Genomic DNA, 54638 nt, shown 5'->3' on the forward strand with positions numbered 1-54638 from the left:
CTGTTCAGCCGTGAGCCTGTAAAGTTCCAGAAGGCCACCGAGGCGCTGGTTGAACGGCAGGAAAAGCTGTCGGCGGCCGAGGAAGAGTGGCTAATGCTCGAAGAAAAGTCTGAAAGCGCTTAGCGGTTCGGGCTTTTTGCTGGGTTTCCCACTACGGTCTCTCCGGCGGCAACGTCCTTGGTAACGACGCTGCCTGCGCCAATCGTGGCATTGTTGCCGATAGAGAGACCGGGCAACAGAATTGCGCCTCCGCCCACCCAAACATGCTTGCCAATTGTGACTGGTAAGCCGATTTCCAGTCCTTGGGCCCGCTCAGCCGGGTCTTTGGCATGTTGGGCGCAATAGATCTGGACATTGGGGCCAAACATCGTGTCGTCTCCGACCCGCACCAGGGCGGTGTCCAGAACGACGCAACCGGCGTTGAAATAAACCCGTTTGCCCAGATGGATGTTCATCCCATAGGCGCAATGAAACGGGGCTTCGAGGAAACAGTCTTCACCTACTTGACCTAGCAAGGCACGCAGCTCGGGTGCCATCGCGCCGCGTGCGTCAGGTGGGCTGGTGTTGTGCGCGTGAACCGCACCTCTTGCCCGTGCACGAAGTTCGTCCAGTTCTGGGTCCAGACAGCAATACCACTGTCCGGACTGCATTTTTTCACGTTCCGACATGCGACAGATTTAGCGCATCCGCAGCGCTCCGTCGATGCGGATGACCTCACCGTTCAGGTAACCCATCTCGACAATGAATGCGGCCAGCCGTCCGTATTCTTTCGGGTCCCCTAAACGGGCCGGGTTCGGGACGTCGGCGGCGAGTTGCTGCTGTACTTCTTCGGGCAGCCCCGCCAGCATCGGGGTCATGAAGATGCCCGGCGCGATGGTCATGACCCGAATGCCGGTCGAGGCCAGATCGCGGGCCATCGGCAGGGTCATGCCGACGACGCCGCCTTTGGATGCTGCATAGGCCGCCTGACCCTTTTGGCCGTCATATGCCGCGATAGAGGCCGTGTTGATGATCACGCCCCGCGCGCCGTCTGGTTCGGGGTCATTCTTTGACATCTCGGCAGCGGCCAGACGTGAGACGTTGAACGTACCAACCAGATTGATGTCGATTGTGCGCTGGAAGGCATCCAGAGGGTGGGGGCCTTCCTTGCCAACCGTTTTGATGCCATACGCGATGCCCGCGCAATTCACGACTGCGGTGATCTTGCCCATCTTGGCCATGCCATGACCTACAGCAGCGGCCACCGAATCCTCATCGGTCACATCCGTCTGGGCGAAATGCCCGCCGATCTCGGCGGCGACCTGCGTGCCACGTTCTACGTCGCGGTCCAAGATCGTGACCTGTGCACCCTCAGAGGCAAAATGGCGGGCCGTGGCTTCGCCGAGGCCGGACGCGCCGCCGGTGACAAGTGCTGCTGTGGTGGACAGGTGCATGGTGAACTCCTCCCATAGATATGAACACTTGTTCAATAACTGGTTCGCGGGTGCGGTGTCCATACCTTTGATGAAGACGCTGTCCATCCGGGCTGCGCTTCCGTTCCTGAAGACAAATTAATCCGGTCCTCACGAAAAAGCGCCTTTTCGTGAGCGAAGAGATTTGGACCGTCATGTGTTTTATCGCCAGGAGGTGCCGATATGGTTACGAGTAAGAAACAAGCGCTGGGTGCGGTTTTTGTCGCGCCTGTTTTGGGATTGGTGATGATTGGCAGTGCATCTGCTGCACCGGAAGTCTGTACTGGAAAAACGGCCCGAAGCCTGGCCAATGCCGGGGATTACGCGGGGTTGTGTGACTGCGTTCAGGTGACGCCGAGTTTTCTGGAGAGGCTTCAGAGACGGTCGGATTTTGAAACAACGCTGCAAGTTGTCGGGGCGCAATGTCCGGGGCTTGCCTCGCTTTTGACGGATTTGCCGACGGCAAGCCTGTCGGGGTTAAGCAATAATCGTGGTGAAAGCCGAGGGTCTGAACCGCTTGGTGAGGCGTTTGCGGATGCTGCAAATCCAGGATCGCCGGGCGGTGGAAACGGCGGTAACGGCGGCGGTGGAGATGGAGGCAACGGCGGCGGTGGAGACGGAGGCAACGGCGGCGGTGGAAACGGTGGCAACGGCGGCGGTGGAGACGGCGGCGGTGGCAACGGTGGCGGTGGAGACGGCGGCAACGGCGGCGGTGGAGACGGTGGCAACGGCGGCGGTGGAGACGGCGGCAACGGCGGCGGTGGAAATGGCGGCAACGGCGGCGGTGGATATGGCGGCAACGGCGGCGGTGGAAACGGTGGCAACGGCGGCGGTGGAGACGGTGGCCCTGGTAACGGAAACGGCAACAACGGGAACCCCGGTAATGGCGGGGGGAACACCGGGGGCTCTGGGCCTGGCACTGGCAACGGTGGCGGCAACAATGGCCAGGGCAACGGTGCCCAAAACGGCGGTGGCGGAAACGGCAATGGCGGAAGGGGTCTCCGTTAAGCTCCGCCAGGTTCTTCAAAAAGAAACGGCCACCGTCAGGTGGCCGTTTGAGTTGTGTCTTAGGTGCATAGAGGCGGGCGAGCCATCAACCGAGCTGAACCAGCGCATGACGTTTTTTGCCTGCGCTCAGCTTGATGGGCGATGACAGCGCGCCTGCGTCGATCATCATTCCCGCATCGGTCAGCGGCGCATCATCCAGCTTGGCCCCGTTCTCGGCGATCAGGCGCTTGGCCTCTTTGCCGGATTTTGCCAGACCGGATTTGACGATGATCTGCACGATGGAAATACCGTCACCCAACTCATCAGCGCTGAGGGTCAGTGTCGGCAGGTCTCCACCTACGCCGCCTTTTTCGAACACTTCGCGCGCGGTGGCTTCGGCATTGGCCGCGGCCTGTACGCCGTGCAGCAGGGTTGTGACCTCATTGGCCAAACGGATCTTGGCTTCATTGATCTCGGACCCGGCAAGCGCGCCCAGACGATCGCACTCATCCACCGGCAATTCAGTGTAGAGCTTCAGAAACCGGCCCACATCCGCGTCGGTTGTGTTGCGCCAGAACTGCCAGAACTCATAGGGCGAGCGCATCTCGGCGTTCAGCCAGACCGCACCGTCCTGAGACTTACCCATTTTCTTGCCGTCACTGGTGGTCAGCAGAGGCGAGGTCAGGCCATAGATCTCGTGATCCAGAACACGGCGGGTCAGGTCGATACCGTTGACGATGTTGCCCCACTGGTCGCTGCCGCCCATTTGCAGAACACAGCCATAACGGCGGTTCAGTTCCAGGAAGTCATAGGCCTGCAGGATCATGTAGTTAAACTCGAGGAAGCTCAGCGACTGCTCACGATCCAGCCGCGACTTCACAGATTCAAACGACAGCATCCGGTTGACCGAGAAATGGCGCCCGATATCGCGCAGAAAATCGAGGTAGTTCAGGTCGTCCAGCCATTCGGCATTGTTCAGCATCAGCGCCTTGTTCTCGGCGTCCGTGTCATAGTCGATATAGGCGGCGAACACCTTCTTGATGCCCGAGATGTTCTCGTCGATCTGTTCGGGGCCCAGAAGGGGGCGTTCATCCGCGCGGAACGAAGGATCGCCCACCTTGGTCGTCCCACCGCCCATCAGTGTGATCGGCTGGTGGCCGGTTTTCTGGAACCAGCGCAGCATCATGATCTGGATCAGGCTGCCCACATGCAACGACTTGGCCGTTGCATCAAAGCCGATATAGGCCGGTTTACACCCACTGATCAGCGCGTCGTCAAGGCCCTGATAATCGGTGCAATCGGCGAGAAAGCCGCGCTCGATCATCGTGGCGATGAAATCCGATTTGGGGTGGTAGGTCATATCGTGCCCTTTGGGTTAATGTTGCGGGGCACTGTATAGGCGGCAGCGCCGATGAGGAAAAGCCACGTTTTTTAATTGAGGGTGGGTGTCGATCCGGCCACGCGGTTAGCGAAAAATATGAACCGCTACATGAGAACGCTTGCGTTTTTGTGCAAACAAAAGGCAGTTTGACCGGGCTGCAACCCAGAGGTGTACTCAAGGACTCGGATGCGGCGAAGAAGACAGCCAGTTCAGGAGGCAGGCGTGAGCCAGACCATCAGCAAACACGGGGTGATCCGGGCACTGGGCGCGATGTCGGGCACCTCGATGGACGGGGTGGATGCCGCGATGGTCGAAACTGACGGCCACCAGATTATGGGGTTTGGACAAAGTAGCTATCGCGCTTATTCAGACGCAGAGCGAGACGTGCTGCGGGCAGCGCTGGGTCAGTGGCATGGGCCCGATGTCGATGCAGCGGCTGAGATGGTCACTTTTGCCCATGCCGAGGCACTGTCTGAATTCGAAGAGGTCGATCTTATCGGTTTTCACGGCCAGACCGTTGCGCATGAGCCGCGCGGGCGTGGAACCTTGCAGGTGGGTGACGGTCTGGGGCTGGCGCAGGCGCTGGGGCGTCCGGTGGTTTGGGATTTCCGCAGCGATGATGTGGCGATGGGGGGCGAGGGGGCTCCGCTAGCGCCGTTCTTTCATTTTGCCTGCGCCAAGTGGTTCGGCGCGGACCGACCCCTGTGTTTTCTGAACCTGGGTGGGGTCGGCAATCTGACCTATGTTGATCCGTCCTTTGACGGCCCCGAAGCGCCGGGCGCTTTGCTCGCCTTTGACACCGGGCCTGCAAACGCGCCTGTGGACGATCTGATGCAAGCCCGACTGGGGCTGCCCATGGATCGGGACGGGGCGCTTGCGCGGGATGGAACCGTCGAAATGGGCGCGTTGGAGCTGTTTCTGGCTGAGCCATACTTTGCTCGAATGCCACCCAAGTCTTTGGACCGGAATGATTTCGCGGAAATGATCGGTCTGGTGAAGGAATTGAACGATGCGGACGCCGTGGCGACCCTGACCGGGATGTGTGCCGCAGGTGTCGTGCAGGGGATGGAGCATTGTCCGAAACCTCCGTCCTGCGTGCTGGTCACTGGAGGTGGGCGCCACAATCCGGTTTTGATGGAGATGTTGCGCGTGTCGCTGGATTGTCCGGTCGAGCCGGTCGAGGCAGTGGGACTGGATGGTGATATGCTCGAGGCGCAGGCCTTTGCCTATCTGGCGGTGCGTGTGGCGCGCGGCCTGCCGACGTCGTGCCCCGGCACAACCGGCGTACAGGCGCTGGTTGGGGGTGGGGTTGTAAGTTCGGTTTCGATGGACGCTGTTGGCTAGCATCAGCCGAAAACAGTTCAAAATAACAACTTGTTGTGCGACGGTTGCCCCGGACCCACGGATCAAGGGCAAGGCATTATGGCGACCAAGGCAGAGCTTGAAGCTGAATTAGAGAAATTACGGAAGCGCAACGCAACGTTGGAAGTGCGGGTCAACCAAGACCCGGCCCCCAAGGAGCGAGATGAGCATACCAAATCATCGGATGAAATTCGAAAGCTTCTGGAAGAGCATGGGATCGACCTGAGTCAAGCACAGGCTTTGGGCGAGGATGTGGTCGAGGAATTTGGCCGCTTGCAAAAAGAATATCCGATCACAGCGTTACTGATTGCGTTCTCGCTGGGGTATGTCGTCGGGCGCGCGCAGGGTTAGGAGGTAAGCCATGAGCAGATTAAGCAGAAATCTGGTAACGATCTATCGGACAGAACGCCTGATTGCACGCCGTCGCTTGGCCGTGGTGCAGCAGCAGACGATATTATTTGGAATTGCGGGTATTGCTGCGCTGTTGGCCCTCGTGCTTTTGAACCTAGCGCTGTTCTTTGCCCTGCAAAGTACAATGTCGCCAGCTTCAGCTTCTGCGGTATTGGCGCTTGGCAATCTTGGTTTTGCGGGGCTGTTGGTTCTGATTGCACGCCGCAGCAGCGTTGAGGATGAAGTCGCGCCGGCGGTTGAGGTACGTGACATGGCAATCGCAGACATTGAGGATGAGTTGGAGGAGGTGGCGACTGAAGCGCGCGAAGTCGTGCAGGCGGTCAAAAGCATCGGCTCGAATCCATTGGGGTCGGCGACGACGGTTTTGGTGCCTCTGATCAGCATGTTGATCAAAAGCCGAAGCAACGAATAGGGGGCGCTGCCCCCGTCGCGCAAGCGCGCCTCCCCCGAGGTATTTGGGGCCAGATGAAGAGCGGATCTTATGAGCTGAGCGTGTGGGTGTAGTCTTTGGTGAACTCCGCATAGCCGTTGGACGTGGATTTCAGATGCGCGCGCATCCAGTGGTGCAGCGCGGGCAGGTGATGGAATGGCACATTGGGGAAGGAATGATGCTCGGCATGGTATGGCATGTTCCAGGCCAGAAACCGCAAGGCTCGGTTGGTGAAGGTCGTGCGGGAGTTCTCGAGCATGTTTGCCACTGGCGGGCAGAGGCCATGCTCGGCCAGCAGGTAAAGGCGTAAAACGGGTTGAGCGACCAGCACCGGAAGAAGCCAGACCCAGAACAGTATCGTACTGTAAGTCAGACTGATGAGCGTTAACGTATAGAGACCAAGCAGAATGCGGGCTTCGGCCTTCATTGCGTTGTGTTGGCGTTTCGGAAGGTAAGGCGCATCCAGGTGGCCGCTCGCGTTTTGAACCAGTACCTTTGCCATGCCGCTCCAATAGGGCCAGCCGCTGAGGTAGATCAAAAGGTCAGACCAGCTATCGGGCCGCGGTTTGCCGCCTAGCTCGGGGTCGCGCTGAGGGTCATTGGTCCATTTGTGATGGGCGAGGTGGAAATAGCGAAACCAAACAAAAGGCAAGGCAATTGGTACCGAGACCAGATGTCCGACCGCATCGTTTAGCCATCCTGTTCTAAAAGGGGTCTTATGGGTGCATTCGTGGCTGAGCGTAAAGAGAAACACCAGCAAAACGCCTTGCGGCAGGATCAAGACCGGCCAGAACGGGATTTGCGCCACGATTGCGGCGCTTAGGGCTGACAGCGCAGCCAGATAGATCGACAAATGCTTCAGCCCAGCGGTGTTCGACCGGCGTTGCAATCGGTCCTTGGTTTCCGCAGGCAGAGAAGCGATCAGGTCTTTGTGGTCCATGCGGACATCGTTAAGTCCGGCGTAAGTCCGGTCAAGTCCGAAGAGCTATCGGCAAACCGGAGCACCTTTGCGTTGGGCGGTGTCAAAGTGAAAATGCCCAACGTGATAGCGGTCGGCGTCCGGGCCGAGTACGGTACTGAACACGCCACAAGCACCGTTGTGCAGCTCGCGCAACACCGCACTTTGGGTATTGTCCGTCCACCCGTCCTTAACGGTGATTTGTGTGCCGTCCTGAAGAACAAAGGTTGAAATATCAATGGCCCGCCCGCGTGCATGTTGAGACAGGCGCGCGCGTGGCCGGTTGTTTTGGGTTTTGCAGGCATAGTGCCCCACAACCCGCATCCCCTTGAGCCCGCCGCCCATTTCGGCAAAGGCGGGTTTGGCAACGGTTTCGATCCATGTTTTCAGCGTGACAGCCGTCTGACAATCCATCAGCGAAAACTGACTGAGGGCAACATTTGAAATCCGGTAGACCCGAACCGGTTTGGCAATGCCGCAGCCCCGGGCTTTGCTTTTCAGGGTTTTGCGCGTTTCGCCCAATATGGTCCAGTCGCCGCAGACGGCCCCGCGTTCGCGCATCCGCTCGCGTCCTTGTTCCAATTGCATGGCCGCGCATGGGGACAGGTCGTCGGGCGTCTGCGCGGCTGGTTCGGCGGTTGTGGACTCGTTGGGCAATGAAACATCCAACGGTTCGCCAGAATCTGCACAGTCCGGGCTGGCGCTTGCGATCCCTGCACTTAAGCAGAGAAAAAGGACAGTCAAACAGACCTGCTTCATGCTCACTCGATACTCCATCACACACGGTTACGGGTACAGGATGGTCAAAGCTGGGCCGTCTGTAAACTCAACTTTTCAGAGATTTACGTTGGTTGGGCTATTCCCTCGGGATGTCAAAGCCCGGCGCGGCCAACTCAAAACCTTCGAAATCAAAGCCGGGAGAGACCGTGCAACTGACCAAGGTGTAGTCGCCGGTGCTGCGTGCAGCCTGCCAATGGCCTTCCGGTACGATCAACTGCGGTGCGCCTTTAGACAGGTCAAGTGTGAGAAGGTGATCGGCGGCGGGGCCTTTATCTGTTGCGCTGAGCGACAGGACCAGAGGCGCGCCTGCGTGGTAGAGCCAGATCTCGGTGGCGTCGACCCGATGCCAGTGGCTGCTTTCTCCGGCCTGCAACAAGAAATAGATGCAAGTGCCGGTGGGGCGGCCTGCGTTGCTGGCACGCCATGTCTCGGCATACCATCCGCCTTCGGGATGACGTTGCAGGTTCAGGTGGTCGATAATGTCTTGTGCGGTCATGAGTGCCCTCTTGGTTCGGCGCGATTATGCACGGGACGATACGATCCGCTATGGTATTCGTGCGCCCGAACAATATGTAATGCGACATGACCCTGACGATCCCCTTTGATAATACTTATGCCCGTCTGCCGGATGCGTTTTTTGCGCGGCAGGCTCCGCTTCCCGTCCGTGCGCCACAGATGATTGCGTTTAACGATGATTTGGCGAAGTTGCTGCAAATTGCACCAGGAGATGTGCATGACATGGCCGAGGCTTTTGCCGGCAACCATCTGCCCACAGGTGCGGAGCCTATCGCGCAGTTATATTCGGGGCACCAGTTCGGACAGTATAACCCTCAATTGGGGGATGGGCGTGCGGTGTTGCTGGGCGAGACCGTGGGCACCGACGGTGTGCGCCGGGACATTCAGTTGAAAGGCTCGGGCCCCACGCCGTTTTCGCGCCGAGGCGATGGTCGGGCGTGGCTGGGGCCGGTTCTGCGTGAATATGTGGTGTCTGAGGCGATGCACGCGCTGGGCGTTCCGACCACGCGTGCTCTGGCGGCTGTGGAAACGGGCGAAACGGTGTTTCGCGAAGGCCCGATGCCCGGCGCTGTGCTGACGCGTGTGGCCAGCAGCCATCTGCGGGTGGGTACGTTTCAGGTTTTCGCCGCACGGGGGCAGCTGGACAGTTTGCGTCGACTAACGGAATACGCCATCGCGCGTCACTATCCTGAGGCTGACGGGCCGATGGGTCTGTTGCGGGCGGTGCGGGACGCACAGGCCAAGTTGATCGCGCAGTGGATGAGCGTGGGATTCATTCACGGTGTTATGAACACTGACAATTGCTCGATCGCGGGTGAGACGATTGACTATGGTCCTTGCGCTTTCATGGACACGTATCACCCCAACACGGTCTACAGTTCGATTGACCGGATGGGGCGGTATGCCTATTCGAACCAGCCCGACATTGCCGTATGGAACCTTGCGCAGTTGGCGACGTCCTTGATCCAGCAGATGGATGACAAGGAGGCCGCTGTCGAAGAGGCGACCGAGATCGTCCATGCCATGCCAGAGCTTTTGCAGCAGAATTGGTTGACCCTGTTCCGTGCCAAGATCGGTCTGACGATTGACGAAGACGCTGATCTAGAGCTTGTGACGGATTTATTGAAACGCATGGCCGAAGGGCAGGCGGATTTCACCAACACCTTCCGGGCGCTGGGCAGCGATACCGCGCGGGATCAATTTGTTGACCCCGCCAGCTATGACAGTTGGGCCCAGGGCTGGCGCGCGCGATTAGAGCGCGAAGCGCAACCGATGGACGTGATGGCCGCTTCTAACCCGGCGTTCATTCCGCGCAACCACCGTGTCGAACAGATGATCCAAGCTGCGGTGCAAGGGGATTACGCGCCGTTCCATCGGCTGAACGCCGTCCTCGCACAGCCTTACGATGATCAGGATGATGCCGCAGATTTGAGACGGCCCCCGGCCAAGAACGAGGTGGTGCACGCAACCTTCTGTGGGACGTGACCCATCTCGGGCCTTACTTTCGAACAATCTCCAACACGGCGGCGCTGACGATCAGCGCAGCGCCCAGAAACTCGCGCAGGCCAAAGGGTTCTCCGGATAGCACGGCAGCAGATGCGATTCCGACGACCACTTCGCTCATCAGCAGCAGGCCGACCCTTGATGGGGAAAGCTTTGTTGCTGGCCAAATCGTCATGTAGACCATGGGCAGGATGTAGAAGGCCGACAGCAGGGCGAACAGAAGCACGCGGATCGTCTCATGAGGTGCCACGGAAGGGATGTTCTGCTCGCCCAGCAATGGAAGGCTGAACAAGGACAGAATCAGCGCGCCGAATACAAAGGCAAAGACCTGCCCCGAAATCGAGATGCGATTGACACGATAAAGGCCCATAGAGCCCAGGGCCCAGCATACGCCTGATGCCAATGCCAGCCAATCGCCTATGTTTTGCGGCCAGGGCACGAAACCCGCGCCGCCCAGAACAACAAAAAGGCCGCCCAACCCGCAGAAGAGACCGGCAAGACGCATAAGGTTGAGGCGTTCACCCAAAAACATGACGCCCAGAAGCGTGCCCCAAATGGGCGTGAGGTAGAACAGCAGGATCGACCGGACAACGTCAGTGTATACAAGACTGATGGAATACAGGCTGAACGCGGCACCCGTGAACATCCCGCTGAGCATCAGGTTGCGCCATTCGCGAACAAGTGTGTGTCGGTCGCTCCAAACAAATGGGAATAGAGCGATCAGGGCCGCGCAATACATGACAATCCCGGGCCAGGGGCCGGTCAGACCCTGATCCAGAAAGAACCGAACCGGGATCCAGTAGAGCCCCCATAGCGCGCCGCCCATGACCAGAACCAGGCTGGCGCGGGTGCTGTTGACCGGCTGTGTCTGATGCAGTTCCATTCAGCCCCTCGAGTTGCGGCGGTTTGGCCGTTCCACTGCAACCGGATAGAGCAGGGGATCAAAAGGAACAATCCTTTGGTGATCGCTTGCGGGTCGTTTGCCAATAAATCGTGCGATTGGCGTTGTTTCTTTCCGAGGCATTCGTTCTGTATCGGAACAGGGGGGGTTGCGCGCCGCGCCAGAGGTGGCACATTGAGCGCAAGCCCATTGGTCAAGCCCTTATGAAACAATCTTCAACCCTACGTATCGCCAGCTATAACATTCAAAAATGCCTCGGGCTGGATTTCCGGCGTCAACCGCAGCGTATCCTGCAGGTCATCGAACACATGCGGGCCGACATCGTTGTGCTGCAAGAGGCAGACAAACGCCTGCCGCCGCGCCCGGCAGCCCTGCCGCATTTCATGCTGGACGAGGCGGGTTGGCAGATCGTCGATCTTGGCGGGGCCGGCAGCCTTGGGTGGCATGGTAATGCAGTCATATGGCGTGGGGATGGTATTTCCGTCCGTCAAAAAGGGCATCATGACTTGCCGGGGTTAGAGCCGCGCGGTGCGGTCCGAGTCGAGTTCGATACTCAAATCGGGCCGTTGCGGGTGATGGGGATGCATCTTGGGTTGCTGCCCGCATCGCGGCGGCAGCAGATTTCGCACATCCGGCGCTTTGATGATGATCTGGCCAAGATGCCAACCGTCTGGGCCGGGGATTTCAACGAATGGTCGCGGCAACCGGTTCTGGACCATCTGGCCCCCGAGATGCGCTTTCTACCGCCCCGACCCAGCTTTCCCGCAGCGCAACCGCTTGGCGCGTTGGACCGGATCGCGCTGGGCGCAGGGGTGAAAGCCACCGCGCATGGGGTTCACGACGCGCGCCCGGCACATATCGCATCGGATCATCTGCCTGTCTGGGCCGATCTGACACGTGCTGCGTAAGAACAGCGGAAAAGCAGAAATCCCTGTGGCGCAAACGGCGCAGACATACTAAGACAGATACCCGAGCAAGTCTGAGGGGCATCATGTCGGAAACGATTATTGGGCGTTGTGAGGCCAAGGGCCTGCGCATGACCGGTCAAAGAAGGATCATCGCGCAGGTGCTGGAACAAAGCGACGACCATCCGGATGTCGAAGAGCTCTATTCACGTGCTTCTGCCGTCGACAAAGGTATTTCGATTGCAACCGTATATCGGACGGTGAAACTGTTTGAAGAAGCGGGGATTCTGGAGCGTCTGGAATTCGGCGATGGCCGCGCACGGTACGAGGATGCCGAGCGTGACCATCATGATCACTTGATCGATATGCAATCGGGTGAGGTGATAGAATTCGTCGACCCTGAGATCGAAGCCCTTCAGGAAAAAATCGCGGCAAAGCTGGGGTACAAACTGAAAGGCCATCGGCTGGAGCTGTATGGCGTGCCACTGGAACAGGATTAAATCATCACGAAACGCGATTGATCCCCTCACGTTAATTCATCACGCGTGACGGGAAATGTCTTGCCAGAGGCCATTGGTTGAGGTTGTTGTGCGCATAGGCACCCAAAGTGCTTTTTCCTGTGGACGCGCATATGAACAACGTAAACGGCATTCTGCTGCTCATTGGGTCGATGGCGGCCTTTGCACTTGAGGACATGTTCATCAAGGTTCTGTCGGTCTCGGTGCCGACAGGGCAGATCATGGTGTTCCTCGGCGTGGTCTGTACGCTCGTGTTTGCGGCTCTGTCAGTGGCCTCGCGCAAACGCGTCTTTGACCCGATGGCCTGGAAGCTATTGCCGTTGGCGCGCGCGGCAACCGAAGGGATCGGGGCAGTAACCTTTGTTACGGCGCTGTCTTTGATCGACCTTTCAACGGTCGCCGCCGTTTTTCAGGTCCTGCCGCTGGCTGTCACCATGGGGGCAGCAATGTTTTTGGGGGAACACGTCGGCTGGCGGCGTTGGAGCGCGATTGGCGTGGGTTTTATCGGCGTTCTGATGATCATTCGTCCCGGTTTCCAAGGGTTCCAGCCCGAGTCTCTTTTTGTGATTTTGTCCGTCCTGGCCATTGCTGCGCGCGATCTCATCACGCGTAAGCTGGATGCGCGAGTCGCCTCGACCGTTGTAGCGATGCAAGCGTTCATTGCAGTTGCGCTGGCTGGCGGGCTGTTGATGGCGATTTCCGGTGCATCATTTGTGCCGCTTCAGGACGGACAATCGCTACCGTATCTCGGGGCCGTAGGGTCCGGTGTGATTGGGTATTACGGCATTGTCACCGCGATGCGTGTCGGCGAAGCGTCGGCATTGATGCCGTTCCGCTACACGCGTCTGGTGTTCTCGATCGTTGCAGGAATGCTGGTTTTTGGGGAGCGGCCAGATGCGCTGACGCTTGCGGGCGCGACACTTATCATTGGGTCCGGACTTTATACCTTTGTTCGCGAGCGGCGTTTGGCAAACGAACTGGCTCCGGTCTAATTGTGTTGGCGCAAACAACAGGCTGTTAGCCCTAAAGGTCCGAAAATGTGCCTGTTAGCGATAACGGAACCGGTTTACATTTGGGCCGGTGCTGCTATGACGCGTGCAACCGACTGCAGCCATAGGAACGGGCCTCATGAGCACCATTATCGACATCCACGCACGCGAAATTCTGGACAGCCGGGGCAACCCGACAGTTGAGGTTGACGTGATTCTGGAAGACGGCACCATGGGCCGTGCTGCCGTGCCGTCCGGGGCATCAACCGGTGCCTATGAGGCAGTGGAAAAGCGCGACGGTGACAAAGCGCGTTACATGGGCAAGGGTGTTCTGGAAGCCGTTGCCGCCGTGAACGGTGAGATCGCCGAAGAACTGGTAGGTTTCGACGCGACCGAACAGGTGGCCATCGATCAGGCGATGATCGAGTTGGACGGGACCGAAAACAAAGGCCGTCTCGGTGCAAATGCCATTCTGGGTGTTTCGTTGGCCACAGCCAAGGCCGCGGCCGATTTCACAACCCAGCCGCTCTATCGCTATGTGGGCGGCACCTCGGCCCGTGTTCTGCCGGTTCCAATGATGAACATCATCAACGGGGGCGAACACGCAGATAACCCGATCGACATTCAGGAATTCATGATCATGCCGACCTCGGCCGCGAATATCCGCGAGGCGGTGCGCATGGGGTCCGAAGTGTTTCATACACTGAAGAAAGAGCTCTCGGCAGCTGGTCTGGCCACCGGTGTCGGTGATGAGGGTGGCTTTGCTCCGAACATCGCAAGCACCCGCGAAGCGCTGGATTTCATTCTGAAATCCATCGAAAAGGCGGGTTATAAGCCGGGCGAGGAAATCCATCTGGCGCTGGATTGCGCCGCGACTGAATACTTCAAAGACGGCAAATACGTTCTGGCGGGTGAGGGCACGACTCTGACCTCGGAAGAAAACGCCGCCTATCTGGCGGCGTTGGTCAACGACTATCCCATCATCTCGATCGAGGACGGCATGTCCGAAGATGACTGGGACGGCTGGAAAGCCCTGACCGACGCCATCGGTGACAAAGTACAGTTGGTGGGCGACGACCTGTTCGTGACCAACCCCGTACGTCTGGCCGAAGGGATCGAACGCGGCTGCGCCAACTCGATGCTGGTCAAGGTGAACCAGATCGGTTCGCTGACCGAGACTCTGCGCGCTGTCGATATGGCCCACCGCGCGCGTTACACCAACGTCATGTCCCACCGCTCGGGCGAGACCGAGGATGCAACCATCGCCGATCTGGCCGTGGCAACCAATTGCGGTCAGATCAAAACCGGCTCGTTGGCGCGGTCGGACCGGTTGGCTAAGTACAACCAACTGATCCGTATCGAGGAATCGCTGGGCGAGGTCGCGGAATACGCGGGCGCGTCGATCCTTCGCAAATAACACATCTGATGCTAGGCTGACCCTCGGACACAATCCGGGGGCCACGTCTTGCTAAAGATCATTGAACCAGAAACGCCGGACCAGTTGAACGCGGTTCGGCGTTTGTGTTGGGACTATCGGGATTTCCTGCTGACCTTGGATGAAAAATCCGTTCAGATCGTTCAGACCTTTTATCCAAAGCAAAAATACGCCCGTTTGATGGACAACATCGAGGTGGATCACGCACCGCCAAATGGTGGGATCAAGTTGGCTGTGTTGGAAGGTGAGCCGATTGGTAGCGGCATGTTTCATACAATCGCGCCGGGCGTGGCCGAGATAAAGCGGGTGTATGTGACGGATGCGGCAAGGGGCTCTGGCGCGGGCCGTGCCATTATGTTGTCGCTGATTGAAACCTGCAGGGATCTTGGCTTTGACTATATCCGAATGGATACCGGAAAACCGCTGGAGGCAGCGACTCAATTATACCTGTCGTTGGGGTTTACCCTGCGCGACGCATACTCTGAGATTCCAGAAATCGCACGGGACCACCTGATTTTTTTCGAGATGTCGCTTACGAAACTCAAAAAAACTAAAAATAACGATAGTTGAATTTAATCAGTGTTTTAGCAACCAGGATTGCCCTGATCTGTTTACGAGAACCCTGCTTTAGTAAAGTTATGTGTGAACTTGTTACTAACCAAGTTCATTCTGAATGCAGTAATCTCGTTTCATTGCAGAAAGGGGAGTACGATGTCTGTATCAAAATTCCTTCTGATCATCACCGCAGCGTCCATCACAGTTCTGTCCGCTTGTTCCGAGCCGGGGACATATCCGATAACCGGAGAACCAGTTTCAGCGAACGATCCGGTTCAGGACATGAATCCAGCCAATATCTTCAGAGGCGAGTCGCGCTAAAGCGCTTTGCTCATCAGCATGTATCTGTCACGCGGTTTGAATCCGGTGCGCAGGTACAGTTTCTGAGCGGCCTCGCTGGTGCGGTCGACTTCCAAGTGCAATGCCGTCAATCCTGCTCCAGCCAGAGCTTTGGGCAGATCCAGCAAAACCTCGGTCGCGATACCGCGGCCACGAACGGCAGGACGGATATAGATTTCGTCCACGAAACCGTCCATGCCACCAAATTCGACCGACCAGCCGAAGGTCAGGATGATATACCCCAACGGTGCACGCCCCGGTCCGATCAGATAGACACAGCCATGAGGGATGCCTTCCAGTAAGGGGGCAAGGGCATTTCGGGTTTTGTCGGCGTCCTGTTCTATTCGCGCTTCGGCGTGAAACGCAGTGACCAGCGCCATCAGGCGGTCCAGATCTTCGGGGCGCGCAAGGCGCAGAGCGGCGCTCATAGTCGGCCCAGCCTTTCTGTCAGTAGCTCAAAGAAGCCATCCGCATCGAGATCACCGATGAACAGGGCGTTTGGTGCGCGGTCGGTTACGCCCCACCAATCGGCGATGGTCATGCCCATGGTCAGTTCCGACCGGGTCTCAACCTCGACATTCACTTGGCGGCCCGAGAATAGCTCAGGCCGGATCAGATAAGCGGTCACGCAGGGGTCATGCAACGGTGCACCTGCGCTTCCGTATTTTTCCTTGTCGAAGCGCTCAAAAAAGTCGGTCATTTCAGCCACTGCAATGCCGACCTTGTTTCCCAATGCTCGGAACGCATCATTGCGGGGTTTGGTGACCAGCGCCTTATGCGTGACATCCAGGGGCATAACCACGATGGGCCTGCCGGATCGGAAAACGATATCAGCAGCTTCTGGATCGACGTGGATGTTGAATTCGGCTGTGGGTGTGATGTTGCCTACTTCGAAATAAGCGCCCCCCATCAGCACGATTTCCTGCACCCGATCGACGATGTCTGGGGCCTTGCGGAACGCCATGGCGATGTTGGTCAGCGGCCCCAACGGGCAGAGTGTCACGGTGCCTGAGTCATGTTTGCGCAGTGTCTCGATGATGAAATCAACCGCATGTCCGTCTGCCAGCGGCATTTCAGGGTCCGGCAGAACGGGCCCGTCTAGCCCGGTTTTGCCGTGCACATGTTCTGCCGTGACCAAAGGGCGGATCAGGGGGCGATCACAACCCGCATAGACTGGAACACCCGTCTGCCCCGCTAGTTCGCAGACAATCCGTGCGTTCTTGGCAGTCAGCGACAAGGGCACATTCCCGGCGACGGCAGTAATACCCAGAACCTCGATCTCATCCGGACTGGCCAAGGCCAGCAGGATGGCGACGGCGTCGTCTTGTCCGGGGTCGGTATCGATGATGATTTTGCGCGGTGCCATTATGCCTCCGGGGTCTTGAAACGCGGACACTCGCAAGTGTCACCGCACTTGTCCAGCAGTTTCAGGCCCCGGTCGGCGCGTCCACCGGCGGGAGTTTGCCATTGGCGCGATGCTCCTCGGTTTTGACCTCGTCCCAAAGCGCATCCATCTCGGCAAGATCGCTTTGCGCGGGGGTTTTGCCCCTCTCGGCCAGACGGGCCTCGACCTGTTCAAAGCGGCGGGTGAACTTGGCATTGGTACGGCGCAGGGCGGCTTCGGGTTCGATACCCAGATGACGACCCAGATTGACCATCACAAACAGGAGATCACCGAATTCGTCCTCCAGCGCATCGGCGTCCATCTTGTCCCGCGCTTCTTCCAGTTCAGCCGCTTCTTCGGTGATCTTGGCCAACACATGGCTGGCATCGGGCCAGTCAAAGCCTACGCGTGCAGCGCGTTTTTGCAGTTTGTGCGCGCGCAGCAGGGCGGGCAGGTTCGCCGCGACACCGTCCAACGCGCCCTTTTGTTCCTTGCCTGCACGCTCGGCGGCCTTGATCGCTTCCCAATCCTTGGTCTGCTGATCGGCTGACTTATCGCGGGATTCGTCGCCAAATACGTGGGGATGACGGCTGACCATCTTGTCCGACATGGTGCGGACCACATCCTGAAAGGTGAAATGCCCGGCCTCTTCAGCCATTTGCGCGTGAAAGACAGATTGGAACAGCAGATCGCCCAGTTCTCCTTTCAGCTCATCGTAAGCCTCGCGCTCAATGGCGTCGGCGACTTCATACGCTTCTTCAATCGTATAGGGTGCGATGGTCGCGAAATCCTGTTCGATGTCCCATGGGCAACCGCTTTGCGGGTCGCGCAGGCGGCGCATGATTTCCAGTAACCGTTCGATACCAGCGTCGCTGTTGTGGATCAGAGGATTTTCGGCCATTGCGAACCCTTTCGTTCCGGTGTCAGATGCATCCATCCCGCAGTCCCGATCAGGAGTCCACCCCAGATGCCCGTCGTCAACCGAATTGCCGATTTCTCAGCCGATATGGCTGCGTGGCGTCAGCACTTGCACACGATCCCTGAACTGGAGTTCGAGTGCTATGAGACAGCCGCCTTTGTGGCCGAGCGTCTGCGCGAGTTCGGGGTGGATGAACTGCATGAGGGTATCGCCAAGACCGGAATGGTTGCGATCATCAACGGGCAGGGCGAGGGGCCGACCATCGGCCTGCGCGCGGATATGGATGCCCTGCCGATTCCAGAAGAAACAGGTGTCGAATATGCTTCGAAGAACCCAGGTAAGATGCACGCCTGCGGTCATGACGGCCACACCACGATGCTGTTGGGAGCGGCGCGCTATCTGGCCGAAACACGGAACTTCAGCGGTCGCGTGGCGCTGATCTTTCAGCCTGCCGAGGAAGAGGGCGGCGGTGCCGGCGTCATGGTCGAAGAAGGCATCATGGACCGGTTCGACATCTCGCAGGTTTACGGAATACACAACGACCCGGGAAACCCGGAAGGCGCTTTCTATACCACGGCGGGCCCGATTATGGCCGCGGTGGATTCGTTCGAGATTCATATACAGGGTGTCGGAGGGCATGGGGCGTTGCCGCATCTAACCAAAGACCCCGTTATGGCGGCCTGCGGTATTGCGCAGGCGATCCAGACCATTGTCAGCCGCAACCACTATGCAGTGGAAGATCTGGTGGTCTCGGTCACACAGATACACACGGGAACAGTTAACAACGTAATTCCGGACACTGCTTATCTGAACGGCACGGTGCGCACCTTTGACCCGTCCGTGCAGAAGATGGTCATGGAGCGGATGGAGCAGATCGTTCAGGGGCAGGCCGCGTCTTACGGGGTTGAGGCGCGGTTGGATTTTCAGGTTGGGTATCCTGCGACGATCAATGATGTCGAAAAAACCGCTTTTGCTGCCGATGTTGCGCGCGAAGTCTCTGGGCCTGAACGTGTGGTCGACACTATGGGGCGCGATATGGGAGCCGAGGATTTTTCGTACATGCTTAAGGAACGACCGGGTGCGTATCTGTTCTTGGGGCAAGGCGATGGTGCAGGGCTGCACCATCCCAAGTACAACTTTAACGACGATATAGCGCCTATCGGCGCGTCCTTTTTCGCACGCATCGTGGAAAAGGCGCAGCCGTTGGGTTGATGGGGTAAACAAATGGCACTGGAAGACGCAAAAAACCAGGTGGACGAAGCGTTCACTAATCCCGATCTCAAAGGGTTGTCTTATGAGAACACTTTTGGCGGAGCGACCTCGTTCCTGCGGCGGCTTTATACCAAAGATCTGGACGGGGTGGACATCGCCGTGACCGGTGTGCCCTTCGATCAGGCTGTCACCAACCGCCCCGGCACGCGCCTTGGCCCACGTGCGATCCGCGAGGCCAGCGCCCTGCAATCGCCCGATGCGCCCTATGGCTGGCCTTTTGATGCGCTCAGCGAACTGGCCATCGTGGACTATGGAGACATGGCTTATGACTATGCCAATATTCCGGCCTTTCCCGACACACTGACCGATCATATCCGCACCATTCTGGCGGCCGATGTAGCGTCTGTCACGCTGGGCGGGGACCACTATATCAGTTTCCCGATCCTGAAAGCCTATGCCGAGAAATACGGGCCGATGTCGTTGCTGCAATTCGATGCGCATACGGACACCTGGGCCGATGATGATATGTCCCGCGTTGATCACGGAACAATGTTCTACAAGGCAGTAAAGTCTGGGATCGTAGACCCAAAGCGGTCCGTTCAGGTGGGCATTCGCACCACCAATGAGGACACATTGGGCGTCAACATCATCGACGCGCGCGAGGTCTATGAATCCGGCCCTGCCGCGGTCGCGCAGAAGATCAAAGGTATACTGGGTAACAGCCCAGTCTATCTGAGCTTTGACATCGACGGGCTGGACCCTGCCTTTGCGCCGGGCACCGGCACGCCGGTCTGGGGCGGCTTAAGTTCCATTCAGGCACAGATCATCCTGCGCGACATTGCCGGGATTAACATCAAGGGCGGAGACGTGGTCGAGGTCTCTCCGCCTTTCGACACGTCGGGTGCAACAGCGATTGCCGGGGCGCATGTGGCGACGCAGATCATCTGCCTGCTGGGCTGGGACAAGTTGGCAAAGGCGAAAGAGTAAACCCGTTTGGGTACCCGTTAACTTCCGGTTAGCCATACTTCCGGTATGTGCTGGAAGACGTGAAAAAAAGGATGGGGCGGCACGCGCATGACAGAATTCAACCAACCGGTCAGTGGCAATGACTTGGCGCGATTTTCGGGGCCGAACACGTTTATGCGCCTTCCGCAGGCCGCTTCACTGGCAGGGCTGGACGTAGCGGTACTGGGGATTCCGATGGATATCGGCACCTCGTGGCGGTCGGGCACACGATTTGGCCCGAAACAGATCCGCAGCGAAAGCGCGATGATCCGGCCCTATAACATGGCCACGTCTGCGGCCCCGTTCGAAAGTCTGCAGATTGCCGATATTGGCGATCTGGCGATCAATACCTTCTCATTGTCGGACAGCCTGAGGATCATCAAAGAAAGCTATGATGCGATACTGGCAAAAAATGTGATCCCGGTCGCGATGGGGGGAGATCATTCGATCACATTGCCGATCCTGCGGGCGATTGCGGCAAAGCACGGGCCGGTGGCGCTGGTGCATGTGGATGCCCATGCGGACGTGAATGAAGAGATGTTTGGCGAAAAGGAAACCCACGGCACCGTTTTTCGCCGCGCGTATGAAGAGGGGCTGATCGTTCCCGACAAAACCTTTCAGATCGGCATTCGTGGATCTGGCTACGCGGCCTCAGACTTTACCGAGGCCAAGGATTGGGGTTTTCGCCAGTTTCCCGCCTGGGAGCTCTGGCAGCAGAACCTGACCCAAATCGGCTCGCAGATTCGCAAGACCATCGGCGAGCAACCGGTTTATATCACCTATGACATCGACAGCCTGGATCCTGCTTTTGCTCCGGGCACCGGCACACCCGAGATTGCGGGGCTGACAACACCACAAGCACTGCAACTGATCCATGCGCTGCAGGGGGTGAACGTGGTGGGATGTGATCTGGTCGAGGTCTCTCCGCCTTATGATCCGTCGGGCAACACGGCGCTTACAGCGGCGAACCTGATATACGAGATGCTGTGCATCCTACCGGGGGTGACGTCACGGTAAAGCGGGGCGGAATGGCTTGTCCCGGCGCTTGATCCGCATAGGGTTTCTCCAAAAGGATAATGCGGGATGAAAAAGATGGTTCTTTGGGGGGTATTCGCGCTTGTGATCGGGCTGGGCGCCTATATCCGACTGGCCCCATCCGACCCCGCGCACTGGAACATTGCGCCGGTCGCACCCGTGGATCAGGACCTGCCCGGCGGTGTGGTGCGCGTTGTCGAAACCGGTCCAGACGGGTTGCAGCGGCTGGACCAGATCATCCGCGCCACGCCCCGCACATCGGTGTTGGCAGGTTCTGTCGATGCGGGCATGATCACCTATATCACCCGCACGAAATGGATCGGCTTTCCCGACTACACCACGGTTCAGCAGGACGGCAACTCTCTGCGCGTTCATGGGCGCTTGCGGTTTGGGCGCAAAGACTTTGGCGTGAACAAGGCGCGGGTTGATGGGTGGTTGAAACAGATGTGACTTTGCGCCTGTGGTTTAAGACGCCCCGTCCGGTGCTGCGTTTCCAAGGGGTGTAATTTGCAACCTTGATGACAGGCACCCTTCCTGAACCTCTCGCCACATGGGAACGTTCAGCGACATCTGACATTGCGCGGTGAACATGCGACCATCGACCTGCAGGCAGATCATCTCGCCCAACTCGATGCGAGACCCCGATGTATCGGTGCAATAGCAATCGCGGGTTTTACCGTCCGGGCCGACGTAATCGGCGAAAACCGGCGTGGATGTCAGCAGTAAAGCAAGCAAAATCCGTTTCATGACAGCGAGCTTAGCATGACGTTGCCCTTGACCAAAGCCCCGGGATGAGAGACACCGCCCGGATGATCCCTGAAGAACGTCTTGAACAGATCACCCAGCGTTTTCAATACCTCGAAGCAGCCATGGCCGATGGCGCGTCGGGGGGCGATATTGCGACGCTGGCCAAGGAATACTCCGACCTCAAGCCGGTGGTTGATCAGATCATGGCCTGGCGTCAGCTGGTCGCGGATCTGGCCGAGGCCGAGGCGATGCTGGCCGACCCGGATATGAAAGAACTGGCCGAGGAGGAAATCCCTCAGTTGCGGGCCAGTATTCCGGCGGCGGAACAAGCCCTGCAGCTGGCGCTGCTGCCAAAAGACGAAGCCGATGCGCGCCCGGCGATGCTGGAAATTCGTCCTGGGACCGGTGGGGATGAGGCCGCTTTGTTCGCAGGCGACCTCTTGCGCATGTACCAGCGCTATGCCGAGGCGCGGGGCTGGCGGTTTGAGATCATCGAGGAACAGGCTTCGGATTTGGGCGGCATTAAAGAGGTCGTGGCCCATATCAAGGGCGACAATGTGTTTGCCCGGATGAAATACGAATCTGGTGTGCACCGCGTGCAGCGCGTGCCCGAGACGGAAAGCGGTGGGCGCATTCATACCTCGGCTGCAACCGTGGCGGTTCTGCCGGAGGCCGAGGATGTGGACATTCAGATCGACGCAAATGACATAAGAATCGATACGATGCGCAGCTCGGGCGCGGGCGGGCAGCACGTGAACACCACCGACTCGGCGGTACGGATCACGCACCTTCCGACGGGGTTGGTTGTAACGAGTTCCGAGAAGTCTCAGCATCGAAACCGCGAGATTGCCATGCAGGTTCTGAAGACGCGGCTCTATGATCTGGAGCGGCAACGGATCGACAGTGAACGCTCGGCAGATCGGGCCAGTCAGGTGGGCTCGGGCGACCGCTCGGAACGTATTCGCACCTATAACTTCCCACAAGGTCGCATGACGGATCACCGGATCAACCTAACGCTCTATAAGCTTGATCAGGTGATGCAGGGCGATCTGGATGAGGTTATCGACGCGTTGACGGCTGATGATCAGGCGCGGCTGTTGGCCGAGATGGCGCAATGACCGGCCTGCAAACAGCGGCACAGGCCATGTTGGCGGCAACGGCCCGTTTGCGGGCGGCTGGCGTGGATGATCCTGCCCGGGATGCGCGCCTGCTGCTGGCCCACGCGGCGCGTATTGAAGCCAGCCGGGTAACACTGATTGCACCGGAAGAGTTGCAGCCCGAGATTGCCGAGCGTTATGACCAATTGATCTCGCTTCGCGCCATTCGGGTGCCGGTTTCACATTTGTTGGGCGAGCGCGAGTTTTATGGGCGCAAATTTTGGGTCAGCCGAGATGTGCTGGACCCACGCCCCGAAACTGAAACTTTGATAGAAGCAGCCCTGAGCGCGCCGTTTGATCATGTTCTGGACCTCGGTGTGGGGTCGGGGTGCATTCTGATCACGTTGTTGGCCGAGCGCACCAGTGCCTCAGGTGTTGGGGTCGATCTGAGCGAGGCGGCCTGTCTCCAGGCCAGCGCCAACGCCGTTGAGCATCATGTAGAGGGGCGGGTTGATATTGTACGTTCAAACTGGTTTGAGAACATTGATGGTCAATTTGACCTTATTGTTTCCAATCCCCCCTATGTCTCGGTCGAGGAAATGGCTGATCTGTCGCCGGAGGTGAAAGAGCACGAACCACGCATGGCTTTGACCGACGAAGGTGACGGGCTGGGCGCTTATCGGCGGATCGCTGCGTCGGCCCCGGATTTCCTGTTGCCGGGTGGGCGGATTCTTGTGGAAATTGGCCCAACGCAGGCAAAAAAAGTTGGCGCTTTGTTTGATGCGGCGGGGCTTGTTGATGTCCGGGTGATCCCTGATCTGGATGGGCGCGACCGTGTGGTTGGCGCAAAAATGCCGGGTTGATCGGCGAGATTGCGACCAAAAAGCGCTGCCCAGACTAAAAAAGCTGGTGAAAACCCGAGATTCCTCTTGTCTGCGCGCTCAGGACATGTTTACTCAGGATTAGTCGGCGAGGTTGATGCTGTTGCAGCTCACCCCTGACGCCAAGCCCAAAAAAGTCGAGATCCCGTCACGGCAAACGCCTCAGAGCAGTGCAAGAAACGGGTGGTTCGACAGCGAATTGACAAGGCTGACGTAAAGTAAGATGAGATCTTCCAAATCCCGCTCGCGGGCCAAGAATAACCGCAATCGTCCCTCCGGCGGCAACGTCGTAAACCGTGTTTTTGATAGCTCGGGCCCCGAGGGCAAGGTGCGTGGCACGCCGCAGCAGATCATTGACAAATACAACCAATTGGCTCGTGACGCGCAACTGTCCAATGACCGCGTGGCCGCCGAGAACTTTCAGCAGCACGCCGAGCATTATCTTCGGATGCTGAGTGAAGCGCAGCGCGAAATGGAAGCCCGCCGGGAAGAGCAAGAGCGCCAAAACCGCGAACGCCAGGCAGAGCGTGATCGCGAACGCGCCGAACGGCAGGAACGCGAAGCCGCCCGTCAGGCCGACCCGGCCGAAGCGCCGCAGCCGGATGTGATGGATTTTGCGGCGCCCGAGGCAACGCCGGAAAGCGGTCTGGTCGAGACACCGGAAAGCAAAGGCGCCGAACCTCCGGCACAGGAGAAAAAGGAAAAACCTGCGCGCAAACCGCGCACACGTAAGCCCAAACCGGCGCCAGCGGCGGAAGATGCCCCCAAAACCGATGGGGACGCACCGGAAGCGGCTGAATAAGCAAAAAAGCGGTTTGAACAAAAGCCCCGGTAGAGCCGGGGCTTTTTTGTTTTCAGGTCTTTTGAACTTCGCGGGCCAGCGCGCAGAATGCTTCCAGCGGGACTTGTTCGGCGCGTTCCGTGGGTTGTATGCCTGCGGCCAGCAAACGGTCTTCGATATTGGAGGCCACGCCCTTCAATGAAGCTCGCAACATCTTGCGGCGTTGATTGAAGGCCGCAGCTACAACGCGGGACAAGGTGGCAGCATCGGCGGGATAGCGGGGCTCGGGCAGGGCGGACAGGTGAACCACGGCGCTGGACACCTTGGGCGGTGGAGTGAACGCGCCCGGGGGCAGCGACATGGCGATGCGCGCCTCAGCCCGCCATTGGGCGAGGATGGCGAGACGGCCGTACGCTTTGCTGCCGGGTTGCGCGACGATGCGTTCAGCCACTTCTCGTTGGAACATCAGCGTCAGGCTTTGCCAGAATGGTGGCCACTCAGGTGGTGTTAGCCAACGGACCAGCAATTCGGTGCCCACGTTATAGGGCAGGTTGGCGGCAACACGGATCGGCGGCGTAAGGTATTCCAGCGGATTGATTTCCAGCGCATCGCCGTTGATGACCTGAAGCCGTCCGGGATAGGCGGCGGCGATGTCGTTCAGGGCAGCGATACAGCGCGTGTCTTTTTCCACTGCCACGACCTTGCGCGCGCCTTCAGACAAAAGCCCGCGTGTCAGGCCGCCGGGGCCAGGTCCGATTTCCAGCACATCACATTCTGTCAGGTCCCCGGCCTGGCGGGCGATCTTGGCGGTCAGGTTGAGGTCCAGCAGGAAGTTCTGACCCAGCGATTTGCGTGCTGAAAGCTGATGGGTTGCGATGACCTCGCGCAGCGGGGGAAGATTGTCGATAGCGCTCATGATCCAATTACCGTGACGCAAGGTGGAGGGAGTACTCCAGAGATTTTTTGCCTCCGGCGGAGGTATTTTCAGCCAGGTGAAGGGTCAAGTGCCATTAGCCATGCGTTGGGCAAGTTTCAGAGCTTCGATCAGGCTGGTGGGTGTAGCGATGCCCTTCCCGGCAATGTCCAGTGCGGTGCCGTGATCCGGGGAGGTGCGAATGAAGGGTAGACCGAGTGTCACGTTCACGCCAAGGTCGAAATCCAGCGTTTTGATAGGGATCAGGGCCTGATCGTGATACATCGCAATGGCCGCGTCATAGCGGGCGCGAGCAGCCGCGTGGAACAAAGTGTCTGCTGGGTGGGGGCCTGTAAGAGTTGCTCCGTCCGGATCAAGTTCAGCTATAAGCGAAGTAATCCAGTCGCCTTCCTCGGTGCCCATTTTGCCACCTTCGCCTGCGTGGGGGTTGAGGCCAGCGATGGCGATGCGTGGGCTATCGATTCCGAACTGGTCACGCAGGCCACGCGCAGTGATTTGAATCGTTTCGCGCAGTAGGTCAGGGGTCAGGGCCGCAGGGACCTGAGAAAGTGGAATATGGATAGTGGCGGGCACGACCCGCAGTTGATCGCTGGCCAGCATCATCACGACCCTTTTCGTGCCAGAGAGGGCCGCGAGAAATTCGGTATGGCCGGGATAGGTGAACCCAGCCCCGTCGATCAGAGCTTTTTTGTGGATAGGCGCGGTGCAAAGCGCGGCTGCATCGCCCGTTTTGACCAACTCAACACCCGTTTCGATGGCATCAATCACCGAGGGCGCGTTGGCGGGGTCGGGTTGGCCGGGCACGTTGGGGGCCGGGAAATCCAATTGCAGGACCGGCAGTGCCTGCTCGCAGGAGGCAACGGCCTGAGATGGGTGTTCGATTTGCGCGACAGGCGTGTCAGCAGGCAGGTGGCTGACATCTCCGATATAGAAAAACGGGCAAGTGCCGCGAAGCTCGGCCCAGGCTTTGGCAGCGATTTCAGGGCCGATCCCGGCCGGTTCGCCGCAGCTGAGCGCAATCGGACGTGTCATTCCTGAATGATGACGGCATCGGCCCGCAGCTGTTCCACCAGGCTTTCGGCAAATGCCTGAAGGCGCTGTTGGGCTAGGGCGTTTGCCACATCCGCGCGTGAGGTGTTTTCACCCAGATCGCGCGTGCGGTTGCACAGCATCAGGAACATCAGCGTCTGGCCGTTGTTGCGGGTGAGGTTGGTCGATACCTCAAAGCGGTCCAGCTTGGCCAATTCGACGGCAACGTCACGCGGTACCTGGGAAGGGGCGGCGTCGATGCGTTCCAATACTTCGGAGGGCTGATCTTTGGCGATGCCGTACAGGTCATCACAGGTGTCGATCTCTTCCTTCAGGCGTGCGGCTTGTGACAGAGCGTCGGCGCTGCGCCCTCCGGCGATGTAATAGATTGCATAATCCAGCGTCGAGATTGGAGCTGCCGAAGTTGCAACTTCACGCAGGCCACGCATCTGGAACAGGGCCACAGCATTGGGCAGCGAGATCGGTTCGGTAATCTCGCCGTTTTGCAGACGCAGGATGACCGGTTGCAGGGCGGGGGGGAGGTCGGTGATGTTCAACCATTCCAGCCGACCGCCCTGATCGCGGGTGGCCGCGGCCGAATACTGTGCGGCGGCGGCTGAAAAGGCATCAATGCCTTCCAAGCGCGAGATTTCCTGAGCCAGAAGCTCGGTCTGAGCAACGGTTTGCTGGTTCACCGGGATGATAATTTCCGACAAAAGGACCTGAAGGCCACCGCCTCCGGTCTGCCCCAGAGCGCGGTCAATTTCATCCTCAGTGGGGCGGGCCTGAGACAGATAGCGTGAGCTGATATAGTCGCGCCAGGCCAGCTGGTCCGCCACATAGTCGCGAACCGTCTCTGGATCGACGCCCGATTCTCCCAGCAATTTCAAGAACTGTTCTGATGACAACTGGCCCCTCGACGCAAATTCGTCGATGCCCAGTTGAACGGCCTCGGGGGTGGCCTGCACGCCGGCCTCGCGCATGACCTGTTGGCGCAGTTTCGCATCAATGAGAGCGTCTCGCACATCAGCTTCGCTGCCGCCAGGCAGGCCCAACACGTTCAGAAATTGCAGGCGTTGTTCCAGTTCATACCAGGTTACGATGTCTTGGTTGACCCGGATTGCAGGAGAAAACAGGCTTTGTGCCACGGCCTGCGAGCCCGCAATTGCAAAAACTGCGGCGGTGAGAACCGGCGCGGCCGGTTTAAGCCAACCGGAACGAAGAAACCTGGAGAAACCTGATATCAACTGCATCTTCTCTTGTATGTCTTGCCACCGCCTTCGACGGAGTACCCTGTCAGTGACAGGGTAAAGCCGAATTCTGTCGAAGGCTCAATAGTAGATGTTGAAGTAAAGCGCCGGCTTACAGACATGTTAACCTGCACGCATTCGTTGAGGTATGTCACGCCCAAACCCAGACGGATCGGTTCGGATTGGCCAAGATCATAGCGGGCCAGAGCATTTGTCCGCCAGTTCTCGTCGACCTGATACCGGCCTACAAGCCAAATTTCCGATATCTCATCGACGATGTTTTCGGCGGGATCGGGTTCCTGCCAGACATAGCTGCCGGAAATCCTCGCGAACTCGTTCGACCATGCGCCGCGCAATTCAGCTTTGACAAAGCTGAAATCACTGTCGATCAGTCCTCGCCCACTCAGTGACCAGCCATTGTTGGTTCTGATCTGTCCGGCAACCAGCAGATCTGATGTGGTGCCCTGCAACCCCGAAGTCAGAGTGAAGTTCGGATCGGCATCTGCCCGAAACACTTGACCCACGGTGGCCAAGGCCTGCCAGCCGTCCACGCCGTAACGGGCCCAGTTCAGACCAACGACTCCGGTCGCGCCATCTTCGCGCTGATCCTCTGCTGGAAAACGAGAGAGCGCAAGCAGGTTGCCCTGATCAAACTCCTGAAAGGTGCTCTCGTCATTTGGCACATCCGTATCCGAGACATGCGTCCATCCGATCTGAGCAATGGGTTCAAGGAATTGAACTGCGCCGGATTGCTCGCGTCGCGTCGTGGGATAGCGCAGGGTCAGGGCAGCTCTGGGGGTAGAACGCGTGACTTGCGAGGGGAAGTTGCTGTCGTTTCGAATGTTAAACGTATCGACGGACGCGCCCAGAGTTGCATCGGCGCGTAGGCCCGAAGCGAAGGTCCAGCTGCGCAGCCATTCGGCGTCAAACGTGGCGCGGGCGATGTCGCGGCCGATTACATCCACGTCGCTGGTACGCTCATGTGCATGGCCGACAAAGGCCAATCGCACTTCGCCGCCCAACGCGTTGGGAAAGAAACGCTTTTCGTAATTCAGATCGAAAACACGCGACGGAATCTCGTTTTGGTTTTCGCTTTCTCGAAGCGTTTTGTAGTAGATCAGGCTTGTCTTGAAGGCAGTATCACGTTTGATCCGCTCCAAAGCAACTTCGCTTCGCAAACGGTCCGGGTCAGGAAGGCCGTAGTCCACCAGATACGCGTCGTCCGAAGTGGTTTGCACTTGGAAGGTCAGTCGGAAATCATTTTTTAGGTTGAACCAACCGTTTGCGAAAAGGTAGCCGCGATCCTGGTCTGGCTGAATGTCATCGCGCGTATAGGCGCCTTCCAGCTGAATACGCCCGTTCACAAAGGCCTGGCGGTATCTGTAGCCCAACGTTGTTGTTTTGCCTGATACATAAGGTGTCAGTGTCAGGTCCTTGTGGTCCCCGAGTTTGAAGAAATACGGAATCTGCACGCCTGTTCCCAACTGCGACGTGCTGCGGATCGATGGCACAAGAAAACCGGTCGCGCGGTCCAGTGTGGGGTCGGGCAGTCGCAGATAAGGAAAATAGAAGATAGGGTAGTCCAACACCCGAAGCTGCGCGCCTTCGAAATACAACTGCCGTTCCAATTGGTCATGAGTGACGCGGCGGGCCCGAATCTGCCAGATTGGCGGCCTGCCATTGGCGCAGACATGGCAAGAGGTGGCCGAGACTTTGCTGAATTGCGTGTAACGCCCGGCTGTTCGCTTTGCCTGAACAGATGCGATCTGGACCTGTTGTTCAAAGACCATGCGCGCGCCGACCAGCAAACCGTTCTGAATACCGCTGTCCAGCTGTCCCGAATCCGCAAGCAACGTTGTCTGACCGCCCTGATCGATGCGGATAGGGCCGTCCAGCGTCAGTTCGCCTGTTTCTCGGTCATATGTGATGCGTTGGGCAGACAGTTTGATGTCGCCCTGAAAGGCCTCGACATTTCCTTCGGCTACCAGCTTTCTTTCAGGCGTAATAAAAACCTTGTCGGCCACCAGCAGCGCTGGCTGTTCCTGAGCCTGTGTGTCTTGTGCCTGTGTCGGGGTGGATTGGGCCACAAGTACAGCGGGCACGGAAAGCGTCACTGCACTAGTCAACACAACATAAAGGAGGCGCCGCATCAGCCATCCTCCGCGTGAAGCAGTAGGCCCAATGAGAGCAGAATAGCGGCAAAGGGCGGTGCCCAGGCAGCGATATATGTGGACAATTGTCCGTTTTCCCCAAGGATTTGCGCAAAGTTGCGAACGAAGTAGACGGCGAAGCCAAGCAAGACCGCTGTCAGCACCGCGATTCCGGTGCCGCCAAATCGGACGTGGCGCATGGTGAAGGCTGCTCCGATCAGGACCATCGAGACCAGAAAGAATGGGCGTGCCAGTTGAACTTGCAACCAAACCTCATATTGCTTGGTCGAAAAGCCGGCCTCGCGCAGGTCCGCGATCAGTTGGGGCAGGTCATAGACTGACACGGAATCCTGTTGCCCGAGCGTATCCAATATGCGCTGGCGGGTCAGCGAAGTCGGCAGTTCCAGGCGGTCATGAACAACGGAACTGGCTTCGGGGTTCTGCCCTTCCTGCATGGTCCAGATCTTGGCGTTGGACAAGACCCACCTGCCATCTTCCAACTCGGCTCGATCAGCGATGATCTGTTGGGTGGGTTTGCCATCGCGGGCGAAGGTAATCACGGTCACATCGTCCAACCCAAGCGAATCCCCGTTAGAGGTTCCGCGCGCATGGATCACCGCTTGACCGTTTTCCGCTGATTGGCGCAGCCATAACCCTTCGCTACTGATGGACAGGGCCGAACTGCCGTTATTCTTGTAGGAATCTGAAAGGCGTTGGAATTCTTCTGAAGTTGCGGCCGCAATCGGATTCAGCAAGGCTACGGCCAGCGCGCCGATGATCAGCGCAAGAAGCACAGGTGCCACCAGCGCACGAATACCCGAGCGACCGGTCGCGCGTGTCACCACCAGTTCTGAAGTGCGCGCAAGCCCGACGAACAGAGCGATCGTAGACAGGATGATCAGCAGGGGAAGCATTTCGCTGATCGCTGCCGGTGTGTTCAGAAGAGTCAGTTGCAGCAACTGCCCAAAAGACAGGTCGTAATCGTCAAACCGGCGAATCTGTTCGATCAGGTCGATGAGAATCATCAGGGTCAGAAAGATGCCGCCAATGACCAGAAAGCTCTGCATGAAACGACGGGCGAAATAACGGTCGAGGATCACGGGCAACACCCCGCGAAGCTTGCAGAACGGGCATACGGGCGGTCCGCGCGCGCGCGGAAATTCCTGCGCAACGGCTTATGCCTGCCCTCTCGTGCCACGTCTTTCTCCCCCGAGCCTGCCGGTTATTTTTTCGAGACCTTAATGCAATTGAGGCCCGGGGAAAACTGCTATCTGGTCAAGCGGTGCTACGCGGGCTAGGTCTTGGGGAACAGAGTTTGAGGAGTTTACAATGAGCAGTCTGGTACCGATCCTCTTTCAAGAGTTCGACTTAGATGCGATGGCGCAGGCCGAAGGCCGGGTGGTCATCATCATTCCGTCCGACGGCAAGATGAACCCCGCTGCCCGTCGGGCCAATCGCCTGACAAAAGGGGCAGTGGCGCGATTGGTCGAAAGTGGGTCGTTCGAAAAAGCCAAAGCCGCTGATGTGATCTCGCTGGCCTGGCCCGCGGGAATGGCCGCCGAGGCGCTGGACGTTTTGGTGCTGCCGCGCCGCCCGGAAGCGGACGAAGCGCGCAAGGCAGGGTCAGCGCTGGCCAAGCTGGCGGGCGGCAAGGACATGCTTTTGATGGTCGGCAATCAGGTGCGCACTGACGAACTTGCTTTGGGCATCGCTTTGCGCAGCTACGACTTTGACGCGCACAAGACCAAAGAAAGCGACAGCTTGGGCACGGTCACGATCAGTCATTCCAAACCGGACGAAGCCGAGGCCGAATTTGCCCCGCTTTACGCAATTGCTGACGGTGTACGGATGACTCGGGATCTGACCAACGAGCCCGCAAATGTTCTGACAACCACCGAATTCGCCGATCGTCTGGTCGAGATGCAGGAACTGGGTCTTGAGGTCGAAGTTCTGGACGAAGACAAACTTGCGGAACTGGGAATGCGCACATTGCTGAGCGTTGGGCAGGGCTCGGACAGCCCGTCCAAAGTGGTCGTCATGCACTGGAAGGGGGGTGACAAGGGCGATGCGCCGCTGGCTCTGGTTGGCAAAGGTGTGGTGTTTGACACCGGGGGTATCTCGCTGAAGCCCGCGGGCGGTATGGAAGAGATGACCATGGATATGGGTGGCGCAGGTGTTGTCGCCGGAACCATGCGCGCGCTGGCCAAGCGCAAGGCCAAGGCCAATGTCGTTGGTCTGGTTGGATTGGTCGAGAACATGCCCTCAGGCAATGCCACGCGCCCCGGCGATGTGGTCAAATCGATGAAAGGCGATACGGTCGAGATCATCAATACCGATGCCGAGGGTCGTTTGGTTCTATGTGACGTCATGTGGTACGCGCAAGAACGGTTCAGCCCCGTTGGCATGATAGATCTGGCCACTCTGACAGGTGCAATCATCATCGGGCTAGGGCACGAGAATGCCGGTGTGTTCTCAAACAACGACACGTTCTGTGATGCCTTCCTGAAATCGGCCAAAGCCGAAGACGAGGGCGCGTGGCGGATGCCGTTGGGCGATTCCTATGACAAGTTGCTGAAATCGCGCATTGCCGACATGAAGAATGTGGGTGGTCGGCCTGCGGGGTCGATTACCGCCGCGCAGTTCCTGCAACGGTTCGTCAAAGAAGAAACGCCCTGGATTCACCTGGACATTGCGGGGGTGGCCTCGGTTTCCGCTGAGACATCTTATGCACCCAAAGGCGCCACCGGTTGGGGTGTTCGCGCGCTGAGCCGGTTTGTGCAGGACAATTTCGAGTAAGCAGATGGGCGCTGTCTATTTCTACCACCTGACCCGCCAGCCGCTGGAACACACCTTGCCGGTGCTGCTGGACAAGGCGCGGCAGGCCGGGTGGAAGATTGCCGTGCGGGGCACCGACCCTGCGCGGATGGACTGGCTGGATGAAAAGCTGTGGCTGGGGCCCGAAGACGGGTTTTTGCCGCATGGCCGCGAAGGTGGCCCCCATGACGCAGAGCAGCCGATTTTGCTGACCACGGGTTCGCAAGCTGCCAATGGCGCGTCCTGTGTCATGGCCGTTGACGGAGCGCTGGTCGAGGCGGAAGAAGTCACCGCGATGGAACGTGTGTGCATTCTGTTCGATGGCAATGACGACATAGCCGTTCAACATGCGCGGGGGCAGTGGAAATCGCTGACCGCTGCGGGGTGTTCGGCGCAATACTGGTCGGAAGAATCCGGACGGTGGGAAAAGAAGGCCGAAGCCTGACGGGCGACGCCGTTTTCAGGAGATTTGAAAGATGCAAATGAAGCCCTTGGGCCGTACTGGAATTATGGTGAGCGACCTATGTCTTGGAACCATGACTTTTGGCACACAGACCTCCGAAGCCGATGCGCACAGGCAGATGGAAATGGCGCTGGATGCCGGCATCAACTTTGTGGATGCAGCCGAGATGTATCCCGTAAACCCGGTTTCAAAAGAAACGATCGGGCGCACCGAAGAGATTCTGGGCAATTGGAACGCAGCCAATGCAGCGCGGCGTGGGGATTACATTTTGGCGACCAAGCATTCCGGTGAGGGTTTGTCCTTTGTGCGTGACGGTGCGCCGATCACAGGCAAGACGATACCCGAAGCGATTGAAGGGTCGCTGAAGCGGTTGCAGACAGAGTGCATCGACCTCTATCAGTTTCACTGGCCGAACCGCGGCAGCTACATGTTCCGACAGAACTGGGACTTTGCGCCAACCGGGCACAATACAGAAGGTGTTCTGGAGAATATGCAAGAGTGTCTGGAGGCTCTGCAGGCTCAAGTCGACAAGGGCAACATCCGCGCCTTTGGTCTGTCCAACGAAAGTGCATGGGGCACGGCGCAGTGGGTGCGTCTGGCCGAAAAGATGGGCGCGCCGCGTGTGGCGTCGATTCAGAACGAGTATTCGCTGCTCTGCAGGCTGTTCGACACGGATATGGCCGAGCTATGCGTGCATGAAGATGTCGGGCTGATGGCGTTCTCGCCTTTGGGTACCGGCTTGCTGACGGGTAAGTATCAGGGTGGGGCAGTCCCGGACGGTTCGCGCATGTCGCTTTCACCTGAACTGGGCGGGCGCAAGTCTGATCGGGTGTTTGATGCGGTCGCCGCTTATCTGGACGTTGCTGCGCGTCACAGTTTGGATCCGACGCATACGGCATTGGCTTGGTGTCGTACACGGCCATTCATGATGTCGGCTATTTTTGGCGCAACTACGGTTGAGCAGCTTGAACACGTATTGGCTGGCGCAGATCTGACGTTGTCAGATGATGTGTTGGTAGAGTTGGATGCAGCCCATAAGGCGCATCCGATGCCGTACTGAGGGCAGGGGGCGCTGCCCCCGCCGCCTTCGGCGGCTCCCCCGAGGTATTTTTAGCCAGATGAAGTTGGATCCGGTCAGTGATGGGTGGGGTGTGTGCGCTCTTGCCTGAGGTCGCGGGCGGACTGGCCGTGCGCGGTGCGAAAGGCGCGGGCGAAGCTGGATTGTGAGGCAAAGCCCGTGGCCAGTGCTACATCCATTAAGGGCATGTCGGTGTCAGTGACAAGGCGACGCGCTTCGGCCAGGCGCAGTTGCAGGTAGTGATCCTGTGGCGTGGTGTTCAGGCGCAACCGGAACTGTTGCTGCAAGGTGCGCGGGCTGGTGCCCAGGCGATCTGCGATACACGCAAGCGGCAAGGGGTCATCCAAAGAGTCCTGCATCAGTGAATTGGCCTTGGCGGTCAAAGCTGTGTGGCGGTGTGGTGCGCCAGTGCGGCTTTGCGGTTTGGCAGGGTCGGGTGCGCCTTCGTAGAGGAACAAGCCTGAAACGCGCGCTGCGAACCCCGCGCCGTGGCGGGCGGCGATGATGTGCAGCATCATCTCGACCGCCGGGATTGCTCCGCCGGATGTCAGCCGGGTGTCAGACACGGTGAAGCGGTCGGGGCGCACGTCCACTTCGGGGAAACGCGAGGCGAAGTTTTCCAGGTCTTCCCAATGGGTGGTGGCGGCGTGGCCGTCAAGCAGCCCGGCCTCGGCCAGCAGCCAGGGGCCGCCATCGATGCCTGCCATTGTTGCGCCAGTACCTGCGATCCGGCGCAGACCCGCAAGCAGGCTGGGGGTGGCGTGACGGGCCAGTTGGAACCCGGCCACAACGATCATTAGGTCACAGCCTTGCAGACGTGCCAGCGGGATACCCGGCACTTGCAAGGCGCTGGTCAGCATTGCCGGTTCGGGTGTCGCTGTCACGTAGTCCCAGTCAAAGGCCGGGCGATCGGCCAGACGGTTGGCCGCGCGCATTGGGTCGACCGCCGAGGCGAAGCTGAGCGTGTTGCAGTCATCAAGTACCAGCACCGCCGTTTTCAGGGCGCGATGTTCGGGCTGCAGTATGTTTTTTGCGGATTGCATCAAGTTCGATTCGCATTCTGCCAAGTTGTTTTCCCAAGGCTGCGTCAGAGTTGAAAGTAACGCAAATCGGAATCCGGGGAGAAGCCTGGGGAAAACTCAGGTCAAAACCGGGTATAACTTGGGGAAAACGCCATGCCTCTGGAAATGAACCGCGATGTCTTTATCACCTGCGCCGTGACCGGCTCGGGTGGAACGCAGGATCGCAGCCCTCATGTACCGCGCTCGCCGCAGCAGATTGCCGACAGCGCGATTGCTGCCGCTAAGGCTGGAGCTGCAGTTGTGCATTGCCATGTGCGTGACCCCGAAACCGGTGCGCCAAGCCGTCGGCTGGATCTGTATCGTGAGGTCACAGACCGGATTCGCGACGCCGACGTGGACGTTGTTCTGAACCTGACTGCGGGGATGGGGGGGGACATCGTGTTTGGTGGTGTTGAAAGCCCGTTTCCGGTGAATGAAGCGGGTACTGACATGATCGGTGCGTCGGAGCGCGTTGCGCATATTGCCGAGTGTCTGCCCGAAATCTGCACTTTGGACTGTGGCACAATGAACTTTGCCGAGGCCGATTACGTCATGACCAACACGCCTGGAGCCCTGCGCGCTATGGGGCAAATGATGACGGATATGGGCGTGAAGCCCGAGATCGAAGCCTTTGACACCGGCCACCTGTGGTTTGCCAAGCAGTTGGTGAAAGAGGGGATTCTGGAGCCCAACGCCTTGGTTCAGCTGTGCATGGGTGTGCCGTGGGGCGCGCCGGACGATTTGAACACCTTCATGGCGATGGTGAACAATGTCCCCGATGACTGGACCTTCAGCGCATTCTCATTGGGGCGGAACCAGATGGCTTACGTTGCGGCGACGGTTCTGGCCGGCGGCAACGTGCGCGTGGGTCTCGAGGACAACTTGTGGCTGGACAAGGGTGTTCTGGCCGAAAACTGGCAGTTGGTGGAACGCGCGGGAACCATCATCGAGAATATGGGCGCGCGGGTTATTGGGCCGCAGGAAGTGCGTGAGAAGTTGGGATTGGAGAAACGCGCGCCAAAGGGATGATTTGCTTGCGGCCGCTGGCATGGTCGAAGGCTCTGGAGCGTCAGCAAAAGGATGATAACCATGAGATCGGTTGTTGTGATATGCGCGGCGCTACTGATGGCATGCCTGCCCTGCGAAGGGGCAGCGCAAGCCACAGAGGTTGAGTTGGCCCGCCAGCAGTGCGAAGCCAAAGGCGGAAGATATGAGGTGGCTGGGCGACTCCGGCAGTATATCTGCTTTGAACCTTTGCCCGACGCCGGGGCACCCTGCAAAATAGCCTCCGATTGTGCAGGGTTCTGCCTGTCGGACACCAAACAATGCAGTGCCGTCACGCCAAAATTCGGATGCGTTTCGCATTTTGATGAGGCGGGGCAGGTGCAAGTGATCTGTATCGATTAGAGGACGATATGACAAAAACGGCAGCAATCATCGGGGGTGGGGTCATTGGCGGCGGATGGGCCGCGCGGTTCCTGCTGAATGGCTGGATTGTTCGGGTGTTCGACCCGGACCCTGAGGCCGAGCGCAAAATTGGCGAAGTTCTGGACAACGCGCGGCGGTCTCTGCCAGGCCTGAGCGATGTGCCATTGCCGCCCGAAGGCGCATTGAGTTTTCACGATGAAATGGCCGACGCCGTAGAAGGTGCGGTTTGGATTCAGGAAAGCGTACCGGAGCGTTTGGACCTGAAACTGAAGGTCTACAAAGGTCTGCAAGAGGCCTGCGATCCGGGCGCGATCATCGGGTCTTCGACCAGCGGTTTTAAGCCTTCGGAATTGCAAGAGGGCGCGCTGCGCCCCGAACAGATCGTCGTAACGCATCCGTTCAACCCGGTTTACCTGTTGCCGCTGATCGAGTTGGTGCCCACCGATAGGAACCCTCCCGAAATGGTCGCACGCGCGCAGGAGTTGCTGAAATCGGTCGGGTTTTTCCCCCTGCACATCAAGAAAGAGATCGACGCGCACATCGCCGACCGGTTCCTTGAAGCGGTCTGGCGCGAGGCACTGTGGCTGGTTAAAGACGGTATCGCGACTACGGAAGAGGTGGATGAGGCGATCCGCATGGGCTTTGGCATCCGCTGGGCGCAGATGGGCCTGTTCGAGACCTATCGCGTGGCAGGCGGCGAAGCCGGGATGCGGCATTTCATGGCGCAATTTGGTCCGGCGTTGAAATGGCCTTGGACCAAGCTGATGGATGTGCCCGAGTTCACTGATGAGCTGGTCGATATGATCGCGGACCAGTCCGATGCACAATCTGGGATGTATTCGATACGCGAGCTGGAGCGCATTCGCGACAATAATCTTGTGGGCATGATGCGGGCCCTCAAGGCACAGAATTACGGGGCAGGCGCTGTGCTGAACCAGCATGATGCGCTGTTGAAACCGGGTGCCTTGCCGACATTGGATCAGGCGGACCTGAGCCAGCCGATCCTGACCCTGTCCCGCGCCGTTCCGCTGGATTGGACGGACTATAACGGCCACATGAATGAGGCGAAGTATCTGGAGGCCTTTGCCGCCGCCACGGACCGCTTCATGGAGATCATCGGCTGCGATGCAGGCTATATCGCCTCGGGCGGCAGTTACTTCACCGCCGAAAACCACATTCGTTACATCGATGAGGTCAACGCGGGTGCAAAGATCGAGGTGCGCACGCAGATGTTGCTGGGGCAGGGCAAGAAGCTGCATGTGTTCCACAGCATGTATGAAGGCGACAAACTGCTGGCCACAGGCGAAAGCTTCTTGCTGCATGTCAGTCTTGAGACCCGGCGTCCAAGCTCTCCGTCCCCTGAAATCGAAGCGGCGATGGCGCGTATTGCCGAAGCTCAGTCCGTGCTGCCTTACCCCGAAGGCGCGGGGGCCGCTATTCGGAAGCCCTCATGAGCCGAAGGGTGTTGGTAACGGCTGGCGCGTCCGGTGTCGGTCGCGCCATGGCCGAGGCGTTTGATGCGGCTGGATATGATGTCTGGGTTACAGATATCGATCAGGCAGCGCTAAATTCTGTGCCCGATCCTTGGACGACGCATTGCGCCAATGCGTCGGATGAGGCTGATATGCGCGGCGTCTTTGATGCTATGTCTCAGGCAGGCGGGCTGGACACCCTGTGTGCCAACGCCGGAATAGCAGGGCCAACCGAGGCAATCGAAAACATCGATCTGAATGCTTGGCGCGCCTGCATTGCGGTTAATCTGGACGGTGCTTTTCTGGCGGCCAAATATGCCGCGCCATTGATGAAATCGGCGCGGGCGGGAAGCATCATCCTGACCTCGTCGACGGCAGGTCAGTACGGCTATCCGTTTCGTGCGCCGTATGCCTCGGCAAAATGGGCGGTGATTGGATTGATGAAAACACTTGCGATGGAACTGGGCCCGCATGGGATACGCGCAAACGCAATCTGCCCGGGCGCAGTTGAAGGCCCGCGCATGGAGGGTGTTCTGGCCCGTGAGGCAGAAGCCAAAGGCATGACCCGCGACGCGGTGTACCAAGGCTATGCTTCGGGTACGTCCATGGGGCGCTTTGTCGAAGCGCAGGACATAGCCAATATGGCCGTCTTCCTTGCGTCAGATGCGGCGCGGCTGGTGTCGGGTCAGGTCATCGCGGTGGATGGCCACACGGTCAATCCTGACCCGAAACTATGATTTAGCCCTGATTTGGCCCCCTGATCTGGCGGATGCTCTGGCGGACGGCCTGCCAGTCCTGTGCTTCCTGCTGATTTCCGGCAGCCTCGCATTCACGCATTTTCTGCGCAGCTTCGGCCTCGGCCCGGTCTCCGTGAGCGGCATAAAGGGCACGTGCGTATTGAGCGGTTTGTAATGCGTCCATTCCTGTGGTCCTCCGTCTGTGATCGGAATGCCCGAAGGTTCGCGCCAAGGGACCATAGCACAGTATTCCAAAGCCTGCATCATGTGCCTTCTGAAATCATGGATCTGAGCTGCCGAAGATGGTTGGGAAAGCTGCGGGCGGTCACGTCTGCCTCGCGTACAAGCGTATCGAAGTGGCGGGTAAATGTTTCGATCCGGTCCCGGTCGCGAAACGCCAAATAGTGACTGCCTGCGTAGAACACGCAAAGCAGAGGGCCGAATATCGTCACCGGGGCGGAATAAAGTCTTTTGGCATCAAACAGATAGATCCGCATTCTGGGGTAAAGCTGATCGCAAAGTGTCAGAAGGTGGTCGATCTGTTCCAGCCGTACCCGCGTGCTAAGGCCGCTGTAATACCCTGTGGCGCTTGCAAAGCTCTCGATTTCGAACAGCGGCATGGCGATTTCATAATCCGACTGCGCACTGCGCATCCAGGCCAACCTGTCCTCGGAGGCGCCGATCGCCTGATCCGCCGTTCGCCCCAGATGCGGGGCATATTCCCATTCCAGCAAAGCGCGGGTCTTGAGCATGTCAGGCAGCGTGGCTGGGACATAGCGCAGCTTGTACCCGGCCGCTTCTTTGTGCCACTCGAAAATCTTTTCATCTACCAGCGCGCGGGGTGCTTCGGTGAAGCTTAGGGAACCGGCCAGAAGCTCGGCCGCGCTTTCTGGCCTGTCGGACAGGCTTAGCAACCAGTCGGCTGAAACGCCAAGCGCAGCCGCGCATCCTCCGACCACATGCGCATTGGGCAGGCGCGCGCCATGCCCGGTCAAAAGCTGCGATACGGTAGAGCGGTCAACCCCTATGTCACGCGCAAGCGCGCTTTGACTGATGTTCCGTTGTTCCATCGCGCGGGCAAGTCGCAGTCGAAACTGCGCGGCGCGATCTCGTTTGTCTATTTTTTCCTGCATATGGTGATAAATATCATAATTGATGAATTTTGTTAATCATATTCAGAATTTTCAGAATAACCACCGACTTGTAACTCTTTGAAAAAAGCAAAAAGACTGAGGGTCGGAATGGAAACGCGGCGAAGATCTGTCGTGAAAGCAATCGTTTGGAATGTCATGGGGCTTGTCACCATGACCGCTGTAGGGCTGATTGCCACGGGCTCGGCCACTGTAGGCGGGGTTGTGGCGCTGGTGAACACCGCCATTGGTCTGACCATGTACGTGATTTACGAAAGGGTGTGGGCGGGCATCTCGTGGGGGCGCAATGGCTAAGCGACCCACATCCCAATCCCCTGAATGGGGCACGTTTTTCCTGATCATGGCCTGTTATGCGGCGTGGCTTGCGGGGTTGTTCTGGTTGACGGATGTTTCGTTGTGGTTGGCGGTGCTGGCCTTGGGCCTGGTTGCGGCCCTGCATTCGTCACTGACACATGAGGTCCTTCACGGGCACCCGTTTCAAGCCAAATGGCTGAATGAGGCGTTGATGGTGCTGCCGCTCACGCTTTTCATCCCGTACAACCGCTTTCGGGATCTGCATCTGGCACATCATCAAGATGCCGCGTTGACGGACCCCTACGACGATCCGGAATCGAACTATCTGGACCCCAAGGTCTGGTCGACATTGCCGCGCAGTTTACAAGTGCTGCTGGCGATCAACAACACTCTGCTTGGCCGCATGTTATTGGGCCCGGCCATCGGTCAGGTTTTGTTTCTGCGCGACGAATGGCAGGGGGCGCGGCACTGGGACAAGGATATCCTCTTGGCCTGGGCATTGCACCTGCCGGGTGTGGCGGTGGTACTGTGGATTGTTGCCCAGTCGGCCATGCCGGTCTGGGCCTATCTGATCTCGGCCTATATCGGGCTGGGGCTGCTGAAAATCCGTACGTTCCTTGAGCACCGCGCGCATGAAAAATCCCGGGCGCGTACAGTCATCATCGAAGATCGGGGACCCCTGGCATTTCTGTTTCTGAACAATAACCTGCACGTAGTTCATCACATGAACCCAAGCGCCCCGTGGTATCGCTTACCACAACTGTATCGGGACGGAAAAGACAAGTATCTGGCTTGTAATGAGGCATATGTATACCGGTCTTATGCGCAGATTTTCCGGCAGTACTTGTGGCGCGCGAAAGACCCCGTGCCGCATCCGCTCTGGCCAAAGTCCTGATTTGACGACACAACGGGTGGCATGAGTCTCTGGATCCCTGTCACCATCGCCGCCGCCAGTTTTCAAACTGTGCGTTTCATGCTGCAAAAATCGCTGAGCAGCGTGAAACTATCTGCGGCTGGCGCAACGTTTGCGCGCTTTGCCTATTCCATGCCGTTGGCCGTCGCAGGGTTGCTGGTCGCTTTGCAGGTAACGGGGGCAATCCTGCCAACGCTCAGCCCATTGTTCTGGATATACGTGGTGATCGGCGGGACGGCGCAAATACTTGCGACGATTTGTGTGGTGGCGCTGTTCAAACAGCGCAACTTCGCGGTGGGGATCACCTTCAAGAAAACCGAAGTGATTCAAACCGCGATTGTCGGCTTTCTAGTTCTGGGGGATCGCGTGTCAGCGGGCGCGCTGGTGGCTATTCTGTTGGGTCTTGCCGCAGTTCTACTGCTGTCGAAAACACCCGGTGGTGACGGGGCATTGTGGCGGCATCTGACCAACAGGGCCTCAAAATTGGGGCTTGGTTCGGGTGTTTTGTTTGCCTTTTCCTCCGTCAGCTATCGCGGCGCCTCGCTGCAACTGGGCGACTTGGACGCATGGTTCAGGGCATTGGTCACTTTGGCTGCCGTTGTGACGTTTCAGTTCCTCAGCATGGGGCTTTGGCTGTTGTGGCGCGATCGGTCCGAGTTGATCGCAGTCTGGCAAACGCGATCTACTGGAGTCTTTGTCGGGCTGACAAGTTTGGGCGGGTCGTTTTGCTGGTTCTGGGCGTTCACTTTGCAAAACGCAGCGTATGTAAAAGCGCTGGGGCAGATCGAACTGCTTTTCAGCTTGATGGCCTCGACATTGTTCTTCCGCGAAACGATCACCCGGCGAGAGATCGCCGGAATGACCTTATTGGGGCTTTCGATACTGGCGCTGGTGCTGGCAATTTAGCCAGCACGACGCTCATCAAAGCTAAGGGCGATAAAGCTGGGCAGATGATCACCCATCCCCACAACAACCGGACCGTTATCGGCCTTGCGGCCTCGACCGCGTCCTTTCGGTTCGCGCTCTTTCCGGTTGTCCTTCGAGCCTTCCTGTTCCTTGGCCCTTTTCTCGGGCTTCGGTTTCTCAGACTTGGGTTTTTCAGGCTTGGGCTCTTCTTTGACCGGATTGTCGATGCGCGGGATGTCTTTCTGGATCAGCTTTTCGATTGCATCCAAAGCCTTCTCATCGCGGCCCGAGCAAATAGTGATGGCCTTGCCTTCGCGCCCGGCACGACCGGTGCGACCAATGCGGTGAACGTAATCCTCGGCATGGCCAGGTACGTCGAAATTGAACACGTGACTGACCGAAGGAATATCCAGGCCACGCGCAGCGACATCCGAGGCCACCAGCAGGCGTAGCGACCCATCGCGGAAGCCGTCCAGCGTTTTCATGCGCTGCGACTGGTCCAGATCACCGTGGATCGCGGCGGCGTTATAGCCGTATTTCTTCAGCGATTTTGCGCAGATATCCACATCTGTCTTGCGGTTGCAGAAGATGATCGCGTTGGTGCATTTCTCACCTTCGGCATCGATCAGCGCACGCAGAACCTTGCGTTTGTTGCTGGCCTCACGATCGCGGCGACCGCCCTTGAACATGACGACGCCCTGTTCAATGGTCTCGGATGCGGTGGCCTGACGGGCAACCTCGATCCGGGCAGGGGCGGACAGGAATGTGTCGGTGATACGCTCGATCTCAGAAGCCATTGTGGCCGAGAAGAACAGGGTCTGGCGCGTGAACGGTGTCAGCGAAAAGATCCGTTCGATATCAGGGATAAATCCCATGTCCAGCATCCGGTCGGCTTCGTCCACCACCATGATCTGAACACCAGTCAGCAACAGCTTGCCGCGTTCAAAATGGTCCAGCAGGCGACCCGGCGTGGCGATCAGAACGTCAACACCACGGTCGATCAGTGCCTCTTGTTCCTTGAAACTGACCCCGCCGATCAACAGTGCTTTGGTCAGTTTCAGGTGCTTGGTGTATGTGTCGAAATTCTCGGCCACCTGCGCGGCGAGTTCCCGTGTCGGGCACAGCACCAGCGAACGCGGCATGCGTGCACGGGCGCGACCACGGGCCAGCAGGGTGATCATCGGCAGGGTAAAGCTGGCGGTTTTGCCAGTGCCGGTCTGCGCAATCCCCAGAACATCGCGACCTTCCAGAGCAGGTGGAATCGCACCTTCCTGGATCGGAGTGGGGGTTTCGTATCCGGCTTCCTCAATGGCTTTGAGGACCTTTGGGTTCAGGTTCAGTTCGTTAAACTTTGTCATGTAAGTCCGGTTTTTGCGGACACTTGACCTGGCCCGCGCGTCAAAGATGTGCCGGGCCCGGATGGCCATGCGCGCAATGCGCCTGTTCGGCTTGGGGCGGACATAACAAAAACGTAGGTCAGGGTCAAATGAAGTCCGCTTAATGCGGGGCACGCAAAATGTTCGCGGGATTTTCCGCAACAATTCAGCAGGTTCCGGGGAAGTGTTTCTCCAGTTTTTCGTCCAGATCCAATGGGCGGTGACGCAGTAGGTTGTGCTGTTCCAAACGGGCACGGACTTCGGGGTCTGCTCCGCTCATCTCATCGTAAAACGCGCGCAGCCCGTCTTTGCCTTGTTCGGCTTCGATCCAGTTGAGCAATTCATTTTTGTTCAAACCACCCTGTTCGCGCGGTACGTTGGGTGCCATGCCTGCCTGATACGAGCCGCGATCAATACGAAACTGGTAATGTCCGATCCAGTGGTCCCAATCCGGTGCGTGCCGGTGGCACAGCTCGACCTCGGGCAACTCGTATTTGCAAGGCAGTAGCTTTTTGTTCTGAAACAGGTTGTGGATGCGGAAGTTCAGGTATTTCAGGCCAGTGCGAACGAACAGCTTGCCCTGCACATGGCTGAGAAAACCACCCAGAACAAACGCGCCATAGGTAGGGTAAATCGCTTCGACCAATGCCTCGCGGTTGGACCCCTGCGGAATGTGTGCCTTATAAAGATCGTCACCGCCAGCCAGGGCTTCCATAGGGCGGACGCGTGCGGCGTTGAGGTTGGGCGGCACGTTGCCCAGCACTTCGGCGATCGGGGTCGGGGACCAAAGAAACTCGTCTACATCGATATGCGTCAGCCAATCCAGGGGCGTGTTGCGATAGGCAAATGTCGCGTGAACCGTCTGACGGACCTGATGCTTTTCCGGCCTTGCGCGACCTCGCTTTTCCCAAAACGCATCGTCGCAGACCCGCACGCGCACTTTGGGGTGCATCCTGAGCGCCCGAAAGGTGCGCCGGTTGGGTTCGTCCATGTAGATATACATAAAGTCCGCGCCCAGTTCGAGGTGATGGGCCACGAACCGCAGTACGTTCTCGGTCGGGCCCCGAACCATCGAGACGATGCCCCAGGTGCTCATGCGCGCGTCGCGCGCGCGTCGCGCATCCGTTGCAGGCGGCGAAAGACACCGCCTGGGTCTTTGTTGAGTTCCGTCATCAGATGATCGACCAACGGCGCGATGGTCGGGTCGTGCATCGCTCGGGTCCAAATTGGGGCGATAAGATTGATGTCCAACCCGCCTTTTTCAAAGGAAAAACCCTTCATTTCGAAGGGTAAATCCACATGGTTTTTGTCCTCGAACCGAAAGGGTGTATCCGGGGCCAGGCCCGAGAATAGGCGTTCAAACTCGTAAAGCTTCATCAGACCAAACAGCATCCGCAACGCGTGACCCACCTCGCGCTGTGTCGCCGTCTGGCCGTGGTCCGCAAATGTCTGAACCGAAGACACCAGCCAGCGCAGGTCGAGTGTGGCCAGCAGGTGATCGGACTGTTCGTCCCACAACCGGCAGAATAGGGTTGGCGCGTGGCGAGGAAAAGACCGTTTTCTAAGGTTCGAAATCAATTGCGCGTTCAGGAAGGCCAATTCCGACTGGCCGACGAATTCGCGTGCGATTTGGGCGCGTTTGCGATCCCATGTGGTGCTGCGTCCGGCCGGCACTTCGGTGGCGCTGTCTGGAACCGTGCGTTCGGCCAGATCATCCAGATCGACGTCGGGATCAGGCAGGGTGAGGGCGCCGAACTGAAACGGACTGCGCCGGTTCTCATAGCTGTCCAGCATGTCTGGCAGACCACCGGGATAGGTCAGTTCGTCGTCACTCATGCGCGCAGGATTGCACAGCCTGGTTCGGCTGCGCAATCAGCCAGTTGGATCACACCATCATCTCTTTTGTCGCAGTCAGGTTCAGAGCCGGATAGTCGCGCACGACTCGGTCGATGTCCCATTGCAGGCGCGTCAGATAGACGATGTCACCGTCATGATCATGTGCGATGTGCTGCTTGTTGGCGTCGACGAACTTCTCGACCTCGGCCTTGTCACCGCTGACCCATCGGGCCGAGGTGAATTGCGACGCCTCGAACCGAACGGGCAGACCGTATTCCATCTCGATCCGGCTGGCGAGCACTTCGAATTGCAGCGCGCCGACGACGCCGACGATAAAGCCCGACCCGATCGAGGGTTTGAACACTTTGGCCGCGCCTTCTTCGGCAAACTGCATCAGGGCTTTTTCCAGATGCTTGGCTTTCATCGGATCGCCCGCACGCACGCCCTGCAGCAGTTCCGGCGCAAACGATGGAATACCGGTCACGCGCAGTGCTTCGCCTTCGGTCAGTGTGTCACCGATGCGCAGTTGGCCGTGGTTCGGGATGCCGATGATGTCCCCGGCCCAAGCCTCTTCCGCCAGTTCGCGGTCGGATGCAAGGAATAGCACTGGGTTCGAGATCGCCATTGGCTTTTTGGACCGCACATGCGTCAGTTTCATACCACGTTTGAAGTGACCTGAAGCCATACGGACAAAGGCTACCCGGTCGCGGTGCTTGGGGTCCATATTGGCCTGAACCTTGAAGACAAAGCCTGCGACTTTCTTTTCATCGGGCGCAATCTGACGCGGTTCAGCTGACTGAACTTGCGGCTGTGGGCCATAAGCACCGATACCTTCCATCAGCTCTTTGACGCCAAACGAGTTGATCGCCGAACCAAACCAGATCGGGGTCATGTGACCTTCTAAAACCGCCTGCGGGTCAAGTGCTGGCAGCAGTTCACGCGCCATCTCGACCTCTTCCAGCAGCTTTTCCAGAAGATGCTCGGGCACATGTTCGGCCAATTTCGGGTCGTCCAACCCGTTGATTTCGATGCTTTCCGCCACCCTGTTGCGGTCTGCGCGGTCCATCAGTTCCAAACGGTCGCGCAGCATGTCGTAACAGCCGATGAAATCACGGCCCACGCCAATCGGCCAGGCCGCAGGCGTAACGTCGATGGCCAGCATTTCCTGAATCTCGTCGATGATCTCGAACGTATCGCGGCTTTCCCGGTCCATCTTGTTACAGAAGGTCAGGATCGGAAGATCGCGTAGACGGCAAACCTCGAACAGTTTCTGCGTCTGGCTTTCCACACCTTTCGCACCATCGATCACCATGACGGCCGCGTCCACCGCAGTCAGCGTGCGATAGGTATCCTCGGAAAAGTCCGAGTGACCGGGCGTATCCACCAGATTGAAGCGGAAATTGTCATAGTCGAACGACATCGCCGATGCCGAGACCGAGATGCCCCGATCCTTTTCCATCTGCATGAAGTCAGACCGTGTCCGCCGTGCCTCGCCCTTGGCGCGCACCTGACCGGCCATCTGGATCGCGCCCCCGTAAAGCAGGAACTTTTCCGTCAGCGTCGTCTTGCCCGCATCCGGGTGCGAGATGATGGCGAATGTCCGGCGGCGGGCAATCTCGGGCGGCAGGGTGGGTTGGTTCGAGGTATCAAGCATGAGCGCGCGTATATGCGGGGAAACCTGCCGAAGCAAGACAAAGGGGGTGGTTCGAATCGTGAGGGTATGGCAATAAGAACATATAGTGAACAAATAATGGAGAGGATCAATGAATTTGAAAGAGATTGCAGACGAACTGGTCGCCGGATGCCGTGAGGATCGCGCCAAGGAAAACCTGTCAAAGCTATACGCTCCGGATGCTGTTTCGGTCGAAGGGCAGGATTTTCAGGGAATGGGGCGCGAAACCCACGGTGTGGAAGCCATACGTGGCAAGCATGAGTGGTGGGAAAGTGCCCATGAAGTCTCAGGGGCTTCCGTCAGTGACCCGTTTCCCCATGGTGACGACCGTTTTGCCGTGATTTTCGAAGTGCAGGGCACTGTGAAAGAAACCGGCGAAGCCTTTGATATGCGCGAGGTGGCCGTTTACCACGTGGCCGACGGCAAAATCGTGCGAGAAGAGTTCTTTTACTGATCAACGATCCGTTTCTGGTCTTCCCTGTCTGGCCGGTGCTAGACATGCGGCAATGACTGACAGGGAGGATCCGATGGATCTGGGAATTCAAGGAAAGCGCGCGCTGGTTTGCGCCAGCAGCAAGGGATTGGGGCTGGGCTGCGCAGAGGCTCTGGCAGAAGCGGGCGTTGATCTGGTGATGAACGCCCGTGGTTCTGACGCGTTGGAGGCTGAGGCCGCGCGACTTAGGTCAGAGCACGGCGTCGAGGTGCAAGCCGTCGCGTGTGACGTGACAACTGCCGAGGGTCAGGCCCAGGTGATCGAAGCCGCGCAGGGCGTTGATATTCTTGTGACAAATGCAGGTGGTCCCCCTCCGGGGCTGTGGTCAGACTGGGATCGTGATGATTTCATTGAGGCGTTGGATGCCAACATGCTAACGCCAATAGCGTTTATGAAAGCACTGTTGCCCGGAATGATCGACAAAGGATGGGGGCGTGTCGTCAACATCACTTCACAGTCGGTGCGTGCTCCGATCCCGGCCTTGGGTTTGTCGAATGCAGCGCGTACGGGTCTGACTGGATACGTGGCGGGTACGTCGCGTCAGGTTGCGCCCTTTGGGGTCAATATCAACAACCTGTTGCCGGGCATTCATGCCACCGATCGGGCGGATTCTTTGGATGGCAGTGTCGCTGCGCAACAAGGTATTTCGATCGATCAAGCGCGTGCAAATCGAGCCGCCACTATCCCTGCACGTCGTTACGGCACACGGCAGGAATTTGGTGCTGCTTGCGCGTTTCTCTGCTCGAAACAGGCGGGTTTCATAGTTGGGCAGAACATTCTGCTGGACGGTGGCGCCGGAAACATGACGATGTAAAGATGGCTCAGAATTTCTCTTTAAAAGACCAGTTGTTTAATGCGGAAAAAACCCGCTATCTCGCGGGGTTGTTTGATGCAGCTGACGCGTCTTTTGATGCCGAGGCGTTTCATGCGCAGGTTATGTCGCGCCTGCTGAAACTGGAACTGAAAGAGAGAATGGTGTGGATTTCAGACTGCCTGCAACAGGCAGTGCCGGGCGATTTACCAGCGGTTGCCCCTGTCATCCTGCGCGCTTTGCCGCCGCCTTTGGACCCCTCGAAGACAGATGATGATTTCGGGGATTTCATTTTTGGACCGTTGGGCGAGTGGGTTGCAGAGATCGGGCTGGATCACGTTGATCTGGCTTTGGATGTGCTGGAAGAGTTGACCCAGCGGTTTTCCATGGAATGGGCCATTCGCCCGTTTCTGAACCATGATCCAGACGCCGTACTAAAGCGAATGCAGACATGGTGCAGCCATGACAGCTATCATGTGCGCCGGTTGGTGAGCGAGGGCACGCGGCCCCGGTTGCCTTGGGGACAGGGGATTGGTCTTGATCTGGCAGATCCGCTGCCGCTGCTGGACCGGCTGCACGGGGACGGCACACGCTATGTTACCCGGTCTGTGGCCAATCATTTGAACGACATCACCAAGAAAAACCCTGATCTGGTTCTGGAACGCTTGGAAAAGTGGCGCGCTGATGGACGGCAGAACGTGGCTGAGTTGGACTGGATGACCTCACATACGTTGCGCGGACTGGTCAAAGCAGGACACCCCGAGGCGATGAAGGTTTTGGGGTATGACCCTGAGGCCAAGGTGGCGGTGTCAGTGGATCTGACCTCAGAGGCCCGGATAGGCGGGGCGCTGGAGTTTTCAGTTGCCCTGACCGGCGCAGGCGAGCAGCCTGTTCTGGTGGATTATATCGTTCATTTCCAACGTCCTGGTGGAAAAATCTCAGCCAAAGTGCACAAACTCAAACAGGCGTCGCTTAAAAATGGCGACTTGCACCTGAGCAAACGACACAAGCTGAAAGGCGACGCCACAACGTTCAAACTGGTACCCGGTGCACATCGGCTTGAGGTGCAGGTGAACGGCAAGGTCCGCGCGGGCGTGGATTTCGAATTGCTGGGCTCGACCTGAAAAGAAACACTCACGCTTTTGTCAAAAGCAAAGGCTTTGGATTGCTTGGCGCGGCTTGCTGCATTACCTGCGAAGAAACCATGTTTGAGGGGAAGACTGCGATGAAGCACGAGTCGGTGCAGAATTACTATGGTGAGGTCCTGCAAAGCAGCGCGGACTTGCAGACCAACGCGTGCTGTACGCCTGATGACATGCCGGATCATGTCAAAAAGATCCTTTCGAAAATCCATGACGACGTGCTGACCCGGTATTACGGCTGCGGTCTGATCGCGCCTCTGGATCTCGAGGGCATGTCGATCCTAGATCTGGGCTGCGGCGCGGGGCGTGACGTCTATGCCTTGTCGGCTATGGTGGGTGAAAACGGGCGGGTTGTCGGTGTGGACATGACGCCCGAGCAATTGGACGTTGCCCGTGCGCATCAGGACTATCACGCCCAAGCCTTTGGCCACGCCAAAAGCAATGTAGAATTCCATCACGGTTATATCGAAAAGCTGGATGAGCTGGATTTGGAGCCCGGATCGTTCGACATCATAGTGTCGAACTGCGTGATCAACTTGGCGACCGACAAGGATGCGGTTCTGCGCGGAGCGTATCGGCTGCTGAAAGAGGGTGGCGAGATGTACTTCTCGGACGTTTACGCAGACCGCCGTATCCCGCAGGCGATGGCCGAGGATGAAGTGCTGTACGGCGAATGCCTGTCGGGCGCGTTGTACTGGAATGATTTCCTGTCGATGGCCCGTAAGGCCGGTTTCGGTGATCCACGACGCGAGACTCACCGTCCGTTGACTATCGAAAATCCCGTGCTCGAAGCACGTGTGGCACCGCTTAAGTTCCTGTCGGCCACGTATCGATTGTTCAAACTACCCGCGCTGGAGCCGGCTTGCGAAGACTATGGGCAGGCGGTGGTCTACAAGGGCACCGTGCCCAACGCACCGCATGAGTTTGTTCTGGACGATCACCACATCATCGAAACCGGCAAGGTCTTTCCGGTCTGTGGCAACACGTGGATGATGTTGCAGGATACGCGTTTCGCGCGGCACTTTGATTTTATCGGTGATTTCTCGACCCATTACGGCATCTTCGAAGGCTGCGGTGGCGAAAGCCCGTTCGAAGCCGTGGGTGAGACAGCATCTTCGGGCGGTGGTTGCTGCTGATCCCTTGCACCTGAGGGGCGGGGTTGCTATCCCCGCCTAAGCCCGATGGATTTGATCGGGAAAGGCAATTGGGGTCCATCGGTGACAGGTAACGTAACTCCTCCACGTCTGGAAATTCGCAACATTATCCGCCGGTTCGAAGGGCGGGTTGTGGTGGATGATGTGTCGCTGACCGTGCAGGCGGGCAAGGTGACGTGTTTGCTGGGGCCTTCGGGCTGCGGCAAATCCACGACGCTGCGTATGATCGCCGGGGTCGAGATGCAGGACTCGGGCGAGATATACGTAGATGGCAAGCTGATCTGCGACACGGTTTTCCGGGTGCCGCCGGAACGGCGTGAGATTGGCTTGATGTTTCAGGATTTCGCGCTGTTCCCACATTTGAGCGTGGCCAATAATGTGGCGTTTGGCTTGAAGGGCAGCAAGGATGAAAAACGCGCCCGGGTTGAAGAACTGCTGCGTAAAGTAGACCTGATGCGCTTCATCGACGGATTTCCGCATCAGTTATCGGGCGGGGAGCAGCAGCGTGTGGCACTGGCCCGCGCATTGGCGCCGCGCCCCCGGATCATGTTGATGGACGAGCCGTTTTCCGGCCTCGACAACCGCCTGCGTGATGGCATTCGGGACGAAACGCTGTCTATCCTCAAGGAAGAGGACGCTGCCGTTCTGCTGGTCACGCACGAGCCGGAAGAGGCGATGCGCATGGCGGATGAGATTGCGCTGATGCGACGTGGTAAGGTGGTGCAGCAAGGCGCGCCCTATAACGTTTACACCCGACCAGCGGATAAAGCCGCCGTGGCCTTTTTCAGTGATGTCAACGTGTTGCGGGCGCAAGTGAATGGGGCTTTGGCTGATACGCCGTTTGGTCAGTTTCTTGCGCCCGGCATCCCGGACGGAACGGATGTCGAAATTGTATTCCGCCCGCAGCATGTCAAACTGGATTTTGACCGCAACGGAAAGGGACCTTTGCCCACGCCGACAGATGGTGTGGCTGCGCGGGGTGTAGTCGAGCGCGCGCGTTTTTTGGGAAATGAGAGCCTTGTCGAGTTCCGCATGCATTACGACGGCTCAATCCTCAAGGCGACGGTTCCAAATGTTTTTGTACCGGGGCCGGGTCGCGTTATGTGGCTGACCATTCGCCGTGACAAATGTTTTGTTTTCCCTGACAGCAAAAGCTGATCTGACGATTTCCGCCTGAGTGGTGCGCGAAAGCCTCAGAATGCAGGCCCGCGTCGCTTGCCGCAACGCAGACCGGGGTCTATCAAGGGCCAAACGCGGGGGTAAATCGAGCACATGCGTATTCTTCTGACCAATGACGACGGAATCAATGCTCCGGGCTTGATCACGCTTGAGGCAATCGCAGCCGAACTTGCCGGACCGGATGGCGAAGTTTGGGTGGTTGCGCCTGCCTTCGAGCAATCCGGGGTCGGGCATTGTATTAGCTATACCCATCCCACGATGATCGCCAAGCTCAGCGAGCGACGCTATGCGGCCGAAGGGTCGCCTGCGGACTGTGTATTGGCTGGGTTGCATGATGTAATGGTGGACTGCCCGCCGGATTTGGTCTTGTCGGGCGTAAACCGGGGCAACAACTCGGCTGAGAACACACTTTACTCAGGAACCATTGGTGGTGCGATGGAAGCGGCGCTGCAAGGCGTGCCGGCAATTGCACTGTCTCAGTATTTCGGCCCACGTAACCTGGGGTTGGATGATCCATTTGAGGGCGCTGCGCGCTTTGGCGCCGACCTGGTCCGGCGTATTCTGGATGCCACTCCGGTAGAGCAGGGTGATTACCGCTTGTTCTACAACGTGAATTTCCCACCCGTTCCGGCAGATGAGGTGCTGGGCACACGCGTAGCGGCACAGGGTTTCCGGCGTGATACACATTTCTCGGTCGAGCCACACAGTTCGCCCTCGGGGCGGCGGTTCCTGTGGATCAAGGGCGGTTATCAGCACAACCCGACGGCGCCGGGCACCGATGCGGCGGTCAATTTGGAAGGTTACATTTCGGTCACGCCGATGCGCGCCGACTTGACCGCGCATGACATGCTGGAGGCATTGAAGGCAGTCGAATGAGCGGACTGGACCCCGAAACCGTAATGCAGTTCCTCTTTGCCTTGCGCAAAAGGGGCGTGACCGATGCGCGTGTTTTAGCGGCTATGGAGCAGGTGGATCGGGGGCGGTTTGTCACTGGCCTGTTTGCGGATCGCGCTTACGAGGACATGCCGCTGCCAATCGCCTGCGGTCAGACAATCAGCCAGCCTTCGGTTGTCGGGCTGATGACACAGGCGCTGGATGTGCGGGCGCGGGACACCGTGCTCGAGATCGGAACCGGCTCGGGCTATCAGGCGGCGATCCTGTCGAAACTGGCGCGCCGTGTCTATACCGTCGAACGTCACCGGCGGCTGGTGAGCGAAACGGGCAAGCTGTTTACCGATTTGGGCCTGACCAATGTCACCGCCATGTTGTCTGATGGATCCTTCGGTTTACCGGAACAGGCACCGTTTGATCGGATCATTGTGACAGCCGCAGCCGAGGACCCTCCGGGCCCGCTCTTGGCGCAGCTTAAAATCGGGGGTATTATGGTTTTACCCGTGGGGCAGTCGGATGCGGTGCAGCAGTTGATCAAAGTGACACGCACTGAAACCGGTCTGGACTATGATGAATTGACGTCAGTTCGTTTTGTGCCTCTGCTTGAGGGACTTGGGAAGGACGAGAAGTAACAGGCTTTGTGAGTTGGTCGCCGGAACCCCGGAAAACAGGGGCAGGCTTTGAGGACAGAATTATGAAAGCAGTATCCAAATCATCTATGCGCCGCTGTGCAACCGGACTGGTCGCTGTGGCAGTTCTGGCCGGGTGTGAAGGGCCTCTGGACTATGATTTGCGCGGGCAAGTCGGCGGGTTCTCGACCACCGATGCGGCGCTGTCGGCCACTACGTCGCGGCCCAAACCGGACAGTCGGGGCGTGATCACCTATCCTAACTATCAGGTTGTCGTCGCCCGACGAGGCGACACGGTGCGGGACGTAGCCGCACGGGTGGGCCTGCCGGAAGAGGAATTGTCACGCTTTAACGGTCTGCAGACAACCGACACCTTGCGCGAAGGCGAAGTGCTGGCGCTGCCGCGGTCAGTGGGTGCAGGAAGCGGAGTGGATATCGCCTCGGTGGCCGGAAATGCAATCGATCAGGCCCCGGATACAAACTCGGTTCAGACAACGACGTTGGAACCTGCGAAACCAGCGACATCCCCGGCTCCAGTGACCTCGGGGCCGGAGCCGGTTCGGCACAAGGTGAAGAGGGGCGAGACAGCCTATACCATCTCGCGGCTCTATCAGGTGCCGGTTGAAGCCTTGGCGGAATGGAACGGGTTGGGGCCAGATTTCACCGTGCGCGAAGGTCAGTTTCTGCTGATCCCGGTCAAGAACCAACCAGCGCCAAGGCAAAGCGCTGCTGCCGCAGCACCTGTTGCGGCAACGGAAGTGACCGAGCCGGGGCAGGGCTCGCCCACGCCGACGCCGCCAAGCGCAACGCAGCCTCTGCCTGAAGAAGATGTCGCGCCGCTGGCCGAGGCCCCCGATGTGACGGCTGAAGCCCCGACCAATACGCGGTCTTCAGCTTTGTCTCTGCCGGTAAGCGGCACCATCATTCGTGGGTATAACAAAGGCAAGAATGAAGGTATCGACATCGCAGCAGCACCCGGCACGGCGGTGACGGCGGCCGACGCGGGCACTGTTGCGGCAATTACGGCGGACGCGGATCAGGTTCCGATCATCGTGGTCAAGCACAAGAACGATCTGCTGACAGTCTATGCCAATGTCGATGATATCACCGTCAAGAAAGGCGACCGAGTACGTCGTGGCCAAAAGCTTGCGCAGCTGAGGGGCGGAGACAATGCCTATGTGCATTTTGAAGTGCGCAAAGGGTTCGAGTCAGTCGATCCAGAGCCTTACCTGAAATAAGGGAAATAGCCCGTTTCGGGCCATGCTTTTCGCGCAAAGACTAGGAAAAGATGAA

General features: G+C 58.3%; 60 protein-coding genes (1 of these 60 cut by a window edge). 37 read left to right on the forward strand and 23 right to left on the reverse strand.

Features of this window, described 5'->3' with window-relative positions; genetic code table 11:
- Positions 1-123: the final stretch of an ABC-F family ATP-binding cassette domain-containing protein gene (locus GS630_RS05435; RefSeq protein ID WP_253285846.1), read on the forward strand. 1686 nt of this gene lie to the left of the window's left edge; the window shows 123 of its 1809 coding nt (coding positions 1687-1809); its start codon lies off the left edge, out of view; its stop codon occupies positions 121-123.
- Here the strand turns inward: GS630_RS05435 and GS630_RS05440 are convergent.
- Positions 120-650 carry a sugar O-acetyltransferase gene (locus GS630_RS05440; RefSeq protein ID WP_253284433.1) on the reverse strand — a complete coding sequence of 177 codons (531 nt, stop codon included), beginning with the start codon at positions 648-650 and terminating at the stop codon, positions 120-122. The genes GS630_RS05435 and GS630_RS05440 overlap by 4 nt on opposite strands.
- 27 nt (positions 651-677) lie before the next feature.
- Positions 678-1433, reverse strand: a complete 756-nt coding sequence (locus GS630_RS05445) for a 3-hydroxyacyl-CoA dehydrogenase (protein ID WP_171237728.1) — start codon at positions 1431-1433, stop codon at positions 678-680.
- Between the two features lie 201 nt (positions 1434-1634).
- Here GS630_RS05445 and GS630_RS05450 point away from each other — a divergent pair, with 201 nt between their 5' ends.
- Positions 1635-2459 carry a hypothetical protein gene (locus GS630_RS05450; RefSeq protein WP_171711891.1) on the forward strand — a complete coding sequence of 275 codons (825 nt, stop codon included), beginning with the start codon at positions 1635-1637 and terminating at the stop codon, positions 2457-2459.
- Between the two features lie 85 nt (positions 2460-2544).
- Here the strand turns inward: GS630_RS05450 and tyrS are convergent, their stop codons facing one another.
- Positions 2545-3798: a tyrosine--tRNA ligase gene (gene tyrS, locus GS630_RS05455; protein ID WP_171179803.1), complete on the reverse strand. Its 1254-nt coding sequence runs from the start codon at positions 3796-3798 to the stop codon at positions 2545-2547.
- A 243-nt stretch (positions 3799-4041) separates the two neighbouring features.
- Here tyrS and GS630_RS05460 point away from each other — a divergent pair, with 243 nt between their 5' ends.
- The 3 genes from GS630_RS05460 to GS630_RS05470 all read left to right on the forward strand — a co-directional run bounded on the left by GS630_RS05460 (position 4042) and on the right by GS630_RS05470 (position 6004).
- Complete coding sequence (locus tag GS630_RS05460; protein WP_348540094.1) at positions 4042-5163, forward strand: anhydro-N-acetylmuramic acid kinase; 1122 nt, start codon at positions 4042-4044, stop codon at positions 5161-5163.
- Between the two features lie 78 nt (positions 5164-5241).
- A complete protein-coding gene (locus GS630_RS05465) occupies positions 5242-5532 on the forward strand; it encodes a hypothetical protein (protein ID WP_171179807.1) in 291 nt (96 codons plus the stop codon).
- 10 nt (positions 5533-5542) lie between these two features.
- Complete coding sequence (locus GS630_RS05470; protein WP_171179809.1) at positions 5543-6004, forward strand: hypothetical protein; 462 nt, start codon at positions 5543-5545, stop codon at positions 6002-6004.
- A gap of 67 nt (positions 6005-6071) precedes the next feature.
- Here the strand turns inward: GS630_RS05470 and GS630_RS05475 are convergent, their stop codons facing one another.
- The 3 genes from GS630_RS05475 to GS630_RS05485 all read right to left on the reverse strand — a co-directional run bounded on the left by GS630_RS05475 (position 6072) and on the right by GS630_RS05485 (position 8256).
- On the reverse strand, positions 6072-6962 hold the full coding sequence (locus tag GS630_RS05475; RefSeq protein WP_171711897.1) for a fatty acid desaturase: 891 nt from the start codon (positions 6960-6962) through the stop codon (positions 6072-6074).
- Positions 6963-7007: 45 nt separating this feature from the next.
- Positions 7008-7637 (reverse strand): extensin family protein, encoded by a 630-nt coding sequence (locus tag GS630_RS05480; protein ID WP_171179814.1) that lies wholly within the window; start codon positions 7635-7637, stop codon positions 7008-7010.
- A 199-nt stretch (positions 7638-7836) separates the two neighbouring features.
- Positions 7837-8256 carry a cupin domain-containing protein gene (locus tag GS630_RS05485; protein ID WP_171618836.1) on the reverse strand — a complete coding sequence of 140 codons (420 nt, stop codon included), beginning with the start codon at positions 8254-8256 and terminating at the stop codon, positions 7837-7839.
- 86 nt (positions 8257-8342) lie between these two features.
- On the opposite strand from GS630_RS05485, the gene GS630_RS05490 reads away from it, so the two are divergent.
- Positions 8343-9761 (forward strand): YdiU family protein, encoded by a 1419-nt coding sequence (locus tag GS630_RS05490; RefSeq protein ID WP_171179818.1) that lies wholly within the window; start codon positions 8343-8345, stop codon positions 9759-9761.
- A gap of 13 nt (positions 9762-9774) precedes the next feature.
- Here the strand turns inward: GS630_RS05490 and GS630_RS05495 are convergent, their stop codons facing one another.
- Positions 9775-10662, reverse strand: a complete 888-nt coding sequence (locus GS630_RS05495) for a DMT family transporter (RefSeq protein WP_171179820.1) — start codon at positions 10660-10662, stop codon at positions 9775-9777.
- Between the two features lie 221 nt (positions 10663-10883).
- Here GS630_RS05495 and GS630_RS05500 point away from each other — a divergent pair, with 221 nt between their 5' ends.
- The 6 genes from GS630_RS05500 (at position 10884) to GS630_RS05525 (ending at position 15403) form a co-directional block, all read left to right on the forward strand.
- Entirely contained in the window at positions 10884-11588 is a 705-nt protein-coding gene (locus GS630_RS05500; protein ID WP_171179822.1) for an endonuclease/exonuclease/phosphatase family protein, read from the forward strand.
- 83 nt (positions 11589-11671) lie between these two features.
- Positions 11672-12085 carry a Fur family transcriptional regulator gene (locus tag GS630_RS05505; protein WP_050602224.1) on the forward strand — a complete coding sequence of 138 codons (414 nt, stop codon included), beginning with the start codon at positions 11672-11674 and terminating at the stop codon, positions 12083-12085.
- A gap of 131 nt (positions 12086-12216) precedes the next feature.
- Positions 12217-13095, forward strand: coding sequence for a DMT family transporter (locus GS630_RS05510; protein ID WP_171237720.1), 879 nt, complete (start codon positions 12217-12219; stop codon positions 13093-13095).
- 136 nt (positions 13096-13231) lie between these two features.
- Entirely contained in the window at positions 13232-14509 is a 1278-nt protein-coding gene (gene eno / locus GS630_RS05515; protein ID WP_171618838.1) for a phosphopyruvate hydratase, read from the forward strand.
- A 48-nt stretch (positions 14510-14557) separates the two neighbouring features.
- Positions 14558-15097 carry a GNAT family N-acetyltransferase gene (locus GS630_RS05520; protein ID WP_171618840.1) on the forward strand — a complete coding sequence of 180 codons (540 nt, stop codon included), beginning with the start codon at positions 14558-14560 and terminating at the stop codon, positions 15095-15097.
- A gap of 141 nt (positions 15098-15238) precedes the next feature.
- On the forward strand, positions 15239-15403 hold the full coding sequence (locus GS630_RS05525; RefSeq protein ID WP_171179830.1) for a hypothetical protein: 165 nt from the start codon (positions 15239-15241) through the stop codon (positions 15401-15403).
- Here the strand turns inward: GS630_RS05525 and GS630_RS05530 are convergent.
- From GS630_RS05530 to mazG, 3 genes are all read right to left on the reverse strand, one after another.
- Entirely contained in the window at positions 15400-15849 is a 450-nt protein-coding gene (locus tag GS630_RS05530; RefSeq protein WP_171179832.1) for a GNAT family N-acetyltransferase, read from the reverse strand. The genes GS630_RS05525 and GS630_RS05530 overlap by 4 nt on opposite strands.
- Positions 15846-16787 (reverse strand): nucleoside hydrolase, encoded by a 942-nt coding sequence (locus tag GS630_RS05535; protein ID WP_171179834.1) that lies wholly within the window; start codon positions 16785-16787, stop codon positions 15846-15848. Before GS630_RS05535 ends, GS630_RS05530 begins: the two co-directional genes overlap by 4 nt.
- A 61-nt stretch (positions 16788-16848) precedes the next feature.
- On the reverse strand, positions 16849-17706 hold the full coding sequence (gene mazG / locus GS630_RS05540; RefSeq protein WP_171234579.1) for a nucleoside triphosphate pyrophosphohydrolase: 858 nt from the start codon (positions 17704-17706) through the stop codon (positions 16849-16851).
- Between the two features lie 66 nt (positions 17707-17772).
- Here mazG and GS630_RS05545 point away from each other — a divergent pair, with 66 nt between their 5' ends.
- The 4 genes from GS630_RS05545 to GS630_RS05560 all read left to right on the forward strand — a co-directional run bounded on the left by GS630_RS05545 (position 17773) and on the right by GS630_RS05560 (position 21426).
- Complete coding sequence (locus tag GS630_RS05545; RefSeq protein WP_171234423.1) at positions 17773-18936, forward strand: M20 aminoacylase family protein; 1164 nt, start codon at positions 17773-17775, stop codon at positions 18934-18936.
- A gap of 12 nt (positions 18937-18948) precedes the next feature.
- The gene (speB, locus tag GS630_RS05550) at positions 18949-19923 is read left to right on the forward strand and encodes an agmatinase (RefSeq protein WP_171618842.1); all 975 of its coding nucleotides are present in this window, start codon (positions 18949-18951) and stop codon (positions 19921-19923) included.
- An 87-nt stretch (positions 19924-20010) separates the two neighbouring features.
- Positions 20011-20958, forward strand: coding sequence for an agmatinase (gene speB, locus GS630_RS05555; protein WP_171179843.1), 948 nt, complete (start codon positions 20011-20013; stop codon positions 20956-20958).
- Between the two features lie 66 nt (positions 20959-21024).
- Positions 21025-21426, forward strand: coding sequence for a DUF1499 domain-containing protein (locus tag GS630_RS05560; RefSeq protein ID WP_171234421.1), 402 nt, complete (start codon positions 21025-21027; stop codon positions 21424-21426).
- A 15-nt stretch (positions 21427-21441) separates the two neighbouring features.
- On the opposite strand, the gene GS630_RS05565 is transcribed toward GS630_RS05560, so the two are convergent.
- On the reverse strand, positions 21442-21723 hold the full coding sequence (locus GS630_RS05565; RefSeq protein WP_171618844.1) for a hypothetical protein: 282 nt from the start codon (positions 21721-21723) through the stop codon (positions 21442-21444).
- Between the two features lie 62 nt (positions 21724-21785).
- On the opposite strand from GS630_RS05565, the gene prfA reads away from it, so the two are divergent.
- From prfA to GS630_RS05580, 3 genes are all read left to right on the forward strand, one after another.
- A complete protein-coding gene (gene prfA, locus GS630_RS05570) occupies positions 21786-22841 on the forward strand; it encodes a peptide chain release factor 1 (RefSeq protein WP_171619443.1) in 1056 nt (351 codons plus the stop codon).
- Positions 22838-23683 carry a peptide chain release factor N(5)-glutamine methyltransferase gene (gene prmC, locus GS630_RS05575; protein ID WP_171618846.1) on the forward strand — a complete coding sequence of 282 codons (846 nt, stop codon included), beginning with the start codon at positions 22838-22840 and terminating at the stop codon, positions 23681-23683. Before prfA ends, prmC begins: the two co-directional genes overlap by 4 nt.
- A gap of 241 nt (positions 23684-23924) precedes the next feature.
- The gene (locus GS630_RS05580; protein WP_171179851.1) at positions 23925-24503 is read left to right on the forward strand and encodes a DUF4167 domain-containing protein; all 579 of its coding nucleotides are present in this window, start codon (positions 23925-23927) and stop codon (positions 24501-24503) included.
- A gap of 52 nt (positions 24504-24555) precedes the next feature.
- Here the strand turns inward: GS630_RS05580 and rsmA are convergent, their stop codons facing one another.
- The 5 genes from rsmA to lptG form a co-directional block, all read right to left on the reverse strand.
- A complete protein-coding gene (gene rsmA / locus GS630_RS05585) occupies positions 24556-25398 on the reverse strand; it encodes a 16S rRNA (adenine(1518)-N(6)/adenine(1519)-N(6))-dimethyltransferase RsmA (RefSeq protein WP_171618848.1) in 843 nt (280 codons plus the stop codon).
- An 84-nt stretch (positions 25399-25482) separates the two neighbouring features.
- Complete coding sequence (gene pdxA / locus GS630_RS05590) at positions 25483-26448, reverse strand: 4-hydroxythreonine-4-phosphate dehydrogenase PdxA (protein ID WP_171234419.1); 966 nt, start codon at positions 26446-26448, stop codon at positions 25483-25485.
- Positions 26445-27698 carry a peptidylprolyl isomerase gene (locus GS630_RS05595; RefSeq protein ID WP_171234418.1) on the reverse strand — a complete coding sequence of 418 codons (1254 nt, stop codon included), beginning with the start codon at positions 27696-27698 and terminating at the stop codon, positions 26445-26447. Before GS630_RS05595 ends, pdxA begins: the two co-directional genes overlap by 4 nt.
- Positions 27689-29845 carry an LPS-assembly protein LptD gene (locus GS630_RS05600; protein ID WP_171179859.1) on the reverse strand — a complete coding sequence of 719 codons (2157 nt, stop codon included), beginning with the start codon at positions 29843-29845 and terminating at the stop codon, positions 27689-27691. The genes GS630_RS05595 and GS630_RS05600 overlap by 10 nt, the downstream gene beginning before the upstream one ends.
- The gene (gene lptG, locus GS630_RS05605) at positions 29845-30945 is read right to left on the reverse strand and encodes an LPS export ABC transporter permease LptG (RefSeq protein WP_171234417.1); all 1101 of its coding nucleotides are present in this window, start codon (positions 30943-30945) and stop codon (positions 29845-29847) included. The genes GS630_RS05600 and lptG overlap by 1 nt, the downstream gene beginning before the upstream one ends.
- 229 nt (positions 30946-31174) lie before the next feature.
- Between lptG and GS630_RS05610 the strand changes: the two genes are divergently transcribed.
- Genes GS630_RS05610 through GS630_RS05620 form a run of 3 tightly spaced genes read left to right on the forward strand, consistent with a single transcriptional unit; the run spans position 31175 to position 34182 of the window.
- On the forward strand, positions 31175-32641 hold the full coding sequence (locus GS630_RS05610; protein ID WP_171234416.1) for a leucyl aminopeptidase: 1467 nt from the start codon (positions 31175-31177) through the stop codon (positions 32639-32641).
- 4 nt (positions 32642-32645) lie between these two features.
- Positions 32646-33104 carry a DNA polymerase III subunit chi gene (locus tag GS630_RS05615; protein WP_171234415.1) on the forward strand — a complete coding sequence of 153 codons (459 nt, stop codon included), beginning with the start codon at positions 32646-32648 and terminating at the stop codon, positions 33102-33104.
- A gap of 31 nt (positions 33105-33135) precedes the next feature.
- Positions 33136-34182, forward strand: a complete 1047-nt coding sequence (locus tag GS630_RS05620) for an aldo/keto reductase (RefSeq protein WP_171618851.1) — start codon at positions 33136-33138, stop codon at positions 34180-34182.
- A gap of 74 nt (positions 34183-34256) precedes the next feature.
- On the opposite strand, the gene GS630_RS05625 is transcribed toward GS630_RS05620, so the two are convergent.
- Positions 34257-35243 carry a GlxA family transcriptional regulator gene (locus GS630_RS05625; protein ID WP_171618853.1) on the reverse strand — a complete coding sequence of 329 codons (987 nt, stop codon included), beginning with the start codon at positions 35241-35243 and terminating at the stop codon, positions 34257-34259.
- 132 nt (positions 35244-35375) lie between these two features.
- On the opposite strand from GS630_RS05625, the gene GS630_RS05630 reads away from it, so the two are divergent.
- The 4 genes from GS630_RS05630 to GS630_RS05645 are packed head-to-tail and all read left to right on the forward strand — an operon-like array spanning position 35376 to position 38898.
- Positions 35376-36290: a 3-keto-5-aminohexanoate cleavage protein gene (locus GS630_RS05630; RefSeq protein ID WP_171179871.1), complete on the forward strand. Its 915-nt coding sequence runs from the start codon at positions 35376-35378 to the stop codon at positions 36288-36290.
- 60 nt (positions 36291-36350) lie between these two features.
- A complete protein-coding gene (locus GS630_RS05635; RefSeq protein WP_171618855.1) occupies positions 36351-36668 on the forward strand; it encodes a hypothetical protein in 318 nt (105 codons plus the stop codon).
- A gap of 8 nt (positions 36669-36676) precedes the next feature.
- Positions 36677-38143 carry a carnitine 3-dehydrogenase gene (locus GS630_RS05640; protein WP_171618857.1) on the forward strand — a complete coding sequence of 489 codons (1467 nt, stop codon included), beginning with the start codon at positions 36677-36679 and terminating at the stop codon, positions 38141-38143.
- Complete coding sequence (locus GS630_RS05645; protein ID WP_171618859.1) at positions 38140-38898, forward strand: SDR family oxidoreductase; 759 nt, start codon at positions 38140-38142, stop codon at positions 38896-38898. Before GS630_RS05640 ends, GS630_RS05645 begins: the two co-directional genes overlap by 4 nt.
- Before the next feature lies 1 nt (position 38899).
- On the opposite strand, the gene GS630_RS05650 is transcribed toward GS630_RS05645, so the two are convergent.
- On the reverse strand, positions 38900-39082 hold the full coding sequence (locus tag GS630_RS05650; RefSeq protein ID WP_171237708.1) for a hypothetical protein: 183 nt from the start codon (positions 39080-39082) through the stop codon (positions 38900-38902).
- Between the two features lie 79 nt (positions 39083-39161).
- Positions 39162-40031, reverse strand: coding sequence for a helix-turn-helix domain-containing protein (locus GS630_RS05655; protein ID WP_171618861.1), 870 nt, complete (start codon positions 40029-40031; stop codon positions 39162-39164).
- A gap of 108 nt (positions 40032-40139) precedes the next feature.
- Here GS630_RS05655 and GS630_RS05660 point away from each other — a divergent pair, with 108 nt between their 5' ends.
- Genes GS630_RS05660 through GS630_RS05670 form a run of 3 tightly spaced genes read left to right on the forward strand, consistent with a single transcriptional unit; the run spans position 40140 to position 42162 of the window.
- Complete coding sequence (locus tag GS630_RS05660; protein ID WP_171234409.1) at positions 40140-40343, forward strand: DUF2061 domain-containing protein; 204 nt, start codon at positions 40140-40142, stop codon at positions 40341-40343.
- A complete protein-coding gene (locus tag GS630_RS05665) occupies positions 40336-41238 on the forward strand; it encodes a fatty acid desaturase (RefSeq protein ID WP_171234408.1) in 903 nt (300 codons plus the stop codon). Before GS630_RS05660 ends, GS630_RS05665 begins: the two co-directional genes overlap by 8 nt.
- Positions 41239-41259: 21 nt before the next feature.
- Positions 41260-42162, forward strand: coding sequence for a DMT family transporter (locus tag GS630_RS05670; RefSeq protein ID WP_171618863.1), 903 nt, complete (start codon positions 41260-41262; stop codon positions 42160-42162).
- Here the strand turns inward: GS630_RS05670 and GS630_RS05675 are convergent.
- The 4 genes from GS630_RS05675 to GS630_RS05690 all read right to left on the reverse strand — a co-directional run bounded on the left by GS630_RS05675 (position 42159) and on the right by GS630_RS05690 (position 47028).
- A complete protein-coding gene (locus GS630_RS05675; protein ID WP_171179887.1) occupies positions 42159-43520 on the reverse strand; it encodes a DEAD/DEAH box helicase in 1362 nt (453 codons plus the stop codon). The two genes, GS630_RS05670 and GS630_RS05675, sit on opposite strands and share 4 nt — an antisense overlap.
- Positions 43521-43704: 184 nt before the next feature.
- Complete coding sequence (locus tag GS630_RS05680; protein ID WP_253285847.1) at positions 43705-44634, reverse strand: glycosyltransferase family 2 protein; 930 nt, start codon at positions 44632-44634, stop codon at positions 43705-43707.
- A complete protein-coding gene (locus GS630_RS05685) occupies positions 44631-45374 on the reverse strand; it encodes a hypothetical protein (RefSeq protein WP_171237705.1) in 744 nt (247 codons plus the stop codon). Before GS630_RS05685 ends, GS630_RS05680 begins: the two co-directional genes overlap by 4 nt.
- 49 nt (positions 45375-45423) lie before the next feature.
- Positions 45424-47028, reverse strand: coding sequence for a peptide chain release factor 3 (locus tag GS630_RS05690; RefSeq protein WP_171711899.1), 1605 nt, complete (start codon positions 47026-47028; stop codon positions 45424-45426).
- Positions 47029-47137: 109 nt separating this feature from the next.
- Here GS630_RS05690 and GS630_RS05695 point away from each other — a divergent pair, with 109 nt between their 5' ends.
- The 8 genes from GS630_RS05695 to GS630_RS05730 all read left to right on the forward strand — a co-directional run bounded on the left by GS630_RS05695 (position 47138) and on the right by GS630_RS05730 (position 54583).
- Entirely contained in the window at positions 47138-47500 is a 363-nt protein-coding gene (locus GS630_RS05695; RefSeq protein ID WP_171179893.1) for a nuclear transport factor 2 family protein, read from the forward strand.
- Positions 47501-47573: 73 nt separating this feature from the next.
- Positions 47574-48353 (forward strand): SDR family oxidoreductase, encoded by a 780-nt coding sequence (locus tag GS630_RS05700; RefSeq protein WP_171234577.1) that lies wholly within the window; start codon positions 47574-47576, stop codon positions 48351-48353.
- Positions 48354-48355: 2 nt separating this feature from the next.
- Positions 48356-49474, forward strand: a complete 1119-nt coding sequence (locus GS630_RS05705) for a hypothetical protein (RefSeq protein ID WP_171618864.1) — start codon at positions 48356-48358, stop codon at positions 49472-49474.
- Positions 49475-49575: 101 nt separating this feature from the next.
- On the forward strand, positions 49576-50628 hold the full coding sequence (locus GS630_RS05710) for a methyltransferase domain-containing protein (RefSeq protein WP_171179897.1): 1053 nt from the start codon (positions 49576-49578) through the stop codon (positions 50626-50628).
- 45 nt (positions 50629-50673) lie between these two features.
- Positions 50674-51804, forward strand: coding sequence for an ABC transporter ATP-binding protein (locus GS630_RS05715; protein ID WP_171618866.1), 1131 nt, complete (start codon positions 50674-50676; stop codon positions 51802-51804).
- Between the two features lie 114 nt (positions 51805-51918).
- The gene (gene surE, locus GS630_RS05720) at positions 51919-52701 is read left to right on the forward strand and encodes a 5'/3'-nucleotidase SurE (protein ID WP_171179901.1); all 783 of its coding nucleotides are present in this window, start codon (positions 51919-51921) and stop codon (positions 52699-52701) included.
- A complete protein-coding gene (locus tag GS630_RS05725; protein WP_171179903.1) occupies positions 52698-53348 on the forward strand; it encodes a protein-L-isoaspartate(D-aspartate) O-methyltransferase in 651 nt (216 codons plus the stop codon). Before surE ends, GS630_RS05725 begins: the two co-directional genes overlap by 4 nt.
- Before the next feature lie 62 nt (positions 53349-53410).
- Complete coding sequence (locus tag GS630_RS05730) at positions 53411-54583, forward strand: M23 family metallopeptidase (RefSeq protein WP_171179905.1); 1173 nt, start codon at positions 53411-53413, stop codon at positions 54581-54583.
- Positions 54584-54638: the final 55 nt, after the last annotated feature.

The organism is Ruegeria sp. HKCCD7303 (genome assembly GCF_013111185.1).
Classification (GTDB): domain Bacteria; phylum Pseudomonadota; class Alphaproteobacteria; order Rhodobacterales; family Rhodobacteraceae; genus Ruegeria.

Coding starts and splice junctions, on each gene's coding strand:
- GS630_RS05440 (WP_253284433.1), bottom strand. CDS start 650: ATGCAGTCCGGACAGTGGTATTGCTGTCTGGACCCAGAACTGGACGAA.
- GS630_RS05445 (WP_171237728.1), bottom strand. CDS start 1,433: ATGCACCTGTCCACCACAGCAGCACTTGTCACCGGCGGCGCGTCCGGC.
- GS630_RS05450 (WP_171711891.1), top strand. CDS start 1,635: ATGGTTACGAGTAAGAAACAAGCGCTGGGTGCGGTTTTTGTCGCGCCT.
- tyrS (WP_171179803.1), bottom strand. CDS start 3,798: ATGACCTACCACCCCAAATCGGATTTCATCGCCACGATGATCGAGCGC.
- GS630_RS05465 (WP_171179807.1), top strand. CDS start 5,242: ATGGCGACCAAGGCAGAGCTTGAAGCTGAATTAGAGAAATTACGGAAG.
- GS630_RS05470 (WP_171179809.1), top strand. CDS start 5,543: ATGAGCAGATTAAGCAGAAATCTGGTAACGATCTATCGGACAGAACGC.
- GS630_RS05475 (WP_171711897.1), bottom strand. CDS start 6,962: ATGGACCACAAAGACCTGATCGCTTCTCTGCCTGCGGAAACCAAGGAC.
- GS630_RS05485 (WP_171618836.1), bottom strand. CDS start 8,256: ATGACCGCACAAGACATTATCGACCACCTGAACCTGCAACGTCATCCC.
- GS630_RS05490 (WP_171179818.1), top strand. CDS start 8,343: ATGACCCTGACGATCCCCTTTGATAATACTTATGCCCGTCTGCCGGAT.
- GS630_RS05495 (WP_171179820.1), bottom strand. CDS start 10,662: ATGGAACTGCATCAGACACAGCCGGTCAACAGCACCCGCGCCAGCCTG.
- GS630_RS05500 (WP_171179822.1), top strand. CDS start 10,884: ATGAAACAATCTTCAACCCTACGTATCGCCAGCTATAACATTCAAAAA.
- GS630_RS05505 (WP_050602224.1), top strand. CDS start 11,672: ATGTCGGAAACGATTATTGGGCGTTGTGAGGCCAAGGGCCTGCGCATG.
- GS630_RS05510 (WP_171237720.1), top strand. CDS start 12,217: ATGAACAACGTAAACGGCATTCTGCTGCTCATTGGGTCGATGGCGGCC.
- eno (WP_171618838.1), top strand. CDS start 13,232: ATGAGCACCATTATCGACATCCACGCACGCGAAATTCTGGACAGCCGG.
- GS630_RS05525 (WP_171179830.1), top strand. CDS start 15,239: ATGTCTGTATCAAAATTCCTTCTGATCATCACCGCAGCGTCCATCACA.
- GS630_RS05530 (WP_171179832.1), bottom strand. CDS start 15,849: ATGAGCGCCGCTCTGCGCCTTGCGCGCCCCGAAGATCTGGACCGCCTG.
- GS630_RS05535 (WP_171179834.1), bottom strand. CDS start 16,787: ATGGCACCGCGCAAAATCATCATCGATACCGACCCCGGACAAGACGAC.
- mazG (WP_171234579.1), bottom strand. CDS start 17,706: ATGGCCGAAAATCCTCTGATCCACAACAGCGACGCTGGTATCGAACGG.
- GS630_RS05545 (WP_171234423.1), top strand. CDS start 17,773: ATGCCCGTCGTCAACCGAATTGCCGATTTCTCAGCCGATATGGCTGCG.
- speB (WP_171618842.1), top strand. CDS start 18,949: ATGGCACTGGAAGACGCAAAAAACCAGGTGGACGAAGCGTTCACTAAT.
- speB (WP_171179843.1), top strand. CDS start 20,011: ATGACAGAATTCAACCAACCGGTCAGTGGCAATGACTTGGCGCGATTT.
- GS630_RS05560 (WP_171234421.1), top strand. CDS start 21,025: ATGAAAAAGATGGTTCTTTGGGGGGTATTCGCGCTTGTGATCGGGCTG.
- GS630_RS05565 (WP_171618844.1), bottom strand. CDS start 21,723: ATGAAACGGATTTTGCTTGCTTTACTGCTGACATCCACGCCGGTTTTC.
- prfA (WP_171619443.1), top strand. CDS start 21,786: ATGATCCCTGAAGAACGTCTTGAACAGATCACCCAGCGTTTTCAATAC.
- prmC (WP_171618846.1), top strand. CDS start 22,838: ATGACCGGCCTGCAAACAGCGGCACAGGCCATGTTGGCGGCAACGGCC.
- GS630_RS05580 (WP_171179851.1), top strand. CDS start 23,925: ATGAGATCTTCCAAATCCCGCTCGCGGGCCAAGAATAACCGCAATCGT.
- rsmA (WP_171618848.1), bottom strand. CDS start 25,398: ATGAGCGCTATCGACAATCTTCCCCCGCTGCGCGAGGTCATCGCAACC.
- pdxA (WP_171234419.1), bottom strand. CDS start 26,448: ATGACACGTCCGATTGCGCTCAGCTGCGGCGAACCGGCCGGGATCGGC.
- GS630_RS05595 (WP_171234418.1), bottom strand. CDS start 27,698: ATGCAGTTGATATCAGGTTTCTCCAGGTTTCTTCGTTCCGGTTGGCTT.
- GS630_RS05600 (WP_171179859.1), bottom strand. CDS start 29,845: ATGCGGCGCCTCCTTTATGTTGTGTTGACTAGTGCAGTGACGCTTTCC.
- GS630_RS05610 (WP_171234416.1), top strand. CDS start 31,175: ATGAGCAGTCTGGTACCGATCCTCTTTCAAGAGTTCGACTTAGATGCG.
- GS630_RS05615 (WP_171234415.1), top strand. CDS start 32,646: ATGGGCGCTGTCTATTTCTACCACCTGACCCGCCAGCCGCTGGAACAC.
- GS630_RS05620 (WP_171618851.1), top strand. CDS start 33,136: ATGCAAATGAAGCCCTTGGGCCGTACTGGAATTATGGTGAGCGACCTA.
- GS630_RS05625 (WP_171618853.1), bottom strand. CDS start 35,243: ATGCAATCCGCAAAAAACATACTGCAGCCCGAACATCGCGCCCTGAAA.
- GS630_RS05630 (WP_171179871.1), top strand. CDS start 35,376: ATGCCTCTGGAAATGAACCGCGATGTCTTTATCACCTGCGCCGTGACC.
- GS630_RS05635 (WP_171618855.1), top strand. CDS start 36,351: ATGAGATCGGTTGTTGTGATATGCGCGGCGCTACTGATGGCATGCCTG.
- GS630_RS05640 (WP_171618857.1), top strand. CDS start 36,677: ATGACAAAAACGGCAGCAATCATCGGGGGTGGGGTCATTGGCGGCGGA.
- GS630_RS05645 (WP_171618859.1), top strand. CDS start 38,140: ATGAGCCGAAGGGTGTTGGTAACGGCTGGCGCGTCCGGTGTCGGTCGC.
- GS630_RS05650 (WP_171237708.1), bottom strand. CDS start 39,082: ATGGACGCATTACAAACCGCTCAATACGCACGTGCCCTTTATGCCGCT.
- GS630_RS05655 (WP_171618861.1), bottom strand. CDS start 40,031: ATGCAGGAAAAAATAGACAAACGAGATCGCGCCGCGCAGTTTCGACTG.
- GS630_RS05660 (WP_171234409.1), top strand. CDS start 40,140: ATGGAAACGCGGCGAAGATCTGTCGTGAAAGCAATCGTTTGGAATGTC.
- GS630_RS05665 (WP_171234408.1), top strand. CDS start 40,336: ATGGCTAAGCGACCCACATCCCAATCCCCTGAATGGGGCACGTTTTTC.
- GS630_RS05670 (WP_171618863.1), top strand. CDS start 41,260: ATGAGTCTCTGGATCCCTGTCACCATCGCCGCCGCCAGTTTTCAAACT.
- GS630_RS05675 (WP_171179887.1), bottom strand. CDS start 43,520: ATGACAAAGTTTAACGAACTGAACCTGAACCCAAAGGTCCTCAAAGCC.
- GS630_RS05680 (WP_253285847.1), bottom strand. CDS start 44,634: ATGAGCACCTGGGGCATCGTCTCGATGGTTCGGGGCCCGACCGAGAAC.
- GS630_RS05685 (WP_171237705.1), bottom strand. CDS start 45,374: ATGAGTGACGACGAACTGACCTATCCCGGTGGTCTGCCAGACATGCTG.
- GS630_RS05690 (WP_171711899.1), bottom strand. CDS start 47,028: ATGCTTGATACCTCGAACCAACCCACCCTGCCGCCCGAGATTGCCCGC.
- GS630_RS05695 (WP_171179893.1), top strand. CDS start 47,138: ATGAATTTGAAAGAGATTGCAGACGAACTGGTCGCCGGATGCCGTGAG.
- GS630_RS05700 (WP_171234577.1), top strand. CDS start 47,574: ATGGATCTGGGAATTCAAGGAAAGCGCGCGCTGGTTTGCGCCAGCAGC.
- GS630_RS05705 (WP_171618864.1), top strand. CDS start 48,356: ATGGCTCAGAATTTCTCTTTAAAAGACCAGTTGTTTAATGCGGAAAAA.
- GS630_RS05710 (WP_171179897.1), top strand. CDS start 49,576: ATGAAGCACGAGTCGGTGCAGAATTACTATGGTGAGGTCCTGCAAAGC.
- GS630_RS05715 (WP_171618866.1), top strand. CDS start 50,674: ATGGATTTGATCGGGAAAGGCAATTGGGGTCCATCGGTGACAGGTAAC.
- surE (WP_171179901.1), top strand. CDS start 51,919: ATGCGTATTCTTCTGACCAATGACGACGGAATCAATGCTCCGGGCTTG.
- GS630_RS05725 (WP_171179903.1), top strand. CDS start 52,698: ATGAGCGGACTGGACCCCGAAACCGTAATGCAGTTCCTCTTTGCCTTG.
- GS630_RS05730 (WP_171179905.1), top strand. CDS start 53,411: ATGAAAGCAGTATCCAAATCATCTATGCGCCGCTGTGCAACCGGACTG.